Origin of the sequence: Streptomyces sp. G45 (assembly GCF_049542095.1) — a bacterium.
In the GTDB taxonomy this organism is placed as follows: domain Bacteria; phylum Actinomycetota; class Actinomycetes; order Streptomycetales; family Streptomycetaceae; genus Streptomyces.
The window spans coordinates 514,853-572,523 of record NZ_JBMUZU010000001.1 but is presented as its reverse complement, the minus strand read 5'-3'; the positions used below and the strand labels follow the sequence as shown (position 1 = coordinate 572,523).

The 57,671-nt window shown below is 74.5% G+C and carries 42 protein-coding genes and 4 pseudogenes (2 of these 46 running past the window's edge); 28 read left to right on the top strand and 18 right to left on the bottom strand.

Annotated elements, in window-relative coordinates:
• The 3 genes from ACOBQU_RS02450 to ACOBQU_RS02440 all read left to right on the top strand — a co-directional run.
• Nucleotides 1-729: the 3' portion of a geranyl diphosphate 2-C-methyltransferase gene (locus ACOBQU_RS02450; protein ID WP_423624166.1), read on the top strand. Its footprint begins 165 nt before the window's first position; the window shows 729 of its 894 coding nt (coding positions 166-894); its start codon lies beyond the left edge, outside the window; it ends in the stop codon at nt 727-729.
• A gap of 270 nt (nt 730-999) precedes the next feature.
• Entirely contained in the window at nt 1,000-1,407 is a 408-nt protein-coding gene (locus tag ACOBQU_RS02445) for a hypothetical protein (protein ID WP_423624164.1), read from the top strand.
• Between the two features lie 177 nt (nt 1,408-1,584).
• Entirely contained in the window at nt 1,585-2,628 is a 1,044-nt protein-coding gene (locus ACOBQU_RS02440) for a sulfotransferase family protein (RefSeq protein WP_423624162.1), read from the top strand.
• Here ACOBQU_RS02440 and ACOBQU_RS02435 read toward each other — a convergent pair.
• Entirely contained in the window at nt 2,615-3,922 is a 1,308-nt protein-coding gene (locus ACOBQU_RS02435) for a hypothetical protein (RefSeq protein ID WP_423624160.1), read from the bottom strand. The genes ACOBQU_RS02440 and ACOBQU_RS02435 overlap by 14 nt on opposite strands.
• A gap of 469 nt (nt 3,923-4,391) precedes the next feature.
• Between ACOBQU_RS02435 and ACOBQU_RS02430 the strand changes: the two genes are divergently transcribed.
• A complete protein-coding gene (locus tag ACOBQU_RS02430; RefSeq protein ID WP_423624158.1) occupies nt 4,392-4,703 on the top strand; it encodes a YidB family protein in 312 nt (103 codons plus the stop codon).
• A gap of 104 nt (nt 4,704-4,807) precedes the next feature.
• On the opposite strand, the gene ACOBQU_RS02425 is transcribed toward ACOBQU_RS02430, so the two are convergent.
• The 3 genes from ACOBQU_RS02425 to ACOBQU_RS02415 form a co-directional block, all read right to left on the bottom strand.
• Entirely contained in the window at nt 4,808-5,488 is a 681-nt protein-coding gene (locus ACOBQU_RS02425) for a pyridoxamine 5'-phosphate oxidase family protein (protein ID WP_423624156.1), read from the bottom strand.
• 99 nt (nt 5,489-5,587) lie between these two features.
• Nucleotides 5,588-6,334 carry a hypothetical protein gene (locus ACOBQU_RS02420; protein WP_423624155.1) on the bottom strand — a complete coding sequence of 249 codons (747 nt, stop codon included), beginning with the start codon at nt 6,332-6,334 and terminating at the stop codon, nt 5,588-5,590.
• A gap of 30 nt (nt 6,335-6,364) precedes the next feature.
• Nucleotides 6,365-7,375: a hypothetical protein gene (locus tag ACOBQU_RS02415; RefSeq protein WP_423624154.1), complete on the bottom strand. Its 1,011-nt coding sequence runs from the start codon at nt 7,373-7,375 to the stop codon at nt 6,365-6,367.
• 505 nt (nt 7,376-7,880) lie between these two features.
• Between ACOBQU_RS02415 and ACOBQU_RS02410 the strand changes: the two genes are divergently transcribed.
• The gene (locus ACOBQU_RS02410; protein ID WP_423624152.1) at nt 7,881-8,249 is read left to right on the top strand and encodes a hypothetical protein; all 369 of its coding nucleotides are present in this window, start codon (nt 7,881-7,883) and stop codon (nt 8,247-8,249) included.
• A 35-nt stretch (nt 8,250-8,284) separates the two neighbouring features.
• Here the strand turns inward: ACOBQU_RS02410 and ACOBQU_RS02405 are convergent, their stop codons facing one another.
• Entirely contained in the window at nt 8,285-9,532 is a 1,248-nt protein-coding gene (locus ACOBQU_RS02405; protein ID WP_423624150.1) for a DUF2332 domain-containing protein, read from the bottom strand.
• A 232-nt stretch (nt 9,533-9,764) separates the two neighbouring features.
• Between ACOBQU_RS02405 and ACOBQU_RS02400 the strand changes: the two are divergent.
• The 4 genes and pseudogenes from ACOBQU_RS02400 (at nt 9,765) to ACOBQU_RS02385 (ending at nt 14,370) form a co-directional block, all read left to right on the top strand.
• Nucleotides 9,765-11,092, top strand: a pseudogene (locus tag ACOBQU_RS02400) (extracellular solute-binding protein).
• Between the two features lie 9 nt (nt 11,093-11,101).
• The gene (locus tag ACOBQU_RS02395) at nt 11,102-12,088 is read left to right on the top strand and encodes a carbohydrate ABC transporter permease (RefSeq protein WP_423624149.1); all 987 of its coding nucleotides are present in this window, start codon (nt 11,102-11,104) and stop codon (nt 12,086-12,088) included.
• A complete protein-coding gene (locus tag ACOBQU_RS02390) occupies nt 12,085-12,972 on the top strand; it encodes a carbohydrate ABC transporter permease (RefSeq protein WP_423624147.1) in 888 nt (295 codons plus the stop codon). Before ACOBQU_RS02395 ends, ACOBQU_RS02390 begins: the two co-directional genes overlap by 4 nt.
• Nucleotides 12,973-13,047: 75 nt before the next feature.
• Entirely contained in the window at nt 13,048-14,370 is a 1,323-nt protein-coding gene (locus ACOBQU_RS02385; RefSeq protein WP_423624145.1) for an alpha-glucosidase/alpha-galactosidase, read from the top strand.
• 26 nt (nt 14,371-14,396) lie between these two features.
• On the opposite strand, the gene ACOBQU_RS02380 is transcribed toward ACOBQU_RS02385, so the two are convergent.
• Both ACOBQU_RS02380 and ACOBQU_RS02375 read right to left on the bottom strand, forming a co-directional pair.
• Entirely contained in the window at nt 14,397-15,038 is a 642-nt protein-coding gene (locus tag ACOBQU_RS02380; RefSeq protein ID WP_423624143.1) for a TetR/AcrR family transcriptional regulator, read from the bottom strand.
• The gene (locus tag ACOBQU_RS02375; protein ID WP_423624141.1) at nt 15,016-16,551 is read right to left on the bottom strand and encodes a DHA2 family efflux MFS transporter permease subunit; all 1,536 of its coding nucleotides are present in this window, start codon (nt 16,549-16,551) and stop codon (nt 15,016-15,018) included. Before ACOBQU_RS02375 ends, ACOBQU_RS02380 begins: the two co-directional genes overlap by 23 nt.
• A gap of 213 nt (nt 16,552-16,764) precedes the next feature.
• On the opposite strand from ACOBQU_RS02375, the gene ACOBQU_RS02370 reads away from it, so the two are divergent.
• Nucleotides 16,765-18,213 (top strand): WGR domain-containing protein, encoded by a 1,449-nt coding sequence (locus ACOBQU_RS02370; RefSeq protein ID WP_423624140.1) that lies wholly within the window; start codon nt 16,765-16,767, stop codon nt 18,211-18,213.
• A 32-nt stretch (nt 18,214-18,245) separates the two neighbouring features.
• Here the strand turns inward: ACOBQU_RS02370 and ACOBQU_RS02365 are convergent, their stop codons facing one another.
• Nucleotides 18,246-18,857: a dihydrofolate reductase family protein gene (locus ACOBQU_RS02365; RefSeq protein ID WP_423624138.1), complete on the bottom strand. Its 612-nt coding sequence runs from the start codon at nt 18,855-18,857 to the stop codon at nt 18,246-18,248.
• A gap of 300 nt (nt 18,858-19,157) precedes the next feature.
• On the opposite strand from ACOBQU_RS02365, the gene ACOBQU_RS02360 reads away from it, so the two are divergent.
• From ACOBQU_RS02360 to ACOBQU_RS02350, 3 genes are all read left to right on the top strand, one after another.
• Nucleotides 19,158-20,624, top strand: a complete 1,467-nt coding sequence (locus ACOBQU_RS02360; protein ID WP_423624136.1) for a catalase — start codon at nt 19,158-19,160, stop codon at nt 20,622-20,624.
• Nucleotides 20,625-20,900: 276 nt separating this feature from the next.
• Nucleotides 20,901-22,106 carry a hypothetical protein gene (locus ACOBQU_RS02355; RefSeq protein WP_423624135.1) on the top strand — a complete coding sequence of 402 codons (1,206 nt, stop codon included), beginning with the start codon at nt 20,901-20,903 and terminating at the stop codon, nt 22,104-22,106.
• 297 nt (nt 22,107-22,403) lie between these two features.
• Nucleotides 22,404-23,168, top strand: coding sequence for an alpha/beta hydrolase (locus ACOBQU_RS02350; RefSeq protein ID WP_423624133.1), 765 nt, complete (start codon nt 22,404-22,406; stop codon nt 23,166-23,168).
• 139 nt (nt 23,169-23,307) lie between these two features.
• Here the strand turns inward: ACOBQU_RS02350 and ACOBQU_RS02345 are convergent, their stop codons facing one another.
• On the bottom strand, nt 23,308-23,604 hold the full coding sequence (locus ACOBQU_RS02345) for a trypco2 family protein (protein WP_423624131.1): 297 nt from the start codon (nt 23,602-23,604) through the stop codon (nt 23,308-23,310).
• 215 nt (nt 23,605-23,819) lie between these two features.
• On the opposite strand from ACOBQU_RS02345, the gene ACOBQU_RS02340 reads away from it, so the two are divergent.
• From ACOBQU_RS02340 to ACOBQU_RS02310, 7 genes are all read left to right on the top strand, one after another.
• Complete coding sequence (locus ACOBQU_RS02340; protein WP_423624129.1) at nt 23,820-25,454, top strand: serine protease; 1,635 nt, start codon at nt 23,820-23,822, stop codon at nt 25,452-25,454.
• Entirely contained in the window at nt 25,451-27,997 is a 2,547-nt protein-coding gene (locus tag ACOBQU_RS02335) for a tetratricopeptide repeat protein (RefSeq protein ID WP_423624128.1), read from the top strand. Before ACOBQU_RS02340 ends, ACOBQU_RS02335 begins: the two co-directional genes overlap by 4 nt.
• 95 nt (nt 27,998-28,092) lie before the next feature.
• Nucleotides 28,093-29,553 (top strand): VWA domain-containing protein, encoded by a 1,461-nt coding sequence (locus ACOBQU_RS02330; protein ID WP_423624126.1) that lies wholly within the window; start codon nt 28,093-28,095, stop codon nt 29,551-29,553.
• Nucleotides 29,550-30,488 (top strand): hypothetical protein, encoded by a 939-nt coding sequence (locus ACOBQU_RS02325; RefSeq protein ID WP_423624125.1) that lies wholly within the window; start codon nt 29,550-29,552, stop codon nt 30,486-30,488. Before ACOBQU_RS02330 ends, ACOBQU_RS02325 begins: the two co-directional genes overlap by 4 nt.
• 50 nt (nt 30,489-30,538) lie before the next feature.
• Nucleotides 30,539-31,798 carry an ABC transporter substrate-binding protein gene (locus tag ACOBQU_RS02320; protein WP_423624124.1) on the top strand — a complete coding sequence of 420 codons (1,260 nt, stop codon included), beginning with the start codon at nt 30,539-30,541 and terminating at the stop codon, nt 31,796-31,798.
• Between the two features lie 264 nt (nt 31,799-32,062).
• Nucleotides 32,063-32,596: a hypothetical protein gene (locus tag ACOBQU_RS02315; protein ID WP_423624122.1), complete on the top strand. Its 534-nt coding sequence runs from the start codon at nt 32,063-32,065 to the stop codon at nt 32,594-32,596.
• Between the two features lie 168 nt (nt 32,597-32,764).
• Nucleotides 32,765-34,150, top strand: coding sequence for a PLP-dependent aminotransferase family protein (locus tag ACOBQU_RS02310; protein ID WP_423624120.1), 1,386 nt, complete (start codon nt 32,765-32,767; stop codon nt 34,148-34,150).
• A gap of 114 nt (nt 34,151-34,264) precedes the next feature.
• On the opposite strand, the gene ACOBQU_RS02305 is transcribed toward ACOBQU_RS02310, so the two are convergent.
• The gene (locus ACOBQU_RS02305) at nt 34,265-35,374 is read right to left on the bottom strand and encodes a PQQ-dependent sugar dehydrogenase (protein WP_423624119.1); all 1,110 of its coding nucleotides are present in this window, start codon (nt 35,372-35,374) and stop codon (nt 34,265-34,267) included.
• Nucleotides 35,375-35,829: 455 nt separating this feature from the next.
• Between ACOBQU_RS02305 and ACOBQU_RS02300 the strand changes: the two genes are divergently transcribed.
• Nucleotides 35,830-36,204 carry a hypothetical protein gene (locus tag ACOBQU_RS02300; RefSeq protein WP_423624118.1) on the top strand — a complete coding sequence of 125 codons (375 nt, stop codon included), beginning with the start codon at nt 35,830-35,832 and terminating at the stop codon, nt 36,202-36,204.
• A 69-nt stretch (nt 36,205-36,273) separates the two neighbouring features.
• Here the strand turns inward: ACOBQU_RS02300 and ACOBQU_RS02295 are convergent, their stop codons facing one another.
• Entirely contained in the window at nt 36,274-37,212 is a 939-nt protein-coding gene (locus tag ACOBQU_RS02295) for a M56 family metallopeptidase (RefSeq protein WP_423624116.1), read from the bottom strand.
• 138 nt (nt 37,213-37,350) lie between these two features.
• Nucleotides 37,351-37,752: pseudogene (locus ACOBQU_RS02290) on the bottom strand (BlaI/MecI/CopY family transcriptional regulator); the annotation flags it as partial.
• Between the two features lie 326 nt (nt 37,753-38,078).
• Between ACOBQU_RS02290 and ACOBQU_RS02285 the strand changes: the two are divergent.
• From ACOBQU_RS02285 to ACOBQU_RS02275, 3 genes are all read left to right on the top strand, one after another.
• Complete coding sequence (locus ACOBQU_RS02285; protein WP_423624115.1) at nt 38,079-38,714, top strand: hypothetical protein; 636 nt, start codon at nt 38,079-38,081, stop codon at nt 38,712-38,714.
• Between the two features lie 45 nt (nt 38,715-38,759).
• Complete coding sequence (locus ACOBQU_RS02280; protein ID WP_423624113.1) at nt 38,760-39,350, top strand: TerD family protein; 591 nt, start codon at nt 38,760-38,762, stop codon at nt 39,348-39,350.
• 384 nt (nt 39,351-39,734) lie between these two features.
• Complete coding sequence (locus ACOBQU_RS02275; protein WP_423624111.1) at nt 39,735-40,520, top strand: GNAT family N-acetyltransferase; 786 nt, start codon at nt 39,735-39,737, stop codon at nt 40,518-40,520.
• Between the two features lie 56 nt (nt 40,521-40,576).
• Here the strand turns inward: ACOBQU_RS02275 and ACOBQU_RS02270 are convergent, their stop codons facing one another.
• Complete coding sequence (locus ACOBQU_RS02270) at nt 40,577-40,978, bottom strand: Dabb family protein (RefSeq protein ID WP_423624109.1); 402 nt, start codon at nt 40,976-40,978, stop codon at nt 40,577-40,579.
• A gap of 129 nt (nt 40,979-41,107) precedes the next feature.
• Here ACOBQU_RS02270 and ACOBQU_RS02265 point away from each other — a divergent pair, with 129 nt between their 5' ends.
• From ACOBQU_RS02265 to ACOBQU_RS02255, 3 genes are all read left to right on the top strand, one after another.
• Nucleotides 41,108-41,794: a TetR/AcrR family transcriptional regulator gene (locus ACOBQU_RS02265; protein ID WP_423624107.1), complete on the top strand. Its 687-nt coding sequence runs from the start codon at nt 41,108-41,110 to the stop codon at nt 41,792-41,794.
• Nucleotides 41,787-42,338, top strand: coding sequence for a putative immunity protein (locus ACOBQU_RS02260; protein WP_423624105.1), 552 nt, complete (start codon nt 41,787-41,789; stop codon nt 42,336-42,338). Before ACOBQU_RS02265 ends, ACOBQU_RS02260 begins: the two co-directional genes overlap by 8 nt.
• Nucleotides 42,339-42,544: 206 nt before the next feature.
• Nucleotides 42,545-43,525: an alpha/beta hydrolase gene (locus ACOBQU_RS02255; RefSeq protein ID WP_423624103.1), complete on the top strand. Its 981-nt coding sequence runs from the start codon at nt 42,545-42,547 to the stop codon at nt 43,523-43,525.
• Between the two features lie 69 nt (nt 43,526-43,594).
• Here ACOBQU_RS02255 and ACOBQU_RS02250 read toward each other — a convergent pair.
• The 3 genes and pseudogenes from ACOBQU_RS02250 to ACOBQU_RS02240 all read right to left on the bottom strand — a co-directional run.
• A pseudogene (locus tag ACOBQU_RS02250) lies at nt 43,595-43,798 on the bottom strand (AraC family transcriptional regulator); the annotation flags it as partial.
• Nucleotides 43,799-43,870: 72 nt separating this feature from the next.
• The gene (locus ACOBQU_RS02245; protein ID WP_423624102.1) at nt 43,871-44,281 is read right to left on the bottom strand and encodes a VOC family protein; all 411 of its coding nucleotides are present in this window, start codon (nt 44,279-44,281) and stop codon (nt 43,871-43,873) included.
• A gap of 139 nt (nt 44,282-44,420) precedes the next feature.
• Nucleotides 44,421-46,940 (bottom strand): Helicase associated domain protein, encoded by a 2,520-nt coding sequence (locus tag ACOBQU_RS02240; RefSeq protein WP_423624100.1) that lies wholly within the window; start codon nt 46,938-46,940, stop codon nt 44,421-44,423.
• A gap of 526 nt (nt 46,941-47,466) precedes the next feature.
• On the opposite strand from ACOBQU_RS02240, the gene ACOBQU_RS02235 reads away from it, so the two are divergent.
• Nucleotides 47,467-47,994, top strand: a complete 528-nt coding sequence (locus tag ACOBQU_RS02235; RefSeq protein ID WP_423624098.1) for a Crp/Fnr family transcriptional regulator — start codon at nt 47,467-47,469, stop codon at nt 47,992-47,994.
• A 33-nt stretch (nt 47,995-48,027) separates the two neighbouring features.
• On the opposite strand, the pseudogene ACOBQU_RS02230 reads toward ACOBQU_RS02235, so the two are convergent.
• Both ACOBQU_RS02230 and ACOBQU_RS02225 read right to left on the bottom strand, forming a co-directional pair.
• Nucleotides 48,028-49,430: pseudogene (locus ACOBQU_RS02230) on the bottom strand (MDR family MFS transporter).
• A protein-coding gene (locus ACOBQU_RS02225; protein WP_423624096.1) for an amino acid adenylation domain-containing protein crosses the window boundary here: on the bottom strand, nt 49,427-57,671 show its 3' portion. Its footprint extends 2,024 nt past the window's final position; 8,245 of the gene's 10,269 nt are visible here — the last part of the coding sequence; its start codon lies beyond the right edge, outside the window — the gene reads right to left on this strand; its stop codon occupies nt 49,427-49,429. The pseudogene ACOBQU_RS02230 and the gene ACOBQU_RS02225 overlap by 4 nt, the downstream one beginning before the upstream one ends.

Here is a 57,671-nt window from a genome sequence, read left to right as displayed (position 1 = left end):
TACGGCATCGGCGACGTCGACGTGGACGCGCTGGGCGACCCCAAGGACAGCGATTACGAGGCCCGGCTGATCGCCGAGCTGCACCGGCTGGAGTCGGCGCAGGCCTCGTTCCTCCTGGACCACCTGGGGAACGTCAGCCGTGACGACACGCTGGTGGACGCGGGGTGCGGGCGCGGCGGTTCGATGGTGATGGCCCACCAGCGTTTCGGCTGCAAGGTCGAGGGACTGACCCTGTCGGCCAAGCAGGCCGAGTTCGGCAACCAGCGCGCCCTGGAGCTGGGCATCGACGACTCCGTCCACTCCCGCGTCTGCAACATGCTCAACATGCCCTTCGAGACCGGTCAGGCCGCGGGCTCCTGGAACAACGAGTCGAGCATGTACGTCGACCTGCACGACCTGATGGCCGAGCACTCCCGCATCCTCGCCGTCGGCGGCCGCTATGTGACCATCACGGGCTGCTGGAACCCGCGCTACGGCCAGCCGTCGAAGTGGGTGTCGCAGATCAACGCGCACTTCGAGTGCAACATCCACTCGCGCCGGGAGTACCTGCGGGCCATGGCCGACAACCGCCTGGTCCCGCAGGCCGTGATCGACCTGACCCCGGCGACCCTCCCGTACTGGCAGCTGCGCGCCACCTCGTCCCTGGTCACGGGCATCGAGGACGCCTTCATCAACTCGTACAAGGACGGCTCGTTCCAGTACGTCCTCATCGCCGCCGACCGCGTCTGAGGCACCGCACCCCTCCCGGGGCCGGGTCCGTCACCCGACGGGCCCGGCCCCGGCGCGTATCCGGGACGGCCCGGTCCGCACGACGCGCAGCGCGGCGCACGGGGGCACTCCCGTGTCAGGGGCCGTGTCAGCACCGTGACTGCCCGGTGGCAGGGCGCCGGGCCACAGTGGTCTCACTGACACGGGCCTGGCAGCGCCGGGGCTACTCGACCGTTCAGCGGCCCGTCCGGTCAGTGGAGCGTCGTAACACATGCAGAGGAGCACACCACCATGTCCGTCACCCTTTCCGAGCAGGACAAGCTCACCCTCAAGACCGCCGCGCACGGCGCCATCGCGCTGCTGGCCGCGTCCGACGGCACGGGCTCGCCCCACAAGATCGCCGCCCAGGGCACCATCGCCCTGGGTTCCGGGACGGGCGCGGTCGGGCACGTGCTCGCCGAGCGCTACAAGGCCGAGGACATGAACGTCAAGTCCCTGGCCGAGATCGCCGACAAGGTGCTTCCGGCCCTGACGGAGTCCATGGCCCTGCTCAAGAAGCAGGACCCGGCGGAGGCCGAGAACTTCCGTGGCATCGTCACCATCGCCGTCGAGTCGGGCACCCAGGCCCGCAAGGGCGAGCCCACGCCGCCCATGGCCGATGTGACCCGCAAGATCATGGGTGCCCTCGACGCCGCCTGAGGCGGCACCACCAAGGGGCGGTCGGACGACGACGCCGCTGCCGGACCCCGCCGAGGGGCCCGGCAGCGGCCTCGTGCGGGGAGGCTCCTCCCCGGGGGAGTCCCGCGCCGACGTCCGGGGAAGCCTGCCCGTGATCGGGACGGGCCCCGGTCGCAGCCGCCGCCGAAGGAGCACCCCATGCGCACCCTGACGTTCGTGGTCGGCACCGGCCGCAGCGGGTCGACCGCGCTGTCCGGCATCGTCAACGCGCATCCGGACGTGCTCAGCCTCAACGAACTGCTGTCGTCGGTGCAGAGCCGCGGCTTCCCCGAGGGCCACCTCGCGGGCCCGGAGTTCTGGCGGCTGCTCGCCGACCCCAACCCGCTGTTCGAGCGGATGATCCGCAGCGGCGCGCCGATGCCGGAGTTCGTCTACCCGCGCCGCCCGGGACGGTTCGCGACGGACACCACCGGCATCCCCGCGCTGTCCCTGATGGTCCTGCCGCATCTGACCGACGACCCGGACGGCCTGTTCGACGAACTGGCCCAGCAGGTGCCCCGCTGGCCGCGCCGCACCGCCCCCGCGCACTATGAGGCCCTCTTCGCCCTGCTGTGCGCGCGCTTCGGGCGCACGGCGGTCGTCGAGCGCTCCGGCTACTCGTCGGACCGGGTGCCGCTGCTGCGCGCGGCCTTCCCGCAGGCACGGTTCGTGCACCTGGTCAGGAACGGGCCCGACTGCGCCCTGTCGATGAGCAGGCACACCGGCTACCGGCTGATCCACCTGCTGCGCCAGATCTGCGCGCGCACCGGCGCCGAGCGCGTCGAGGACCTGACGCAGGACCAGGTCCGCTCGCTGCCGCCGGAGCTCTCGGGGCTGCTCGCCGACCGCTTCGACCCCGCCCTCGTCCTCGACAGCGACCTGCCGCTGACCGGCTTCGGGGCACTCTGGTCGGAGCTGGTCACGCGCGGCGTGGACCATCTGAGCCGGGTGCCCGCCGAGAAGCGGACCACGCTCGCGTACGAGAACCTGCTCGACGAGCCCCGCGAGGAGCTGACCCGGCTCGCCGACTTCATCGGCGTGGAGCCGCTCCCGCGGTGGCTCGACATCGGCGCCGCCCGCCTGGACGCCGGTCGGCGGGGCGCCTCCCTGAAGCTGCCCGCCGCCGAACTCGACGCCCTGCGCGCCTGCTGCGCCCCCGGGGAGCGCGCCCTGGCCGGGTCGCGGCGGCTCAGGGAGTACTGACGGAGAACACCACGCGCCTGCCCTCGGTGGAGTTGATCCGCTCGTTGATGCCCCACAGCCGGTCCGTGGACCAGGAGTAGGCGAGGTTCTGCGTGTAGACGGGCGCGGAGGTCATGACGTGCGGCGCCGCGTTGGCCCGGGCCCGGTGCACGCAGGAGTACGGGTCGGCGGGGGTGCCGCCGCCCGCGCCCGTGGGGCAGGTCCCCGCCAGGTACCAGTTCGTGCCGTCGGTGGCCGCTCCCTGCATGGACCACACCGGTGAGGAGTACGCCACGGACGCGTGCCCCTGGGGGAGCTTGGTCGTGGCGTCGAGGGGCCAGCGGACGACGCGGCCGCCCGCCGCGTCCTTCTTGTACTCGGCCGAGACCAGGGCGTCCTGCCCACCGGTGCGGTCCAGGCTGAGGGAGTTCAGACAGGGGGTGGTGCCCGACGTCACGGAGCAGGGCGTGCCGCCGGTGGTGGTCTGGTACATCGCCACCATCGGCACGGCGTAGTTGTGCCACAGGCCCGACGAGGTCGTGCCGTCCACGCCGACCTCCTTGCCCTGCCTGTTCAGCTTCCAGATGTGCCGCAGGTCGTACACCTGGAGGTAGCGGCCGTTGGCGACGAAGGCGCGGTCGCCGTACCACACCACGCCGTCGACGTGATTGCCCGCGACCACCCGGAAGTCGCCCGTGCCGTCGGCGTTCCTGACGGGCTGGACCAAGAGCAGGTGGTGGTAGGTGGGCGCCGCGTTCGTGGTGTTCACCAGCGTCAGGCGGGCGTACTCGTCGCCGCGCCGCTTGGCCGGGTCGGGGTTGCCGAGGTCGGTGCCGTGGTGCCAGGTCGCGGCCTGGGCGGGTATGCCCTGCCAGGTGCCGTCGGAGGGCGTCCCGCTGTCGCTGTACGGCAGGGACAGGCCCTGCGGTGTCCAGCCGCCGTCGGTGGGGTTCCAGCTGCTCGACCGGTCGTCCTCCTTCTTCCAGCAGTAGCCGCCGGGCTTGAGGCTGGCGGACAGGCCGGTGTCGTGGCATAGGCCCGCGATGCCGGTGTGGCCGCCCGTGGTGAGGAGCGTCCTGACGTCGACGTGCCCGACGGCGCCGGTCCGCTCCACGGCCGCGACCGCCGCGTCCGTGCCGTCGGCGCCGTCCTGGGACACCACCTGGTGGAGCCTGAACTGTGCGACGGTGTCCGGGTCCACCTCCCCGAACGGCATGGCGGCGGAGGCCGGTTGTGCGGCGGCGAGCATCAGGGCGACGGCGGTGGCGGCCGTGGATCCGGCCGCGGCGAGTCTTGTACTCCATGGGTATGCCATGCATCGGACGATAAGACGTTCCCGCGGGCCGGGGCCCTCCGGGGCGGGTCAGGCGGTGCGGCGCATGAGGAGTACGAGGAGTACGAGGCCGCGGTGATCCGCTCGTCGAGGCCGCGTGCGCGGGCCAGTTCGGTGAGCCGGGTGGTCGCCACGGCGGAGACGTCGACGGCGGTGACCCGCCAGCCCCGGCCCACGAGCCACAGCGCGTCACCCCCACCATGATGGGCACGTTCCACGCCGCCAGCCGAGCGCGGGGATCATGTGCGGTGGCGTGGTGAACACCGTGAACGCGTCCCGGCGCGACTTGTTCACCTCTCCTCCGCATCCGCCGGGCAACTGTCCAACGCCGCTGTCACGTCTGGTCGTACGAGGGCACATCGACAGCGGGGAACGCGCAGGCGGACCCCTCGCGCTGGGCGATGGCGCCCGGACCGTTCAACCACAGTGCTACGCATAGGAGAAGAAACACATGGCTGCCATCGAAGCCCCGGTCACGCCCCTGGAGCAGCTGTTCATCGCCAGCCTCTACGACGGCAGCAACGCACCCGCCGCGTTCGAGGAGCTGCGGGCCGCGGGCCTGGGTGACCGGGTCGACTCCTGGCTGAGCACGGGAGAGAACCTGCCCATCACCGCGGACGAGATCGGCAAGAGCCTCGCCGAGCAGATCGGCCGCGTCGCCACGGTCACCGGCCTCAGCGCGGACGCGATCGCGCAGCGCATCGCGGAGATGCTGCCCGCCGTCGTGGACTCGGCCAGCCCGAACGGCGAACTGGCGGTCTGAGCACAGCGCGTCCAGCGCCGTCCCAGCACGGCGCTGGACGTCTGCACGGGCCCCGGCGCCGACCGCGTGGGCTGACCGGGCGGTGAGGGAGGTCCGGGGCCCGGCTAGCTCGCCCTCGTGTGGCCGCGTGCCGCGATGTGCGGGGGCGGGGCGATGCCCTCGGGCAGGAGCGGGTCGGGTTCGGGCTCGCCCCAGGTGGTGGTGAGCGGCAGGGTGCCCGCCCAGATGCCGAGGGCGGCGTCGGGGCCTTCGCCGTCGTCGGGCGCGCCGGTGCGGATCTTGACCGACGCCTCCTCCAGGGAGAGCGCCAGCAGGGCGGTGGCCGCGAGTTCCTTGCGGTTGGGGCGGCGTGCGTAGTCCCACTGGCCGGGGGCGGTGTGCTCGGTGAGGCGGCGCAGGCCCGCCAGTTTCTCCTCCGGGTCCGTCACCAGGCGCGGCACGCCGTAGACCATCGCGCTGCGGTAGTTGACGCCGTGCTCGAACACCGAGCGGGCGAGGACCAGGCCGTCCACGTGCGTGACGGTGACGCACACCGCCGCCCCGGGGGAGGCGACCAGGCTGCGGCTGGCCACCGAGCCGTGCAGGTACAGGTGTCGGCCGTCACTGCCGTACACGGTCGGCACGACCATGGGGACCCCGTCGACGACGACGCCCAGATGGCAGACGAACCCGGCTGCCAGGATCGCGTCGAGCTGCGCGCGGTCGCCGCTTCCCTGCTCGCGCAGGCGGCGGTGCCGGGTGCGGTCCGACTCGGGGAGCGCGGCGGGGAGGTGGGCGTCGGTCACGTCGGCTCTTTCGCGAGTGCGGAACGGCAGGGCTCGTACGGTAACGAAATCAGCCGCCGCAGCGCTAGAGGATGACGTAATCAGTGGCGAAGTGCTTGATCAGATACGGAAAGCGTCGCTGATGGTGTCGCCGGGCCGTTCTCTGAGGGGCGTTGGGCCGGTGAGGGCCCGGTCCGCCCGGTGGGGGAGGTCGTGCCAGGGGCGCGGGGCGACGACGGGCACCCCGGCGGCGCGTGCCTGGGCGGCGAGCCACCGGCCGTACCGCACGCTGACCCGGGCCCGGTGGTCCTGGGGCCCGGCCTCCGGTTCGCGGGCGTAGTAGTTCGCCGCGACCTGGTCCTCGTCGTCCTCGTGGACCACGACGGCCCGGACCAGACCTCCCGTGCCTTCGGGGCCTCCCGTGCCTTCGGTGCCCTTGGCGAGGGCCAGTCCGGGCAGGACGTAGTCACCCTCGATGATCACGGGGGTTTCGGTGTCCACGTGGTTGGCCACCACCGCCTCGACGGCCGGTGCCAGCGCGCGGGCGATCGCGATCTGCCGACGCACCACCGAGTCGGGAGCCTCGTACGCCGCCTCGGGGTGGGTGCGCCAGATGTGCACCTCGGGCAGGTGCTCGGGGCGGGTCACCGCCAGCAGCGCCTCCACGATGTCGTCGACCTCCACCACGGGGACGCCGTAGTGGAGGGCCAGCGCGCGGCTGACCGTGGTCTTCCCCATCCCGGACGCGCCGCCGACGACGAGGACGCGCCAGTCGGGGAGCGGTCGCGGTGTGGGGGAGCCGTCGAGGGCGTCGCTGACGGCGTCGCCCGCTCCGTGGTGCGCGCCGAGGTTCGCGGTGTCGTTCACGCGAAGACTGTAACGGCCACCGAGTAGCCCTTAGGGCGCTGCGGTCCCGGCGAGGTGGCGGCCGTGCCGGTCGGAGGCGGCGGGCGGGGAGGTGGCGGGCGCCGGTGTGGGGTCGTCGTTCGCGAAGCGCGGCACCTCGTCGTTCTCGTCGCGGCCGCCGTTCTTCTCGTGGATCCACTTTCCGGCGAGCGCCGGGATCCACGCCGAGTACGCGCTCTGGGTGAGGTCGGCGGGGACGTCGGCGCCGCGTCGGTTGAGGTCGGCGGCGGGCAGGCCCCGCGTCGGATCGATGCGCTCGGCGGGGGAGTCGGCCATGGTGGTGTCCCACACCTGGAGGGCGAAGGTGGTGCAGTTGCGCGCCGGTGCGCCCGCCCAGCCGCCGGTCAGCAGATACGTCCAGTCCGGCAGCAGGGTGTACTTCTCGCCGATCTGCCCGCGGCGGGCGATCTCCCGCTCGAACGCGGTCCGCTGGCCGGGGGTGAGCACCTTGCAGCGGGCCGCGCGCGGGGCGTACGCGCCGTCGCGGTCCTGCTTGCGGCTCGGGCGGTCCCACTCGACGAGCGGCTTGCCGGGGGCGTTGATGTCATAGCCCGTGTAGTTGACGGACATGCCGTCCACGGCGCTGCCGTCGCCGTTGCGGCCGTCGGGGTCCTCGGGCTGGAAGGAGTAGGTGTCGTAGCGAGCCGTGCCGCCGCCCGCGAGTGCGCGCTCGAAGGCGCCGTCCTTGTGGAAGCGCACCAGCCAGCTGTGCCCGAACACGTGCTGGCTGACGTTGAGTTCGTACAGCAGCTTGCTGGTCTGCTCGCCGTAGGGGAGTCGGCCGTACGTGGCTTGGAAGTCGTCGGACTTCCAGAGCGCGTAGGCGCGGGTGCCCACGTCCCAGACGTAGCCGCCGGTGGTCTTCCGCGTGATCTCGGTGCTGTAGACGCACAGGGTGTTGTCGGCCGGGGCGGCGGTCCGCGTGGCCGGGCGCGGTGCCTGGGCCGCGGCGGCCGGTCCGGAGGAGAGGGCGAGGACCAGCGGGACGACGGCACAGGACAAGGGAAGGAAATTGCGTAAAGTCACAGCAAAGGTATACATGCACCTGACCAGTCATGATCATTTAGTGATCCTTTTTGAGCCAAGGTTCACTGTCGTCCGGCGCGGCTCGTCGGGCGCGGTTCGCTGAAGGTGCGCGCCAACGCGCCGGTCGCACGGGGTTTCGAACGGTGAAGCCCTGTGCTGGTGCTGGTGATTCGGCGCCATGGACGCTTCCTCGTTGAACGCACAAGCGGCTGGTCAGGGGCGATGTCTGGAAACAATCTTCCCGGCCCCGGCGGCGTTCGCGGACAGTGGGCTTGCTGCTCCGCGGCGATGTCGGCGCCCCATCGGAGCGGGCAGGCCAACGCCCCAGACCTCGGCCTGCTTCGGGCTTCGCCTGGCCAGTCCCCCTCGCCGGGCGGGGCCCGAACACGGGGCGGACCCTGGACGAGAGGGCCGGGCGGGAGTGAGGGGAGACCCGGACACGGCCTCGGCCTCCTGTGTCCCAGCGGGGGACAATCGGGCGGTGACCGTCATCACCTGCGCGCACTGCCAACAGCCCCTGACGGGCGAGCTGCACGAGGTTCCCTTCCCGCCCGACCCCGCCGTCTTCACCGGTGAGCGGATGGGCGTGCCGCTGCTGGACCGGGGCACCTACGCGATCAGCCCCGCGACCCGCGCGATCGTCCTGCACCCCGACGACGCGCTCGGCACCGTCCCGCACGCCTCGCTGGGGCGGCGCGGCGGCTGCTGCGGCCCCGACGGCCTCGACGGACCCAACCTCCTGTGCCGCGGCTGCGGGGCCGAGGTCGCGACGGAGCAGACGGACTGCTGGGTCGAGCACCTCGTCGCCGTCAGCCCGGAGGCGGCGGTGCTCGGCACGGGCGAGCACTAGCGGCCGGGGCAGCGCGGGAGCCGGGGAACCCGGACTCAGGAGTCCGCCAGCCACGACAGGAGCCGCCCCCGGGACCAGCAACGGCCCACCGCCTCGGCCCGCAGCGCCGGTCCGTCGAGCACCGCCAGGCCGATGATGCTGTGCCCGGAGGCGTGGCGGTCGCCCAGCGTCGGCACCGAAGGGGCGACACCGACGCCCTCCACCGACACCCACGCCACCGCACGCACGGCCGCCGCCTCGTCGAGGCGGTGCAGGAAGCGCAGCCGGTCCTCCAGCGGGAAGCGGGACAGCGCCCAGGTGGTGGTCACCACGGGCAGGGCGCCCGCGGGCACCCGGGCGAACGCCTCGGGCAGCACCTCGACGGGGTCGCCGCGCAGCAGCAGTGGCGGGTCCGCCGCCGCCAGCGCCAGCTCCGCCCGGAGCCGCGCGCCGCGCTCCCGGTCGTCCGGCGGGAGGCAGGCGCGCAGCCAGCGGACGTCGCCCGCGTCCGTCACGTCGACGGGGTCGCGGTCGACGCCGACCCGGGCGACCACCTCGGGCAGTGCCGCCGCCGGGACGGGCCGGTCCCCCACCACCGAGGCCGTCAGCTGGACGGGAGACGACGGGTCGCCCAGCACCCGTCCGTCGCCGTACGCGATGCCCACGCGGTCGACGGTGAGATTGAGCCCGGTCGAACAGCCCACGTCGATCAGGCCGATCGCGTCCGCGCCCGCCCGGCGCGCCGCCTCGGCGACGGCCGGGTACAGCACCGCGCAGCGCCCGGCCTCGCCGGGGCGCGGCGTGCGGCGTACGGCGACGGCCACGACCGAGTCCGCCATGCGGCGCAGGGTGTCGACGGCCGCGTCCGCGGCGGCGTCCCCGTCCTCGGCGGCATAGGCGGCGGCCAGCGCGGGGGCGCGCCCGGCGAGGGCGAGGTCGTGCAGCGCCGCGAGGATCACCGCGGGGTGCCGCTTACGCGCCGGTGCCGACTCGATGGCGCGCAGCGCCTCGGGGGACCGGCTCAGGGCGGTCGCGACGCGCCGGTGCAGCGGGGACGCGTCGGCGGCGTCGGACGCGCCAAAGCGCCGGTAGACCTGGGCGAGCGTGCGGGCCCTGCCCGCCGGTGCGGTCCCGCCTGCGGGTGCGGCTCCGCCCGCAGGCGCGGTCCTGCTCGCGGGTACGGCTCGGTCTGCGGATGAGGTTCTGTCCGTGGACGCGGCGGCTCGGTCTGCGGATGAGGTTCTGTCCGTGGACGCGGCGGCCCCGTCCGAGGACTCGGCTCCGCTCGCGGTGGCTCCTGACATTCCGCCTACTCTAGGGATTCGACGGTGCCCCGGCCCTTCCCCGGCGAAAGCTCCTGCCCAAGTCCTCTGGCTCCCTTGGTCTTACGGCGGCGGGCACCCCGGGCCCCGTACGGCTGGAACCCGGCTTCCTCACGGCTCTGCTCGCGCAGCACCCTCGTCTCACGCCGCGCATCCGCTCCCGCCGTTCGCCCGCACGACGCGACGGACGGCGTCCGACCCCCGGGAGGCAGCGATGACGTCAGCACCCGCTGCGCCGGGCCCGCTGTCGCGGCGTGGGCTGCTGCGTGCCGGTGGGGCCGGTGCGCTCGCGGCGGCGGGCGGCGGCCTGTGCGGGTGCGCCCCGGGGACGCCGACGGGGTGGGGCCCGACGGGCGCGTCACCATCCAGGTGTGGCACGGGCAGACGGACATCGCCGCACGGGCGGTCACGGCACTCGCCGCCGAGTTCCAGCGCCGCAATCCGGACATCCGCGTGGACCTGGGCGGCGGTGTCGTCGCCGACGCCATGCTGCAGAAGGTCACCGCGGCGCTCGCGGCCGGTTCGTACCCCGACGTCGCCTACGTCTTCGGCTCGGACCTGGCCAGCGTCGCCCGCAGCCCGAAGGTCGTCGACCTGACCGCGCACGTGCGGACGGGACCGACGCCGTGGCACGACTACTGGGCGCCCGCCCGCGCCGCCGTCAGCGTCAACGGCCGGGTCCGCGCGGTGCCCGCGCTCCTGGACTGCCTGGCCGTGGTGTGCAACCGGAAGCTGTTCGCCGACGCCGGACTCGACCTGCCCGAACCGGGCTGGACCTGGCGGGAGTTCAGGGACGTCGCGCGCCGCCTCACCGACCGGGACCGCGGACGGTTCGGCACCGGCTGGCCCGGCACCGGCGACGAGGACACCGTGTGGCGGCTGTGGCCCCTGGTGTGGGACCTGGGCGGCGACGTGATCGCCGACGACGGGCGGAGCGTCGGCTTCGCGCGGGAGGGCGTCCGCGCCCTGGAGGTCGTCCGGGACCTGGCGCGCGACCGGAGCGTCTACGTCGACCCCAAGCCGGGCGGCGAGCAGCTGCACCAGGTCTTCCTGTCCGGGCGGATGGGCATGCTGATGACCGGCCCCTGGCAGCTGCCGGACCTGCGGCAGGCCGGACTCGACTACCACGTCGTGCCGCTGCCCGGCTTCCACGGCCGCTCCGTGACCATCTCGGGACCCGACACCTGGGTGCTGTTCGACAACGGCGAGGCCCGCGCGCGAGCCGCGCGTGCCTTCGTCACCTGGCTGATCCAGCCCGCCCAGGACAGCCGCTGGGCCGTGCGGGCGGGCAGCCTGCCGCTGAGCCGCCGCTGCCGACGCCTGGCGGCCTGGCGCGAGCACGCCGCGAGCACCCCGGGCCTCGACGTGTTCACCGAGGCGGTCACCACCGCGCGCGTACGGCCCGTCCACCCCGCCTACCCGCGTGTCTCCCGCTCCCTGGGGCGGGCCGTCGTCTCCGTGCTGCTCGGCCGGGCGAGCCCCGCCGACGCGGTGCGCGCCTGCGCCGACGCGGCCGACGCCGCCCTGCTGATCCCGCGCTGAGGACGTGACATGCCCGGACTTCCCGCACCGCTGACCCTGCCACCGGACCCGTCCGGGGAGCGCGCGCGGCGCCGTCGGCGCCGCGCGGAGACCGCCACCGCCTGGGCCTTCGTCTCGCCCGCCGTCCTGGTCGTCCTCGGCCTGAGCGTCCTGCCCGTCGCCTGGTCGCTGCTGCTGTCCTTCCAGGCCAACGACCTCGTCACGCCGAGCCGCTGGGTGGGCCTCGACAACTACCGCGCCCTGCGCCAAGACCCGAACTTCCACGAGGCGGTGGAGAACACCGCGGTCTACACCGCCCTGTACGTGCCGCTGAGCATCGCCGTCGGCCTGGCGCTCGCCCTCGCCCTGAACCGGCGCGTCCGCTGCGCCGGGCTCTACCGCACCCTGTTCCTGGTGCCGTTCGTCGTCTCCGCCACCGCCCAGGGCGTGCTGTTCTCCTTCATCCTCGACCCGGAGTTCGGCGCCGCCAACTCCGTCCTGCACCGCCTGGGCATCTCCGCGCAGGGGTTCCTCACCGACCCCGCGCAGGCGCTGTTCGTCCTCGTCGCCATCACGCTGTGGAGCGGCACGGGGTTGTGCACCGTCATCTACCTGGCGGCCCTCCAGGACGTGCCGCCGTCACTCGTCGAGGCGGCCCGCCTCGACGGGGCCGGGCCCCGGCACGTCCTGCGGCACGTGACGCTGCCCGCGCTCGGCCCGGTCAGCGCGTTCCTCGTCGTGTGGCAGACCCTCCAGGCCCTCCAGGTCTTCGACCTCGTGTACGTCACCACCAAGGGCGGCCCGCTGGGCTCCACCACCGTCATCGTCTACTTCGTGTGGGAGCAGGCCTTCAAGGAGTTCACCGCCGGGTACGGCGCCGCGGCCGCCTGCGTCCTCGCCCTGGCCCTGCTCGTCCTCGCCGTCGCGCTGCGCGCCGTACGCCGCGAGAGCGTCCACTGGGCGGCCGGAGCGCGCCGCACGGCCCGGTCACGGCGTACGAAGGCGGCCACCCCATGACCGCGACCACGACCGGCGCCTCGCGCGCCACGGCACCCGCCGCCGCGCCGCCCGCCCCGCGTCGCCGCCCGCGGCTGCCGTTCGACCCCTGGCACCTGCTGCTCGCGCCGCTGGCCGCGCTGTTCGCGGCGCCCCTGGTGTGGCTGCTGCTCAGCTCGGTGATGAGCGACGCGGAGATCAACCGCTTCCCGCCCGCGCTGTGGCCCTCCCACGTGGACCTCGGCGGCTACCGCTATGTGCTCGGCACCGCCCTGTTCCCGCGGTGGCTGCTGAACTCGGCGGTCGTGTCCGCCGCCGCGGTCGCCTCCAACCTCGTCCTCGGCTCCCTCGGCGGCTACGCCTTCGCGCGGATGCGGTTCGCCGGTTCCCGGCTGCTCCTGGCCCTGATGCTGGCGACGACGGCGGTGCCGTTCCAGCTCACGATGATCCCCACCTTCCTGATGATGAAGCGGCTCGGGCTCATCGACACCCTCGGCGCGCTCATCGTGCCCTCGCTGGTCACGCCGTTCGCGGTGTTCCTGCTGCGGCAGTTCTTCCTGTCCCTGCCGAGGGAGTTGGAGGAGGCCGCGTGGATCGACGGCTGCTCACGGCTGCGCGTGCTCTGCGCGGTCGTGCTGCCGCTGGCCCGCCCGGCCCTCGCCACCGTGGCCGCCCTGACGTTCCTGACCACCTGGAACGACCTGACCTGGCCGCTGATCGCCCTCAACCACGACACCCAGTACACGCTCCAGCTGGGCCTGACCACGTTCCAGGGGCAGCACCAGACGCGATGGTCCGCGGTCATGGCGGGCAACGCGATCACGGTCCTTCCGGTGCTGCTCGCGTTCCTCTGCGCGCAGCGGGCCTTCGTCCGCACGGTCACCACCAGCGGCCTCAAGGGCTGAGCGCCCCGTGCCGCGGCCCCCAAGACCGGCCGTCCCTCCGCCCACCACCGCCACCCACATCGGAGTACCCCTCACATGACCCGACCCAAGATCGCCTTCATCGGCGCAGGCAGCGTGGAGTTCACCCAGGGCCTGCTCGCCGACCTGTTCGCCTTCCCCGAGCTGAAGCGCGCCCACATCGCCCTGCACGACATCGACGCCGAACGGCTCGCCACCGCCGACGCCGCCGCCCGCTACATCGCCGAGGAGCGCGCCGCCGACGCCCGCATCACCGCCCACCGCGACCGCCGCGCCTGCGTGGCCGACGCCGATTTCGTCCTCAACACCGTCAACATCGGCATGCGCGACGCCACCCGCACCGACTTCGACGTCCCCGCCCGCCACGGCCTGCGCCAGACCATCGGCGACACCCTCGGCGTCGGCGGCGTCTTCCGGGCCCTGCGCACCTTCCCGTTCCTCAAGCGGCTCGGCGAGGACGTCGCCGAACTCAGCCCCGACGCCTGGCTGCTCAACTACACCAACCCCATGGCCATGAACGTCCAGTACCTCGCCCAGGCCACCGGACTGACCCGTGTCGTCGGCCTGTGCCACTCCGTGTACTGGACCATGCGGGACCTGTCCGAGCTGGTGGGCGTCCCCTACGACGAGATCACCTACCGGGCCGCCGGAGTCAACCACCAGTCCTGGGTGCTGCGCTTCGAGCACCGCGGCCGGGACCTCTACCGGCGCCTGGACGAACTGATCGCCGAGGACGCGCAGTTGCGGCGCCGGGTCCGCGTCGACATGTACCGGCGGCTCGGCTACTACCCGACCGAGACCAGCGAGCACTCCTCGGAGTACGTCCCCTGGTACCTGAGCCACGACAGCGAGGTCGAACGGCTGCGGCTGCCCATCGGCGCGTACCTCGACATGGTCGACGACAACGTCGCCGCGTACCACGAGACCCGCGACGCCCTGGCGCAGGGCGCCCCGCTCGCCGTCGAGGGCACCATGGAGTACGCCCCGCAGATCATCCACAGCATGGTCACCGGCACCCCGCGCACCGTCTACGGCAACGTCCCCAACGGCGGCCTGATCGACAACCTCCCCGCCCACGGCGTCGTCGAGGTGCCCTGCCTCGTCGACGCGTCCGGCGTCCAGCCCACCCGCGCCGGATCCCTGCCCCCGCAGCTCGCCGCCCTCAACCGCGCCTACCTCAGCGTGACCGACCTCGTCGTGCGCGCCGCCCTGTACGACGAGCCGCGCCACATCCGGCACGCCGCCATGACCGACCCGGCGACCGCCGCGACCCTCACCGTGGACCGCATCTGGGAGGTGTGCGACGCCATGGTCCGCGCGCACGGGGACCTGCTCCAGCCGTCGCTGCGCGTGCTCCTTGCCGGGCGGGCCGACGGCTGAACGGGGGCCCGCTCGGCACCCTCCGCTCAGGGTCGGATGTCCTCAAGGCACTCCAGCGCCGCGTCCAGCGTGGCGGCGAAGTCCATGTCCGGGCTGCTCGCCCAGTCGAGGGAGACCTGGAGCAGCACGCCGAACACGGCTCCGGTGTACGCGCGCACGGGCGGGGCCTCGGGGTCGAGTCCCGCCCGCTTGGCCACCTGCTCGGCCATGACCCGCATGGACCGGGTGATCCCGGCGAGCCCGGCGCCCCACAGCTCCGGCTCGGAGGTGATGAGCAGCCACCGCTCGCGCTGCAGGGCCAGCTCCTCGTCGGAGAGGTCCGCGAGCATCGAGCCGATCGCCCGGCGCTCGGCCTGCACCGGCGTCAGGTCCGGCGCCTGGGCCTGGAGCAGCGTCGCGAACGGCAGCTCGTACTCCTGCGTGAAGACCAGGTCCTGCTTGGTCGCGAAGTAGCGGAAGACGGTGCTCGGCGCGACCTCGGCGGCCTCGGCGACCTGCTCGACGGTGGTGGCCGCGTAGCCCTGCTCGCGGAAGAGCCGCACCGCCTCCCGCTGGATGGCGGCCTTGGTCCGGGCCTTCTTGCGTTCCCTCAGGCCCGGTGCCTTCGGGGCCGGGGCGCCGGGCCCCTGGGCCGTGGCGGCGGAATCAGGCTGTTTCGGCGGCGTCATGCTGCGATTGTGCAGGTTGGGAGGTGTCCCGCCCAATCCGGCGGGGCAGCCACGTCACGGCCAGGAGCACCCCGACGAGGCCGAGCGCGCCGGACACCGCGAGGACCACGTCCAGGCCGTGGACGAACGCGGAGCGCACCGAGTCGGCGAGGTCCGGGGACTTCAGCGCGCGGGCCACGCCCAGGCCGCCGAACACGGAGTCCTGGACGGCGCCCCTGGCGCGCGCGGGCACGGCGTCCAGGTCGAGCCCGCCGCGGTATCCGGCGTTGAGGACGGAGCCGAGGACGGCCGCGCCGAAGCTGCCGCCCAGCGTGCGGACGGACTGGTTGACGGCCGATCCGACACCGGCGCTCTCCGGCGCGAGCGCGCCGAGGGCCGCGTCCATGGCGGTGGGCAGGGCGAACCCCAGGCCCAGGCCGTACGCGGCGGTCCAGGCGGACGCGAGGCCGGTGCCGCTGCCGGGGTCGGTGGTGGCGCCGTAGAACAGGGCGGCGGCCAGCAGGGCGAACCCGGCGCCGACCGCGGTCCGCGGGCCCAGCGCCCTGGCCACCCTGCTCGCCAGGGACACGCCCACGAGCAGCCCGCCGACCATGGGCAGCAGCCGGATGCCGCTGCCCATGGCGTCGGTGCCGAGGACCGCCTGGTAGTACTGCGGCATCGTGAACAGCACGCCGAACATGGTGAAGTTGATGACCGTGCCGAGCACGGTGCCGGAGGTGAACCGCGCCGAGCGGAACAGCGCCAGGTCGACCAGCGGCGCGGGCGACCGCCTCTCCCAGACGACGAACACCACCAGGGCGAGCAGCCCGCCGAGCAGCGGCACCAGCGTGCCGACGTCGCCCCAGCCCTCCTCGCCGCCCTGGATGACCCCGTACGTCATCGCGGTCAGGGCGACGCACGAGAGCACCAGGCCGCCCACGTCGAACCGCCCGGCACGGCTCGCCTTCGCCTCCGGCAGCCACGCCGACACTGCGAGGAAGGCGACGATGACGACGGGGACGTTGATGAGGAACACCGAGCCCCACCAGTAGTGGTTGAGCAGATAGCCGCCGAGGACCGGGCCGAGCGGGTAGGCGAGCATGGCGGCACCGGCGACCGCGCCGATCGCCTTCGGCCGCTCCTCGTCGGAGAACATCACCGGCAGCAGCGACAGCGTCGTGGGCATGATCAGCGCCGCGCCGAGGCCGAGCAGCGCGCGCCCGGCGATGAACGCCCCCGCGCTGGTGGCGCAGGCGCACACCAGCGAGGCCGCGCCGAACACCAGCAGGGCCACGAGGAGCACCTTCCTGCGCCCGAACCGGTCGCCGAGCACACCGGCCGGGATCATCCCGGCGGCGAACACCAGCGTGTACGACGTGACGAACCACTGGAGTTCGACGTTGCTCGCGCCCAGGTCGTCGGCCATGTCCGGCAACGCGAGGCTCAGGATCGTCACGTCGAAACCCACGGCGAGCGACGCGAGGACGAGGGCCCCGACGGCCCACCACCTGCGCGCTCCCAGCTCCGCTGACATGAGAGTAGACCTCCGAATAGGAGTGGAAACTTATTTGAGAGCCTACTCTCACTTTATGGGTGTGGCTACGCCCGCACCCGGGCGCGGGGGAGGCGCGCGCCCGTGCGGCGGCGAACGGCGTGGGCCGGGCGATTGTCAGTGCCTCCCCCTACGGTGGTGATCAGTGGGGCCCGCTGGAACGGCCGCGGGCCCAGCCCGGGGAGGGGACTGCCGATGACCGGTGCGGAGACGTCGAGGACATATCTGGAGCTGTCGCAGGACGGCGGAGGCGCGCACAAGTTCTACGAGGTGAGCGTCGACGGCCAGGAAGTGACGGTGCGTTACGGCCGGATCGGCGCCGCGGGGCAGGTCCAGCGGACGACGTTCCCCACCGCCGAGAAGGCGCGCGCGGCCGCCGCGAAGAAGGTCGGCGAGAAGGTCCGCAAGGGGTACGCGCCCGCCGTGCAGGGCCAGCGCGCCCCCCGCGCGGTGACCCGCCGCCAGGTGACGTCCGCGCCGTCCACGGCACGCGCCGTGGCCCCCGTGCTGTGGCGGTTCCGCACGGGCTCGTCGGCGTTCGGCATCCACGTGGACGCGGACCACTGCTGGGTGGGCAATCAGGCGGGCGATGTGTACACGCTGGACCACGAGGGCGGCGTCCTGGCCCGCTTCAGCCTGCCGGACGGCGTGAAGTGCCTGGTCGCCGACGACTTCTGGATCTACGCGGGCTGCGATGACGGCCGGGTGTACGACCTGTCGTCGAAGCTGCCCTTCGCGGCCTACGAGATCGCCACCGACGTCGACATCTTCTGGCTGGACATCCACGAGGGCCTGCTGAACGTCTCGGACCGCGAGGGCCGCCTCACGGTCATCGACCACGAGGACGAGCACCAGTGGGCCCGGCGCAGCCAGGGCGACCACGCGTGGATGGTCCGCGCCGACGACCGCGCCGTCTACCACGGCCACGGCCGGGGCGTCACCGCCTATGTGCCGGACGGCGGCGGCGAGTTGTGGCACACGCCCACCAAGGGCGCCGTCCTGTTCGGCTGGCAGGAGGCGGACGCCGTGTACGCGGGCACGGGGCACCGGGTGGTCCAGCGGCTGGCCAAGGCCACCGGCGCGATCGAGGCCACCTACGCCTGCGACGGCCCGGTGTACTCGTGCGCGGCCTCGCCCAGCGGGCGCTATGTCTTCGCCGGTGACGCGGCGTCGTCGGTGTACTGCTTCGACCGGGACGGCACCCGGCTGTGGAAGCTCGGCACGGGCGGCGGCTCGGCCCTGTCGATGCAGTACCACGAGGACCGGCTCTACCTGGTCACCACCGACGGCTCCCTGGTGTGCGTGGACGCGAGCGAGGCGGCCATCCAGGCGGCGCAGCTCGGCACGGTGCCCACCGCGCGCGATGTGAAGCTGGCGGCCGCCGTGCCCACGTACGCGCCGGACACGGCGGTGAGCGCGGTGGCCACGGTCACGCACGCCCCGTCCGGTTCGATCGTCGTCGAGTGCGTGCGGGAGGGCGACCGGCTGCGCGTCCACGTGGTGTCCGACGGCTACGACCCGTCCTGGAACGTCCAGTTCCCGCGTGCGATACGGCAGCCGGGCGCGCGCTATGTGGTGGACGCGCTGCACCCGGCGGCCGGTGGCTTCTACCGCGTGCGGGGGGACATCCGCCGACTGCTGTGAGCCGGGCGGGGCCCGGCGGTGGCGGCGGGCGGCTAGGCGCTGGCCCCGTAGGTCCCGTACTCCGGCAGTCCCACCGACTCGAAGACGTGCACGGACAGGCCGCCCGGCGTCGTCCGCTGGCTGACGGGCCGCAGCCCGGCCGGGGCGCCGCCGTCCGGGAAGAGGCGTCGGCCCTGGCCCACCACGACCGGGGCGATCGCCAGCCGCAGCGTGTCGACCAGCCCGGCGGCCAGCAGCGACTGCGCCAGCCGGGCGCTGCCGTGGATCTGGAGTTCCCGCCCGGGCTGCCGCTTGAGCTCCGCGACGCGCGCCGCCACGTCGCCGGAGAGGACCGTGGTCGGGTTCCAGTCCGCCGTGGTCAGGGTCTGGGAGGCCACGTACTTCGGCAGGCCGTTCAGGGCGCTGGCCGCGGGGTGGTCGGTCATCCGCGGCCAGTCCCGGGCGAAGTTCTCATACGTCCTGCGCCCGAAGAGGAGGGCGTCCGCCTCGGCGAGCCAGGTGGCCGCCAGCCGCTCGAACGTCTCGTCCAGGTACGGCACGAACCAGCCGCCCCGCGTGAAGCCGTCGCTGGTGTCCTCGTCCGGCGCTCCCGGCCCCTGCGAGACACCGTCGAGCGTCAGGAACTCCTGCACCACCAGTTTCATCACACACCACTCTCTTCGCACATCGCACGGTCGCCGGTCCCGCGTCCTCCGCGCGGACATCCGCCCCGCACGTCCTTGAGACCCCGCGGCGCGCGGAAAGTCATCGCTCGGACCGCGGCGCGTCCCCTGGCTGGCGCGGGCCCGGTCGCGGACCGGGCGGGCCGGGCGGGCCGGGACCGGCAGCTGCTCGGCGGCCTTGAACGTGCGACGGGGTCGGAAAGCACGGAGACTCGCGGTGTGGCCCGCTCAGCCGCCTGTAGCCGGTCACGCGCACCGCCTGCCGCTGCAAAGGACCCGGTCATGAGCATGAGCACACCCGAACCGACCACCTCCGACTCCGGTGCCCCGGTGGAGAGCGACGAGTTCTCGCTGACCGTCGGCCCCGGCGGACCGATCCTGCTCCAGGACTCCTACCTGATCGAGCAGATGGCCCAGTTCAACCGCGAGCGGATCCCCGAGCGGCAGCCGCACGCCAAGGGGAGCGGCGCGTTCGGCCGGTTCGAGGTCACCGACGACGTCAGCCGGTACACCAAGGCCGCCCTCTTCCAGCCCGGCACCACCACGCGGCTGGTCACGCGGTTCTCGACGGTCGCGGGCGAGCGCGGCAGCCCGGACACCTGGCGCGATCCGCGCGGCTTCGCGGTGAAGTTCTACACCAGCGAGGGCAACTACGACATGGTCGGCAACAACACGCCGGTCTTCTTCATCAAGGACCCGATGAAATTCCAGCACTTCATCCGGTCCCAGAAGCGCCGCGCCGACAGCAACCTGCGCGACCACGACATGCAGTGGGACTTCTGGACGCTGTCTCCCGAGAGCGCGCACCAGGTCACCTGGCTGATGGGCGACCGCGGCATCCCGCGGACCTGGCGGCACATGAACGGCTACACGTCCCACACCTACATGTGGATCAACGCGGCCGGGGAGCGGTTCTGGGTGAAGTACCACTTCAAGACCGACCAGGGCATCGAGTTCCTCACGCAGGACGAGGCCGACCGGATGGCGGGCTGCGACACCGACTTCCACACGCGGGACCTGTTCGAGCACATCAGGGACGGGGACTTCCCGTCCTGGACGCTGCACGTGCAGGTCATGCCCTACGAGGACGCCGCGAACTACCGGTTCAACCCGTTCGACCTCACCAAGGTCTGGCCGCACGGCGACTATCCGCTCATCCCGGTCGGCCGGATGACCCTGGACCGCAACCCCACCGACAACCACGCCGAGATCGAGCAGGCGGCCTTCCAGCCCAACAACCTGGTCCCCGGGATCGGCCCGAGCCCGGACCGGATGCTGCTGGCCCGCCTCTTCTCGTACGCCGACGCGCACCGGTACCGCATCGGCGCGAACTACCAGCAGCTGCCCGTCAACGCTCCCGTCGCCCCGGTGCACACGTACTCCAAGGACGGCGCGATGGCGTTCCGGAAGACGAGCGACCCGGTGTACGCGCCGAACTCCAAGGGCGGTCCGGCCGCCGACACCGCGCGCTACGGCAGCCCGCCGAGCTGGCACGCCGACGGGAACATCACCCGCGCCGCCTACGTCACCCACGCGGAGGACGACGACTGGGGCCAGCCCGGCACCCTGGTGCGTGAGGTGATGGACGACGCCGCCCGCGACCGCCTGGTCAGCAACGTGGTCGGCCATCTCCTCAACGGTGTCACCGAGCCGGTCCTGGAGCGGGCCTTCGTGTACTGGGCGAACATCGACCCGGGGGTCGGCCAGCGGATCAAGGAGGGGGTGCGGGCGGCTCTGACGCGCGGGTAGTGCTGCCGCGTGACCTTGGGGGGCGTCGAGGTGGTCGCAGGAGGCCCGTGCTGTCGCACGGGCCTCCTGCGCTCGGCTCCCACGGGTACGTCGGCTCCGCCAGTATCCGGTCATGAGCATGTCGGATTCCGCCGTGTCGCCGCCACGGAGTCTGCCGCAGGATTTCCTGAGCGGCACGGACCCGGCCGCCGCCACCACGGATCACAGGAGCCGACCATGCGATGTAGACGGTTCAGACATTCCAGGCAGTTCGGATGGTTCACCCAGTTATCTCCCGTGCTCGGCCGCCTCACCACGGGTACGGCCGCGCTCGCGCTCCTCGCGACGTCGGCGCTGGCCAGCGGGGCGGCCGTCGCGGCGCCCGCCGCGGCCGCGGCGGGCCCGAAGGCCGGTGAGGCGTGCACCTCCGCCGACCTCGGCAAGCGGCACCCGTTCATCAAGAGCGTCAAGGTCGAGCCGACCGTCACGCACTTCAAGGGCTACTTCGTCACCGCGGGGTCGACGGGCAGCCAGTCGGTCAAGCTCAGTACGCAGACGCAGGTCACCGTCGAGGTCGGCACGTCCACCACCGTCACCACCGGGTTCGCCTTCCAGGTGCTGGTCAAGGCCGAGACCGCGGTGAACCGGACGGTCAAGAAGACCACCGCCACCACCAGCGCCGAAGAGCAGACCATCACCTGGAACTTCACGCAGCCCGGCTACTACGGCCTCTATCAGGGCACGCGGAAGGTCACCGGCGAGTACGGCAGCCTGAACTGCGACCGAGTCCAGCAGAGCGACGGCACCTTCGCCACGAAGTGGGTGGAGCGTCCCGGCGGGCAGTACACGACCTTCTCCACGATCGAGGAGGGCGCGATCCGCTGCGAGGACCAGGTGCCCGCCGACACCATCATGAAGAAGGCCCAGGAGATCCTCGGCTGCGCCGGTACGGCGGCGGCCGAGCCGGAGCGCAAGGCTCCCGCGCCGCGCGCCGCCGACAAGGACCAGCGGACGTCCGTGAGCGGTGAGCGCGGGGCCAGCGCGGTGCCGCCGGGCTTCACCTGCCTGCCGGGCAAGTACCGCATCGGCACGCCGGACCGGAAGCTGTACTGGGTGACCTTCGGCGCCGGTGACTACTTCCGGCTGCGGCCCGGGCCGCGCCTGCCCGAGGGCGGCACGTGGAGCGTGTGCGAGGGCCCCGAGAGCAACGGCAGGACCGAGTACGCCCTGGTCAACAGCTACAAGGGCCGCTGCGCGACGATGCCGGACCACGGCGAGGCGGCCGAGGGCGCGATGTTCCGTATGGACTCCTGCCGCACCGCCGACGACTACCAGCGCTTCTACATCTACCGGGACGTGCCCGGCAGCGACCTGGTCGGCCTCCAGCTGAAGGCCAACGGCCACATGGTCGGCCAGGAGCGCGTGGTCGACGACACGGCCATGCGCCAGTACAGCGAGGGCAAGGCCGACGGTACGGGGACCTACGTGCTGGAGAAGGTCTGATCCTCGGCCAGGCGGGGCCGCCGCCCGCTGCCGTCAGGGACGGCGTTCCCGCGCTGCCCCCGCCACCCGCCGAGCGGGGGCAGCGTGCCGCGGGCGCCGGGGCGCCCAGGGGCGCGGCCTGCGCGAAATCCGTTGGCGGGCCCCGGTGGCCGCTGCTACGGTGCCGGAGGCCGTGCGAGAGACCGAGGAGGTGGTACCCGTGAACGTATCGACATGGGTGCTCCCCTCAGGGGTCACGGTCGGGCGGTAGGCCGCCCGGGAGCGCCGCTGGCAGCGCACTCCCGAAAGGCACGACCCATGCACTTCACGTCCGAGCAGCGCCTCGACGACGCCGTTCTCGAACGCGCGTTCACTCTCGGCGAGGTCCCCGGCATCCTGTGGACGCCCACGCCCACGCCCACGCCCACGCCCGTATCCGTATCCGCACCGGCACCGGCGCCGCTGATCCTGCTCAGCCCGCCGCCCCTCGGCCTGCGCAAGGCCTACCCCCGACTGGTGGCCCGGGCCCGGCAGTCCGCGGCGGACGGTTTCGCCACCGCCACCATCGAACTGCCCGGAAGCGGCGACCGGCCCCGTCTGCCCGGCGCCGAGCGGGCCTTCGCCGACCTGCGCCGGGCGCTGGACGCGGGCGAGCCGGTCAGCGACGAGACCGTCGACGCCCTCATCCTCCCGCTCGTCGACCGGGCGGTCCCGGAGTGGCGGACCGCCCTGGACGCCCTCCTGGCGCTGCCCGGGATCGGCGGCCCGGTCGGGTACTCGGGGGGAGTGATCTCCATCGGCACCCGCCTCGCGGTGGTCGAGCCGCGGATCGAGGCGGCCGTGCTGTTCGCCGGGAGTTTCATTCCGCGCGTCATGTTCGAGGAGGCCCGCCGCGTCACCATCCCGCTGCATGTGCTGCTCCAGTGGGACGACGAGGGGAACGACCGGCAGGCGGCCCTGGACCTGTTCGACGCCTTCGGTTCCCGGGAGAAGACCCTGCACGCCAACATGGGCGGGCACACCGGAGTCCCGCCGTACGCGGGCGACGCCGCGGCCCGGTTCTTCACCCGGCACCTGAAGTGACCCCGAGGCGCCAGGCCGCTGACGTGCCCCAGAGGCGCCAGGCCGCTGAAGTGCTCCAGAGGCGCCGGGCCACCGGCGGGCGGTAGTCGTGCCCGGCGGCCGCCGGGGCCCGGTCAGGCGGTGGTGACAGGATCAGGACTCACCCCCGGCTGACGTTCACCCGCGCCCCGCCCACCAGCTCCGGCGTCAGGTCGACCTGGACCTGGTGGGTGGACTGGCGGTCGACGGTGCCGCCGAGTTCGGCCGTCACCACGCCGATCCGGATGCCGCCGCGCCCCGTTCCCGAACGGTGGACCTGGACGGTGAAGGTGAGGCTCACGTTCTCCACGGCGAAGCTCAGGTCCTGGCCCTCGCTCTCCAGGCGGGCCGCCTCCAGCTCTCCCCTGATCTGACGGATCACCTCGGCCAGTCCCACGAATCCCGGTTCGTTCGACAACTCGCCTCCCCAGGAAGCCCGTTGATCACATATCGCACCAGTATGCGACAGGGCGCGGCGTCCGTATAGTTGCGAGGTATGGCTGCTGGCGGGGGAGTCCAAGCCGCCTCGCCGACGGATACGCCGAGTTGGGCCGTGCGGATCCGCGGCGCTGACGGGGAGATCGCGGGGCGGGCATTCTGCTGAGCCCTGACCAGGTCCTCACCTGCGCCCATGTGGTGGACCGGGCGGCGGCCCGGGTCACCGCGGAGTTCGTGGGCGCCGCCGACCACAGCGTGCCCGCGGTCGCCGCCCGGGTGGACGGGAACGCGTGCGTGCCGGAGACGCGGGACGCGGACGGCGACCCCAGCGGGGACGTCGCGCTGCTGCGGCTGGCACGGCCCCGGCCCGTCGAGGAGGCGGTCCGGCTGCACCGGCTGTCCGCGCCGGGACGCGCGGTGCGGATGTACGGATTCCCGTACGACCACAACGGCGGCATCTGGTTCCGCGCCACCGTCGTCGGCGGCTGCGGACGCGACGGGCAGGTGCAGCTCAGCCCCACCAGCCCCGGCGAACTGGCCAGCCCGGGCTGCAGCGGCGCGGGCGTCGCCGACAGCGCCACCGGCGAGGTCATCGGGATGGTGCTCACCGGGCAGCGGGACCAGCACGGCAACCGGTTCTCCTTCATGAGCCCCGCCGAGACCATCGTCCGGCACCTGCCCCAGGTCGAGCCGTTCCTCGAAGGGCCCACCGCCGTCGACGACCGGCTGCGCTCCACCGAGGACGACGCCGCTCAGGCGCTGCTCGACGAGCCGTTCGCCCAGCGCCTCGCCGCCTGGCTCCGGGACGACGGCCAGCAGGTGAAGATCAGCGTCGTCCGGCACGGCGACGCCGCCCGTGGCGCCACCCTGCGCCGCGCCATCACCCTCGCCGACCGGGAGTTGCGCACCGCGGCCTCCGTCGGCCGGGCCTCGCTGGACCCGCCGGGCACCGTCCCGTCGGCTGGGGGGCACGACCTTGCCGTCCACGCGGGAGGGCTCTCCGCCGCCGAGATCGCCGAGCGGATCGCCGAACGCATGGGCCTGTGGCCGCGGCACGAGGGTCCGGCCCTCGACCGGATCCGTACGGCCGAGGTCACGCTCAACCTGGTCGTCGTCGGCGTCGACGAGGCCCTCGACCCGCCCGCCCTGCTGGACCTGCTCGAGGTGCTGCGCGCCGGGGGCAGCAGGCTGCTGCTGGTGTTCCGCGAGCCGGACAGCAGCTATCACCGGGCCCGCCGCGAACTCCTCGTGCGGCCCGCGCGAGAGCGCCGGGACCGGCTCGTCGCACGGCTGCGGGAGATCACCGGGCCGCTCGCCGGGGCCCTGAGCGAGCGCCGGGCCGCCGTGGCGCCGACCGGCGTCCGGGCCGTGGACTCGGACCTGGTGGCCGCCCACGCCGCCTTGGCCGACCTGCTCCGGGCGGAGGGCCGCGACCGGGGCCCGGACCTGGCCCGCTACGAGCGCCTGGCGGACCACGTCGCGGCCCGCCTCAGCCGCCACATCGCCCGGCTCGACCGCCTCAGCGACCGCCGCGACGAACTCCGCGGCCGCCTGCGCGGCTACCACGTCCTGCGCCAGCGCTCCACCCAGGGCGAGGAGGACCCGGCGGTGGACGCCCTCTACCTCCGGGCGCACGACCTGCTCCACACCCGCCCGTGCGACGTCCCCGCGGCGGAGGCGGCGGTCGACGCCTACGTCCACCACGTCGACGCCCCCCACATCGACACCTCCCGCGTCGACACCCCCTACGTCGACACCCCCGATGCCGACACCCCCCGCATCGGCCCTCACCACGGCCGCCGCCCCGACCAGGACGGGGATCCGGCATGAGCGGAGACGCCTGCGTCAGAGCCGACTGCCGGGGCGGCCGGATCATGGTGACCGGGTTCTGCGACACCTGCTTCCGGCGGGCCGCCGCCCCAGACCCGCCGACGCCCGACCCACCGCGCCCCGACCCACCGCACTCCACCGCGCCGGAAGCCGGGACACCGCCCGGCACCGACGGGGCCGCCGAGTCCGTGCGGCGCCGCTCCGCCCCCGCCGCCGGTGAACTGGACCGCGACGGACTCCTCGTGCTGCCGCACCTGCCCTCGCCGGAGCCCGCCGAGGCCGCCGACACCACGGCCCGGCCGCCCACCGGAGGGCGGCGCTGCGGGGCCGACAACTGCCCGGGCACGATCGGCGTCTCCTACGACGGCGGCCCGGCGCCGGACCACGGCTTCTGCCCCGAGTGCGGTAGGGAGTACTCCTTCCGCCCGAAGCTGCGCCCCGGCGACCAGGTCGCCGGGCACTACCGGGTGCTGGGCTACCTCGCGGTCGGCGGCCACGGCTGGGTCTACCTCGCCGAGGACACCCGCGTGCCCGGCCTGCACGTCGTCCTCAAGGGCCTGATCAACACCGGGGACGCCGTGGCCCGGCGGGCCGCCGTCGAGGAGCGCCGCTCGCTCACCACGCTGCACCACCGGGACATCGTCCGGATCGTGACGTACGTACAGCACCAGGCGCCCGGCGACACCGAGCCGACCGGCTACATCGTGATGGAGTACGTCGGCGGCCGCTCCCTCGCCTGGATCCGGTTCGCCCCTGAGGAGGACCTGGCACGCCTCTTCGGGCCCGGCGGCTTCGAGTTCGGGCACGTCATCACGTACGGCTGCAAGATCCTCGGCGCCCTGGAGTACCTGCACGACCAGGGCCTGCTCTACTGCGACATGAAGCCCGAGAACGTCATCCACTACGGCCGCGAGATCAAGGTCATCGACCTCGGCGCCATCCGCAGGACCGACGACCGCGCCTCCGGTCTCGTGTACACCCTCGGGTACGCCCCGCCGAAGAAGGAGCGCGACGAGCGCGGCCTCGACGTGGACAGCGACCTGTACACCGTCGGCCGCACCCTGAAGGTCCTCGCCGAGCGCGCGAGCCCGCCCGCCGGACTCGCCGCCCGCTCCTTCGACGCGCTGGTCCGGCGCGCCACCCACCCCGAACCCGCCGCCCGCTTCCGCTCGGCCGCCGAGATGTCCCGCCAGCTGTGGGAGGTGCTGCGCGAGCACCAGGCGCTGAGCGGCCACGAGCCGTACCCGGAGCGGTCCACCCGGTTCGAGCCGACCGCCGCGCTCTTCGGCGCCGCCCTCGGCACGGTCCCCGCTCTCCACCGCTTCACCCGGCGCCCGGCCGCCGCCCTGCCGTCCGGGCCGGGACGCTGGCTCTCCACCGCCCCCGACCTGCCCGTCGGCCCCCCGGACCCCCGGGAGACCGCACGCGCCCTGCCCACCCCCCTGCCCGACGCCGCCGACCCGGCCGCCGTTCTGCTCGGCGGACTCGCCGCCGACACCCCCGACCGCATCGCCGAACGCGCACGGAGCGACCCGGCGCTGCGCACCGAGGAGGCCGCGCTGTGGCTGTGCCGCGCCTATCTGGAGGCGGAGGACCCCGACCGGGCCGAGGCGTGGGTGCGGACGGCCAAGGAGCGCGGCGGCGACTACGACTGGCGGATCTTCTGGCACCAGGGCCTCATCTACCTGACCCGACGTCAGGTGGAGGCGGCGGAGGGCGAGTTCGTGGCCGCCTACGCCGCCCTGCCGGGCGAGGCGGCGCCGAAGCTGGCGCTCGGGTACTGCGCCGAGTACCTGGCCGCGCGGGAGACCGCGGCATCCGGGGCCGCGCCGGGGGTGCCCCGGCCCCGGCACGACGACGAGCAGCGGGCCCGGCGCGCCGAGGCCCGCGAGCGGCAGGCCGAGGAGTACTACGACGCTGTGCGGCGCCGCGACCGCACCCAGGGCAGCGCCGCCTTCGGGCTTGCCCGCGTGCGGCTGCGCCGCGGCGACCGGCACCGGGCCGTCGCCGTCCTGGACGAGGTGCCGACCACCTCCCGGCACTACGACGCCGCGCGCGTCGCCGCGGTCCGGGTGCTCGCCGGTCCGCTGCCCGGCGGATCCGTGCCCGGCGCCGCCGAGTTGCGCGCGGCGGCCGAACGGCTCGCGGGGCTGCACCTGGACGGCAGCGGCTCCTTCGACCGCCTGGTCACCGAGCTGAGGGAGCACGCGCTGGGCTGCCGTCCGTCCGGCGGCTGGGGGAGCGGCTTCCCCGGCGGCGAACTGTTCGGACCGGTGGACACCGAGGGGGCGCTGGCCGGGCTGCTGTGCCGGTCGCTGAAGCGGCTCGCGGACCAGGCGGGCAGCGTCGGCGAGCGCGGCGACCTCCTCGACCGGGCGTACGCGGTGCTCCCCGAGCCGACCGCCTTCCGCGATCTGCCGAGAGCCTTCCGGGCTCTGCTGCGGAACCGACGACGTGACGACGTACGACGTGATGACACACGACGTGATGACACACGGCGTGACGACGTGCGGCGTGAGCGAGCGGCGACGACCGACAACTGACAGCCCACAACTGGCAACCCACAACTGGCAACTGACGACCGACAACTGACGACGACCGACGGCGACCGATGACAAGGTCGAGGAGGCGTACGGACATGGTGGAGGCAGGAGCGCCGGGGGCGGGCGGGGCGGCCGGGCAGGTCACCGTCGGTCTTGAGGTCAGCCAGTGGAAGTACCTCTCCGCCGAGGCGGGCGACCCGCAGATGCACGCCATCCTCAGCGTGCGCGTGGACGGCACCGACGGCGGCGGCCCGGTGCTCGCGCAGGTCCTGGCCCTGGACTGCTCCAGCTCGATGACCTGGCCGCCGGAGAAGCTGTACGCCGCCCAGGAGGCGGCCGTCTCCGCGATCCGCCAACTGCCCGACGGCACGCCGTTCGCGGTGGTCCGGGGCAACGAGCGGGCAACCATGGCGTACCCGGGCACCCCGGGCATGGCCGCCGCCTCGGACGAGACCCGGGAGCGGGCCGAGCGGGCGGTGCACGGCCTCGTCGCGGGCGGCGGCACCTGCATCGGCGCCTGGCTCGACCTCGCCCGTCTGCTGCTGGCCGAGCAGGACTCCCCCGTCGGGCACGTCCTGCTGCTCACCGACGGAAAGAACCAGCACGACGAGCAGATGCCGCTGGCGGGCGTCCTGGAGGAGTGCGCGGGCCGGTTCGTCTGCGACGCGTGGGGGATCGGCGATGGTTGGGACGCCCGCGAACTGCTCGGCATTACGCGTCGGCTGCACGGCTCCGCGTCGTCGGTGCGGGAGGCGGAGGCCCTTCCGGCGGAGTACGAGAAGCTGGTGAGCCGCCTCCTCACCAAGACCGTCCCCGAACTGGCGATCTCGGTGACCCCGATGCCCGGGGCCGAGGTGCGCTACCTCAAGCAGGTCTTCCCGGCGGAGGCGGAGCTGACGCCGGAGGGCGGCACCGGACGGTTCGTCACCCGCGCCTGGGGCGACGAGACCCGGCGCTACCAGCTGTGCCTGACCGCCGATCCGGTCGGCCACCCGCGCCGCGAGGACCTTCAGCTCGCCGTGGTCGCCGTCGACGTGCCCGGTGACCAGCGGGCACGGCTGCCGCCGCCGCAGCCCTGCCTGGTGCACTGGACGGACAACCCGGCGCTGTCCCGGCACACCGACGCCCAGGTCGAGCACTTCGAGCAGCACCAGCGCCTCGGCGAGGCCGTCGCCGCCGCCACCGACGCCCACCGCCGCGGCGAACACGGCCTCGCCGAGCGACAGTTGGGCCGGGCGGCGCAGCTGGCGCGGGCGATGGGTGCCGACGCGCAGCTGGCCCGCCTCGCCCGCCTGGTGCGGATCGACGACGCGAGCGCCGGACGCGTCACCCTGCGGCCCGACGTCACGGCTGTCGACTTCGAGCACCTGATCGCCGCCAGCAGCCACAGCAGCTACGGCCCCGCGTCCGGCAGCGGCGGCGGCAGCGCGGCCGGGGGCACGGCCGCCGGACGAGCGGGCGGGGCCACCGTGCCCTGCCCGGCCTGCTCCCACAAGGCACCGGTGGCGGCTCGGTTCTGCCCCTCCTGCGGGCACCGCTTCGAGGCCCGGCCGTGAGCACCACCGGCCGGGACCTGACCCGGCGGCTCGGGCTGCTCCTCGCCCTGGGGGCCGCCACCACGTTCGTGCTGTTCCTCGCCTACCGGGGCGTGCACGACGACACGGTGCCGCTGTCGTCGTCGAGCACTCCCGGAATCCTGGCCGTGGACACCGCGCGGAACGCGATGCGGGAGGCGCACGAGGCGGTCCGTGGCAGCGGGCGGCAGGGCGACACGAGCGGCGAGTTCCACACCCATGTCTCGGTCGCCCACCAGAGCCTCGCGCTCGCCGCCTCCGAGAACGTCACCGGCCTGGAGGGCCGCCACGACCTCCAGACCGTCACGGGTCTGATCTCCGTCTACTCCGGCTGGGTGGAGCGCTGGGGCCAGGAGCCGAACGGTTCCCCGCTGCGGGCGGCCTACCTGTTCTACGCCGAGCAGGTGCTCGGTCTCCGGGCCGACCGCGGGTCCGACGGCGACATCATGAGCCGCCTCGACGCCCTGCGCGTCCGGCAGCTCCACGAGGCCGAGCGGCAGGCGGCCTTCCCGTGGCAGCTGTGGCTCGGCTGGAGCGTGGTCGCCGCGCTGTACGTCGCGCTGTGCGCCGCGCTCCTTGAGGCCCAGCGGTATGTGCGGCGGCGCTTCCGGCGGCCGGTGCAGGCGCGGCTGCTCGCCGCGACCGTCGTGTGCGCGGTCGGCGTGCCGCTGCTGGCGTGGGTCACCTGGAAGGCGCACGGCGCGATGACCGACTCCGTCGGCGGGATCCGCGTACCGAAGGACAAGGCGGACGACGTCCCCCGGGTCGCGGAGCGGGTGCAGGACGCGCTGTCGCACGCCGGGCTCTGGGCGTCGCTGTCCGTCTGGATACTGGTGGGAGGGGGCGTAGTGATGGCGCTGACGGTGTGGGGGCTGTGGCCGCGGATCGCCGAGTACCGGTTCAGGGCGCCGCGATGAGGGCCGCGCCACGTATGAAGACGCGTACGAAGACACGCACGAAGACGCGGATGAAGACACGGACGGCGAAGACGAGGGCGGGGACGGGTAAGCGGGCCGTGTGGCGGCGCCGACCCCGTCCCCGCACCCTCGCCGTCCTGGCCGTCTGCCTGGTCCTGCTCGGCGCGGGCGTGGTCGCAGGGGTGCGCTGGGCGCGGGAGGTGACGGGCTCGGTTACCCTGCTCGCCAACTGGAGCGGCGCGGAGCGTAAGCAGTTCGAGGAGCACGTCATCGAGCCGTTCGAGGAGAAGTACCGGATCGACGTCGTCTACCAGGGCAGTTCCGCGCTGAGCCAGGTGCTGGCCGCCGACATGGCGGCCGGGAACCCGCCCGACGTGGCGGTCGTGCCAGGGCCGGGCGAACTGCTGGCCCACGCGGCCGACGGCAGGCTCCGGCCCCTGGACGGCCTCTTCGACCCCCGGCAGTACGACAGCATCTGGGCGCCCGAGGTGACGATCCCGGGGCGAGGCAGCCACACCTACTGGCTCCCCGTCAAGACCGGCCTCAAGAGCATGGTGTGGTACGCGGGCGACCGGCCCGACGCGACGTCGGCGGGCACGCCCGGACGGTGGTGCCTGGGCATGGAGTCCGGTGCGACCTCCGGCTGGCCGGGCACCGACTGGGTGGAGGACATCCTGCTCCAGCAGGCCGGGCCCGGGGTGTACGAGGACTGGGCGAACGGCAGGGTCCCCTGGACCGACGACGCCGTGCGCAAGGCCTGGACGACGTTCGGCGAACTGGTCGGCGCGGGCGGGAGCCGCCGCGTCCAGCGGGCCCTGACCACCGGCTTCGGCGCGGACTGCGGCCCCGGCCGCCTGGAGCACCAGGGCTCCTTCCGCGCCGCCCACTGGCAGCGGGTCGGCGGCGACTACGTCCACTCCGCCGAGGTCGTCCCCGACCCGGGCCCGGACGCCGGGGCCTGGGAGGTGTCCGGTGACCTCGCGACCCTGCTCAACCCCACACGGGAGGCCGAGCAGCTCATCCGCTACCTGGCCGATCCCGGCACCTCGCTGCCCGAGTACACCGCCAACAAGGCCGCCGCGGCGGACCACGGGCGGGACGGCACGGCGCGGAAGATCGGCGAGAGCCTGCGCACACCGGGAGTCCCCCGCTGCTGGGACGCCTCCGACGCCATGCCCCGCGCCACCCGCGACGCCTTCCACCAGGCGGTGCTCCGCTTCCTCGTCGCCCCCGGGCAACTGGACGACCGCCTGGCGGAGTTGGAGCGGGCGCGCACCAAGCAGGAGCTGCCGGTGTGCGGTGGCGGATGACGCCGCGCGAGCCGTCCCACGGCCGCCGGTGACGGCGGTTCGGGGCGTTCTCGCCAATCGGTTCCCCGGGAGGGGCGGCGCGTACCGGACATCGCCGGAGGGGCGGGGGCGAAGGGCGGGCGTCGGGCCTCGGGGGAGGCGGGGGGCAAGGGCGGGGTGCGCCAAATGGGAAGAGTGGGGCGGGTGTGCGGGTGAGACATGTGCGGTGCTTCACGAGCGGGGAGGGGCAGACAGCCCCGTGGCGCGCTCCTACTCTCCACGCCCATGCGCATCACACACCCGCGGCGCTTCGGCCTCGCCGCCTTCCTCGCCGTCTGTCTCACCCTCGTGGGCCTCGGGCAGACCGCGCGGGCCGACGTCGGCGCCACCGCCGACGACCTCAGCCTCAGCGTCGACCAGCCCACCGCCACCCCGGGCTCCACGGTCACCGTCACCATGACCTTCACCAACAACCAGGCCACCGACATCTGGTTCGTCTACCAGTCCATGCAGCCCACCTGGGCCACCACCCAGCGCCCCGACCTGAAGTTCGCCTTCGGGAACTGCACCGGCACCGGCGTCACCTGCACCGGCGCCGGTACCCCCTCGCTGACGTTCAGCTACGCCGCGCCCGTGCCGCCCGGCCAGTCCCGCACCGTCACGCTGCCGGTGCGGATCGCGGCCGACTCGGGCTGCGACGGCAACGTGGCCTTCGACTCGTACGTCTACTACGAGTACGACGACGGCCAGAGCAAGAAGGACGCCATCTACACCACCCCCACCACCCGAGTGGAGTGCCTGCCGCCGACGGGTGCCTGATCCCGCCCGCGGCGCGGCCGATCGCACGCGGACCGCGGCGGCCAGGACGCTGACGACTGTGTGGGCCGAGTGGGCCAGGTGAGCCAGGTGGGCCGGGTAGGCCAGCCGGGCCTGCGGGCCTGTGGACCAGTGGACCAGTACGGGCGATGTCTGGCGGACGGACAAGTCGTGGACCTTCATGTCGAACTCGATGCCTCCCTGCCGCTGGCCGACGCGGTCGCGGGAGCGATCCGGACGGCCATCCGCTCCGGTCGGCTGCGGGTGTCGGACCCGCTGCCGTCCACCCGCGCGCTCGCCGCGCGGCTCGGAGTCGCGCGGGGCACCGTCATCGAGGCATACGCCCAACTGGCCGCCGAGGGCTGGCTGATCACCCGGCAGGGCGCGCCCGCCAGGGTCGCCCGTGACGCCGCGGCCGACGGCGGCCCAGTCGGCGCGGCACGGACCGCCGTCCCGGACGCCGTCGGCACGGACACCTCCCCGGCGGACGCCCGCTGGGACCTGCGCCCCGGCGTTCCCGACACCTCCCTCTTCCCGGGTCGGCACTGGGCCGCCGCCCTGCGCAACGCGACGCGGTCCGACGCCGACCCGTTCGGCTACGGCGATCCACGCGGCCGGTCGGAGCTGCGGCACGCCCTGGCGGCGTACCTGGGCCGCACCCGCGGCGTGGCGGGCGGTCCCGAGCGGATCCTGGTCACGGGCGGCTTCGCGGGCGGACTCGCCCTGGTGGCGGGGGCGTTGCGCGACCTGGGCCTGCGGCACATGGCGATGGAGGACCCGTGCCTGCCCACGCACCGGCAGGTCGCCGCCCGCGCCGGGCTGATCCTGCACCCCGTGCCGGTGGACGCGCACGGCCTGGACGTCGGCGCGCTCGCCGCCACGCCCGCCCGGACGGTCCTCGCCACCCCCGCCCACCAGTTCCCCCTCGGCGTCGCGCTCAGCCCGGCACGCCGTCGGCAGCTCGTCGCCTGGGCGCGCCGCGTCGACGGCTATGTGATCGAGGACGACTACGACGGCGAGTACCGCTTCGACCGCAAGCCGGTCAGCGCCCTCCAGGACCTCGACCCGACCCGGGTCGTGTACGGCGGCACCGCGTCCCTGACCCTCGCCCCGGCGATGCGGCTCGGCTGGCTGGTGCCGCCGCCGCGCCTGTGGGGCCCGGTGCTCGAACGGGTGCCGCACCAACAGGCGCCGTCGCTGGACCAGTTGGCGCTCGCGGAGCTGATCCGCGACCGGCGCTTCGACCGGCAGGTGCGCCGGACGCGCGGCGAGTACCGGCGCCGACGGGACCACCTGGTCACCGCGGGGGTCCCGCTGACGGGCATCGCCGCCGGGCTGCACGCCGTGCTCGCCGTCCGGGACGAGGAGGAGGTCATCGCCGAGGCGCGCGAGCGGTCCCTCGCGCTCCTCGGCCTGGCCCCGTTCTGGCACGGCCCGCGCCCCGCGCACGGGCTGGTCGTCGGCTACGGCCGCCCGGCGGCCGCCACGGCGTACGCGGCGCTCGACCGGCTCATCGCGGTGGCGGGCACCCGGGCGACGCGTGACGCGGGGCGCTGAACCTCCCCGGAAGCGGCCCAGGGGCGCGGGCCGTTGGGGGCTCCCGGCTCCCGGCCGGGAACGCGGCCCGCGCGACCAGGCCGCGGTAGGCCCCCTCGACCCGCGCCCCGGCGCTCACCGCCGTGCGGACGGGCCCGCGTACTGGACGTCGACGAGCAGCACCCGGTCGTTGTTGGGCGTGTTGTCGCGGTCAGCGGTCGTCGTCAGCCAGATGTCGCCGTCGGGGTCGACCTCGGGGGTGCGCAGTCGGCCGTAGGTGCCCGCGTAGTACGTCCGCTCGTCGACCAGGTTGGCGCCCGCGTCGATGCGCAACCGGTACAGGCGCTGGCCGCGGGTGGTGGCGACGAAGACGTGGTCGTTGATGACGGTCACGCCGCTGGGGGAGCCGGAGGAGACCGGCCAGGTCTTCTTCGGCGGGATGGAGCCGGAGCAACTGCCGTTGGTGCCCTCGCAGGAGGGCCAGCCGTAGTTGCCGCCCTTCTGGACGAGGTTGACCTCGTCCATGACGTTGTTGCCGAACTCCGCCGCCCACAGGCGGCCCTGCGAGTCGAAGTCCAGGCCCTGGGGGTTGCGGTGGCCGAGGGACCAGACCGCGTTGCCGAAGGGGTTGTCGGAGGGGATGGAGCCGTCGGGGTTGATGCGCAGGATCTTGCCGTTGAGGGAGGTGCGGTTCTGCGCGAGGGAGCCGTTCTGGGCGTCGCCCATGGTCGCGTACAGCTTGCCGTCGGGGCCGAAGCGCAGCCGTCCGCCGTTGTGGGCGCGGTTCTTGGCCATGCCGCGGAGGACGACGGTGTAGCCGCTGAGCGTGTTGTTCTCCAGCGTCATGCGGGCGATGCGGTTGCCGTCGGTCGAGGTGTGCAGGAAGTACAGGTAGTGGTCGGTGGCGAAGGTCGGCGAGACCTCCAGGCCCATCAGTCCGCCTTCGAGCCCGGTGGTCTGGGAGAAGGGCACCTTGCCCAGGAGCGTGCGCTGCCCGGACTTGGTCAGGCGGTAGACGTTGAAGGTGTTGCGCTCGGTGTAGATTCCGGAGCCGTCCGGCAGGAAGGCGAGGCCCCAGGGGACGTCGGCGCCGCTGACGAGGGTCGTGACGGCGCCCGGGGTGGGGGTGCCCGGCGGGGGGACCGGGGCGGCGTCGGCCGTGGGGGCGGTGCACAGCGCGGCGGCACTGGCCGCGGCCGCCAGGAAGCCGAGGGTGCGGGACGGGTGGAGTCGGGTGGGTGACACGGTGTCCTCCAGGGGGATGTGGGGGGATGCGGGGGGATGCGGGGGGATGCGGATGCCCTGGCGGTGAACGGACTGTGCTGTTGGGTGGGGCACGCTAGGAGCCCCTGATACGCCTGTCAACGCGTGCGTTCGGCCGTTCTCCGCCCGCCCGCCGCCGGTGCGTCCGCCCGTTCTCCGCGTGCTTCCCGCCCGTTGACCGCGCTCTCTCCGTACGTTGCTGACGACTGCCCCCGCGTAAGGGGGGGATGGGCGTGTCCGTACGCGGTGACGGGCGTGCTGCGTACGCGGTGGCGAGCGCGCTCCGTAGGTGATGACGGGCGTCCTGCGTACGCGATGACGGGCGCGCTGGCCTGCGCGTATGTGGACGATCTCGTTCAGCCCCATGGGTGCCCAGCGGTGCCTATGATCATCGCGGGCCCCTTAGGAGAGGGGCCCTCACCTTGAGGAGGGGAAGCATGTCCGGAGTCTCCAGACGGTCGCTGCTGGGCTACTCGGGCTCGGCGGCCGCGGGCGCGGTGCTCGCGTCGGCCGGTGCGGCGCACGCCGATGACGCCGCGGCCACCGACGCCACCGCCGTGGACGCCAAGACGGCCGAGAGCGCCACGGCGGCGGTCGAGTTCGCGCCGGGCACCGAGTTCAGCGGCCGGGCCCAGCACAGCACCGGGTACGCCGAGGTGTCGGTGACGTTCAGCATCAAGCACGAGGAGACCCCCGCGCAGCACGTCATCACGCCCACGGAGGTCGCCGAGGCGCTCAACGACCTCGCCGTGAAGCGCGGCTGGCCGCGCATCACCTTCTACGGCACGCCGCCGAAGGCACCGCTGAACTGACAGCAGGTGCGGGGCCCTTGCGTCGGGAACGAAGGCGACGCGAGGGCCGCGCCCGTGCCGGGGCGCCCGCTACAGCGGGGTCGCCGCGCGCAGGATGAGCACCAGCGTCACCGTCGAGTTGGCCGAGGACATCGCCGAGGCGACCGTACCCGCCGCCGCGGTCCACGCGGCGAGCCCCACCGAGGTGAACAGCGAGGGCCAGCTCATCGCGAGCGGCGCCGGGCGGAGCAGGGCGGCCACCCGGCGCGGCACCGGTCCCGGCGCGGCGAGCCCGGCGAGCGTCGGCGCGGGCGTGCCCTGCGACACCAGCGCGGCCGTGCCGATCGCGAGCGCCACGGCCCGCCGGTCCCCGACGGCCCGCGCGGCCTCCTCGTCGGCCCACCGCTCGGCGGTGTACGACACCGCGGACCGCAGCGGACGCAGGAAGGGGTTGGCGCGGGCCGCCAACTGCACCGCCAGCAGGTGCCGGTGGTGCCCGGCGGCGAGGTGGGCCCGCTCGTGGGCGAACAGGGCCCGCCGCTGCGGGGCCGGGAGGCAGGACAGCAGCCCGGCGGACACCACGATCCGGTCGTGGCGGGCCGCGCCGGCCGGCAGCGCGTAGGCGTACGGCTGTCCGTCCGCGAGGACCACGACGCTCGTGCCGCGGACACCGTCGAGCGCCCGGTGCGCCCGCCGCCGCACCCCGAAGTGGCGCCACACCGCGCGCCCGCACCCCGCGGCCACGAACAGCAGGACCGGGATGGCCACCTTGCCCACGACCTCCTCGCCGGGTACGGCCTCCCGCACCTCCGGGTCGGACCAGCCGTCCGGCAGCGGGTTGCCGGGCAGTTGCGCGGTGCCGACCACCATCAGCAGGCCGAGGCTGACCGTGCTGCACAGCGCCATCACCACGGCCACGCCGGTCAGCAGGCGCGTGGCGAGCCGCGGGTGCAGATGCTGCTCGGCCAGACGCGCCACCGGCCAGCCCGTCAGGGGCAGCACCAGCGGCAGGAAGATGAAGACCCCCATGGAACGTCAGTCTTCCCGCCCCGCTCCGGGCGCCCGGTCCGTGCCGGGGTCCCGGCCCGCTCCGGGGGCCCGGCCCGCACTGGGGTCGTGCTCCGCTCCGGGGGCGTGCTCCGCTCCGGGGGCGTGCTCCGCTTCGGGTTCGTGCTCCGCTCCGGCCGTGCGCAGCAGGTCCCGCAGCACCCGCTCGTCGTCGGCCGACAGCGCGGTGACGAAGCTGGCGAGAACCGCCTCCCGGTCCCGCTCCCCGTCGAGCACCCTGCGCATCCGGTGGGCCGCGAGACCCGCCTCGTCGGACGCCGCGGTCCACACGAACGAGCGGCCCGACCGCTCCCGGGTCACCGCGCCCTTGGCGAGCAGCCGCGTGAGGATCGTGACCACGGTCGTGTACGCGAGGCCGTCACCGACGCGCTCCCGCACCCACACGGCGGGCACCGGCTCGTCCGCGCCGCGCAGGCAGGCCAGGACCAGGGCCTCCAACTCGCCCTGCCCGCGCCGCCGGTGACGCGGCTCCCCGTGTCCGCCCCCGCGCTCCGCCGCCATGACCAGCTCCCCTCAGCCGTCGCCGCGTCCCGCCCGCCCGTGACGCGCGCCATCGTACTGACGCCCCGCCATATGCTCTACATTGCTGTAGATTCTAGTGCGCGACGGCGAGCCATCGGCGTCCGCGTGCGCTCAACGCTGGGGTGAGCCGGGGGAGTTTCGCCGCCCCCACCCCGCAAAGCTCCGCCGGGCCCGCTCATCAGGGGTGCGGGCCCGGCGGATCCCGCCCGCCCGGCCCGGTACGCCGTCTCGCCCCGCCCGTACGACCCGTCACAGCCCGCCCGCATCCGCCAGGAAGCCACCGCCCGCACCCGCCAGGAAGAGATGTGACACATCCGCCGCACCTGCGCCCGGAGGACCGGGCCGACTTCGAATGGGTCCTGAACCTGGCCCTGGACGTCACCGACATCCGCACCGCCCTCGACCAGGCCCCGGCATCCGCCCACGACCGGGGTCGGCTCCGGGCGCAGGCCCGCGAGTCGGCCCAGGACATAGCCGCGGCCGCCGCCGACGAGTACCGGGCCTACCGGCGCGCCCGCGCCGCCGTCGTCCCCGCCGCACGGGGACGCGGCGAACCGCCGCCCCCTCCGGCGGGCCGGGGGAGCGGCGCGGCGCTGCCCGCCCTCGCGGTGTTCACCCCGCTCGTCTCCGCGGTCTCGGGCGCCGTCCTGCTGTTCCTCGGCTGCGGCATCCGCCTCGCCACTCCGCAGAGCCCGCTCGGCCCGTCCCTCGTCACCGCCGGATGGGTCTGCGCGGTGGCCGCGGCGGCCAGCACCGCTCTGGGGCTCAGCGGCCTGCTGACCACGGCGCTGCGCCGCCGCGCCGCCCCGGCCCCGCGGCTCACCGTCCGCAATCCGGCGGCCGAACAGGCCCGCGCCACCTGGCATCAGGCGCTCCTGGAGCGCGGCATGCTCCCGTACCTGCGCCGCCACCTGTCCGTCAGCCCACCGCGGACGCCGTAGGCCGCCCCGGTGCCCAGCCACGATCGAGAGGAACCTCCGCACCCCATGTCCACGCCCGTGAACCTCGCCAAGGGCCAGCAGATCAGCCTGAGCAAGACCGACGGCACGTCCCTCAGCTCCGTCCGCATGGGGCTCGGCTGGCAGGCCGCCCCGCGCAAGGGCTTCCTCGCCAGGCTCACCGGCGGCGGCGAGATCGACCTCGACGCCTCGGCCGTGCTCTTCGCGGAGGGGCGGCCGGTGGACGTCGTCTTCTTCCAGCACCTCGTCAGCGACGACGGGTCGGTGCGCCACACCGGCGACAACCTCGTCGGCGGCGCGGGCTACGGCGGTGACGACGAGGCCATCCTGGTGGACCTGGCCCGCGTCCCCGCGCACGTCGACCAGATCGTGTTCACCGTCAACTCCTTCACCGGCCAGACGTTCGCCGAGGTTCAGAACGCCTTCTGCCGACTCATCGACGAGGCGACCGGCCAGGAACTGGCCCGCTACACCCTCACCGGCGGCGGCGGACACACCGCCCAGGTCATGGCGAAGGTCCACCGCACCGGCCCCGGCTGGCAGATGAGGGCCATCGGCGCGCCCGCCTCCGGCCGCACCTTCCAGGACCTGCTGCCCGCCATCGCCGAACACCTCTAGCGCGCGTACGGGCACCGCCTCGGACCGGCGGCGCGCGAGCGACCGCGCCGCGCCGCCCGCCCGTGCGGATGCCGCGGAGGTTCAAAAGCGCCCGGCGTCTACTCCTGCGAGACGGGAAACAGGCATCCGCGACCCGCCCCAAGCCGTGGCGTTCCCGCATGTCAGGCCGTACCGGGAGGCGATTTGCCCCACCCCGGGGCCCGTATGTCAGAGTGGCCGTCCCGGTCGGCCGGACGCCCGTGTGCGCAGCCGTTGCCGGGGTCCCCCGACCTCGACCCACCCGCCACTGCCGCGCCCCCGGCGTGCCCCGGCCGACCGCACCTATGACGTCACCCTGACTTCTCCGTACCCGTCCCCCCTTACTCCCTTCCTTTGCAGAGAGCGATGCAGGCTACGACTCTTGTCTCCCGGACCGCCGACCTGTTCGACCAGGGTTTGGAGCGCCGGTCCGGCGCCGCCCTGCTGCGCTTCGGCGCCGCCCGGCGGCGACCGGACGACCGGACCGGCTGGTCCGGCGACGGCGCCGTCGCCTGGCTGGACGCCGGGCGCGGCCATGTGTGGAGCGTGGGCGACGCCGCGGCAGCCGCGGAACTCGTGCTGTGCGCCGAGCGCGAACGACCCGGTGCCGTACGGGAGTTCACCGGGCCGCGCGGCGCGGACACCGTCGTGGGGGAGCGCCTCGGGCTCACCGAGGTCGTCGAGTGGGGCTTCCGCTGGACGCTCACGGAGCCGCCCGCCATGCCGCACGAGGACCGGGTGGTCGTGCTCGGCGAGGAGCACCACGACGAGCTGGCCGCCTTCCTCGACGAGCACAGCCCGGCCCACTCGACGGGCCCCGGCTCCCCCGACGTCAGCCTGTGGGCGGGCATCCGCGACAGCGGCGGTCGGCTCGTCGCCTGCGGCGCCCTCAGCAGCCTGCGGGACAGCGGTGCGCCGCTGATGGCGTCCGTCGCCACCGACGCGGCCCAGCGCGGCCAGGGCCTGGGCGCGGCGCTCACTGCCTGGCTGACCAGGTACGCCGTACGCGAGTACGGCCTGTGCACCCTGTGGCAGCTCGCCGACAACACGCCCGCGCAGCGGCTGTACGACCGCCTCGGCTACCGCGACGAGGACCCCTGCGTCTCCGCCCGCATAGCGGCGGCGGAGGCGGAACCCGATGCCGCCGCCTGAGCGGCTGGGCGCCTGACTGCCCGGGTGTCTGCCGGAGCGCCCGGTCGCTCGGGTAGTCAGGCGATGCGCATCTCCACGAGCGGCGCGAGCTGGGCGGCCCACTCGGGGTGGGCCGCGGCCTTGCGCTCGTGCAGGGCCATGAGCCTGGCGCCGAGGTCCGGGGTCATGTCGTCGGAGAGGTCCGGGCCGATGGAGATCCTGGCCAGGTGCGGCAGGATCTCCTCGTCCCCCGCCAGGTGGACCGGGTCGTACATGTACCGCTCCACGGCCGTCAGGTCCTCGATGCCCACGCAGTAGGCGTGGGTCAGGCCCTCCGCCGGGTCGCCCAGGCTCTGCCCGACGGCCGCGAACGACACCGACTCGACGGACGCCGTGCGCCGCATCAGCGCGAGCACCCGGTCCTGCTGCTCCGGTGTGGTCCCTTCCTTGAAGGCGAAGCGGAGTGTGTGAACGATCACGGCGATCTGTCCCTTCGACTGCGGCTGACGCGGCCGTCTGTGAGTGAGTGAACTGGCGAGTGAGGGAACGGGATTGAACTGGCTGGTTCAGAAATCTGTCCGTACTGGTTCAGTAGCTAGACTGAACCCATGAGTTCAGTTGCGTCAAGTGCCGCCAAGGGAGCGCCGCGTGGGCGTGCCGACAAGCGACAGGCGATCCTGGACGCCGCCTTCACCGTCTTCGCGCGGCGCGGGTACGGGCAGGCGTGCGTGCAGGAGATCGCGGAGGAGGCGCGCGTCGCCAAGCCGACGGTCTACAGCCACCTGAACGACAAGGAGACCCTGTTCCGGCACACCGTCGAGGCGGCGGCCGACGCCCTCGCCGCGGAGAACCTCGCCGTCATCGAACGGCTGCGCGACCACGGCCGCGACGGCGGCCGCGACCGCCGCGACCAGGGACCGGACGCCGACCTGCGGGCGGCGCTCACGGACGTGGCCCAGCGGCTCCTGGCGATCTGCCGGGGCGAACGCGCCCGCGCCCTGCGCTGGTTGACCTACGGGCAGGTGGCCGCCTTCCCCGACCTGGTCGCGACCGTGCAGGAGCGCACCGCGCACCGGCCCCGCGCGGCGCTCGCCGACCGCCTCGCCCGCCTCTCACTGGCCGGGCACCTGCGGGCGTGCGACCCGGAGCAGGCAGCCGAGCACTTCCTCGCCCTGCTCACCGGCCCTCTGGAGACCCGCTCCGCACTGGGCACGCGCCCCGTCCCCGCCGCCGAGGCGCGCGACCTGGCGGACGCCGCCGTCGACACCTTCCTGCGGGCCTACGGCAGTGACTGAGCGGTCAGCCGCGGGGCACGGCGACTTCGAGCTGACCGTGCGGGAGCTGCGCGCCGTGGCCCGCTACGCGGCGGAGAGCGCCCAGGAGGTGCTGCCGGTGTTCGAGCACACCCACCCCGACGACCCGCGGCCCCGCGCGGCCGTCGACGCCGCGTGGGAGTTCGCCAACGGCGCGCGCAGGACCCGGCTGCAGCGCGTCACCGCCCTGGACGCGCACCGCGCGGCGCGAGACGCGGCCAGCGAGGCGGAGCGCCTGGCCGCGCGCGCCGCGGGCGACGCCGCCGCGGCCGCGTACCTCCACCCGATCGCGCGGGCCACCCAGGTCGGCCACATCCTGCGTGCCGCCGCCAGCGCGGCGCGCGTGGCGGAGCTGCGCGCGGGCGGCGATCCCGCCGTCGGGCTCGAACGGATCGAGCGGGCACGGCGGCGCGCCACGCCGACCCTGGCCGACGTGCTGAGCCGCTACCCGCCCGCGCCGAGCGGCAAGGGCCGCGTGGCGCAGCTCATGAGCGCGCTGGACGCCGCGCTGCGGGCCACCCGCTGACGCCCGCGACCGCGCCCGCCGCGCCCGTCCCGCCGCCGCACGCGACAGGCCGACCGCGATGCCCCGAACCCGACGCTCCGACCGCTTTTGCCGGACCGGCAAAAGGGCTCGGCCTTGCGGCCCGTACCTCTGGATGATCGACGGAGAACCACCCGCAGGAAGCAACCGTCCGCCGTCTCGGCGGACCGAAGGCTCGAAGGGGACGCATGTCGCAGCGGAGAGCGGAGTTCACCCATCGGCTGGTGCCGACGCCCGCAGGCCGGGCGCACCTCGTGGAGCAGGGCACCGGGCCGCTGGTGCTGCTCGTCCACGGCTTCCCGGAGTCCTGGTACTCCTGGCGCCACCAGCTGCCCGCCCTCGCGGCGGCCGGGTACCGCGCGGTCGCCCTCGACGTCCGCGGCTACGGCCGCTCCTCCGCACCGGCCGCGACGGACGCGTACGGCGTGCTCGACCTGGTGGAGGACAACGCCGCGGTGGTCCGGGCCCTCGGAGAGGAGTCCGCGGTGGTCGTCGGCCACGACTGGGGCGCCACCATCGCCGCCACGTCCGCCCTGGTCAAGCCGGACGTCTTCCGGGCCGTGGGGATGCTGAGCGTGCCGTACACGCCGCCCGGCGGGCCCCGCCCCAGCGACGTCTTCGCGGGGATGGGCGGCGACGAGGAGTTCTACGTCTCGTACTTCCAGGAGCCGGGCCGCGCCGAAGCCGAGATCGAACCCGACGTGCGCGGCTGGCTCGCGGGCTACTACGCGGCCCTGTCCGCGGACACCATGCCCGCGCCCGGCGCTCCCGACCCGCACTTCGTCCCCAGGTCCGGGGCGCTGCGCGACCGCTTCCCCCAAGGTCGGCTGCCGGGCTGGCTCAGCGAGCGCGACCTCGACGTCTACGCGGGGGAATTCGAGCGGACCGGCATGACCGGGGCGCTCAACCGCTACCGGAACATGGACCGCGACTGGAAGGACCTCGCGCCCTACGAGGGCGCGCCCCTCACCCAGCCCTCCCTGTTCGTCGGCGGCGGCCTGGACGCCTCCACCACCTGGCTGGCCGACGCGATCGCGGCCTTCCCGCTCACGCTGCCGGGCCTGGTCTCCTCCCACGTCCTCGACGGCTGCGGCCACTGGGTCCAGCAGGAACGCTCCGACGACACCAACCGCATCCTGACGGAGTGGCTCGCGGCCCTGCCCGCGTGAGGCGTGCGCGCACCGGCGCGGCGCGCACCCGCCTCACGGCAGCGGCGCCAGCGGCCGTGTCCTGTTCGCGTACGCGTCCGGGGACAGGCCGTACGCCAGCCGGAACTGCTGGTCGAGGTGCTCGGCGGACATGTTCACGCCGCGGGCGAGCGCCTCGACGTCCAGGGGCCACGCCCGCTCCCGGTCGATCCGGTCCCGCACGCGGCGCAGCCGCGCGAGGTCACTGAGGTGCTGCGCGGCGGCACGCGCGCGGCTCCATGAGGGGTGGCACATGGGGACTCCCTTCGACGGGGCTGACCGGGGGGTGACGAGGGCTGACCGGGGGAGCTGGGCTCGACGGACGGCTCAGCGGAGTTCCTGGATGCGGATCAGATTGCCCGCAGGGTCGCGGAAGGCACAGTCGCGTACGCCGTAGGGCTGCTCCGTCGGCTCCTGTACGACCTCGGCGTCGGCGGCCCGCACCTTCGCGAACGTGTCGTCCAGGTCAGGGGTGGCCAGCAGGATCCAGCCGTAGGTGCCCTTGGCCATCATCTCCGTGATGGTGCGGCGCTCGTCCTCGGTGATCCCGGGGTCGGCGGCCGGGGGCGCCAGGAGGATGGACGTGCCGGGCTGGCCGACGGGGCCGACCGTGATCCAGCGCATGGTGCCCTGGCCGACGTCGCTGCGCACCTCGAAGCCGAGGGCGTCGCGGTAGAAGGCCAGGGACGCCTCCGGGTCGACGTGGGGGAGGGCGGCCGTGTGAATGGTGATGTTCATGACCGTCAGATTAGGTGCGGTCCGGCGGACGCCGCTTCTCGAATCCTGACCGGTCCCGAGCGGCCCTCAGGGTGCGGGACGCGGCCGCCGCGCTCGGCCCCGCCGGGCCTCCGGCCCGCGGCGGCCCCCCGTACGGCGCCTACGTCCACCGCATGCCGATGTCCGTGAGCTGCTGGACGCGCTCCGGGGTCAGCGTCGCGGCTCGGCTGCGCTGGTTACTGATCCAGGAGCCGAGGCGGAGCGTGTGTTCCTGCTGGTCCCGGCCGTCGTCGCCGCTGACGGCGATCCGCTCGACGTGGGCGCGCGGCACGTGCAGGTGGCCCTCGCGCCGGTAGTACTGCTGGGCGGCGGCGTAATGGAGCGCCCAGCGGTCGGCCTGCGTGCGGCGCGGGCGGGGCCGCTCGTCCTCGGCGGCGGGTTCGATGCCGAGGACGTGCTCGCACAGCCACTGCTGCGCGGCGGTGAGCCTGTCCCAGCCGAGGCGCTGCGCCCGTACCCATCGGCCCAGGTCCTCGCCCTGGTGCACGACGCTGCCCGGCGAGGTCGGCAGGGTGCCGCCGGTGTCGAGGTGGCGCCGGGTCAGATGGAAGGCGCGCTGCCACTCCACGGGCCAGGCGGGGCACCAGGCGGGGTCGATGTCGTCGAGCTGCGCCCGCCGCTCGGCCGAGAGCGCCCCGGTCGCCGACCCCACGGGCAGGCCTTCGGCGCGCCGCTGCTCCAGCTCCTGGGCGCGGCGGGCGGCGGCCCTGGCGTTCTTCAGCCAGATGCCGACCCGGTGGCCGCGGAACGTGGCGTCGAAGGGCGCGAGCAGGTGCCCGTGCTCGGCCGCCCAGGCCCGCGCCGCCGCGAGCCCCTCCTCCCAGGCGATGTCGTGGTGCGACCACACCATGCCGAGCGCTTCCAGCTGCCGGGCGCGGTCGGCGTCCATGGCGCCGCGCGCGTGGAAGCGGCGGGCGTCGGCGATCCACTGCCCCAGCGGGAAGCCCGCGAGCGACGCGGGCCACCCCTGGTCCCGCGCCTCCTGGCCCTCGGGGACGCGGTGCGTGAAGGGCACCCGCAGGTCGCCGTGGTGCCGCTGGTAGAGCGTGGCGGCCTCGACGCCGCGCCGCCAGTGGGCGTGCTCGGGGTTGAGGACCCGCAGGTTGATGAACGCCGCCAGGGCCGCCGGGTCGCGCGGGGTGGAGAACGCGAGCAGCGCCCGGGCCGGTGCGGACGGGCCGCCGCGCTCACCGGCCCCGCCGCCCTCGCCCTCGTCGGCCGACCGCGTCCGCACGCCCGTGGACCGGCTCGGCGCCTGCCGCTGCGCCAGCTGCTCGACCACGCGGGTGTCGTGGGCGCGGAGGGCGGCGAGCAGCTTCGCGAGGCCGCCGTAGGCGCGCGAGGTGAGCATGCTGTCCGGGGTCTCCCCGGGTTCGAGCAGCACGGGCACGACCAGGCAGGCCGTCTTGCCCTCGCCGGGCCGCATCCGCAGCGCGCGGCCCACGGCCTGGACGAGGTCGGGCATCGAACCGCGGACGTCGGCGAAGTACACCGAGTCGCAGTCCTTGGTGTCGACGCCTTCACCGAGCACCTTCACCGACCCCAGGTACGACCGCTCCACGGGCGTCCCGTCGGCGGCCACCCCGGCGGCGAACTCATCGAGCACGCGCCGCCGGTGCAGGGGCTTGTGCTCCCCGCAGAGCCAGTCGGCCCACACCGCGGCCGGATACGCCTCCGGCTCGGCGGCGTGCAGCCGCGCGGCCACGGCCGGGAGACCGGCGGCGAACGCCTCCGCCTCCTTCACCACGTGGTGGAACACCAGCGTGCGCCGGAAGTCCCGCTCGGCCGACGCCTTGACCAGGGCGGTCTGGAGCGCGGCCAGCCGGGCGCCTCGCACCTGCGCGGAGTACGCGTCGGCGCCCAGGAGCTGGGCGGCCTGGAGCTGGGTGTCGGTGATGTCCAGGCACACCACCTGGTACGGGGCGCAGATGCCCCGGTCGATGGCCTCCGACAGCGTCAGCGTGAAGCAGCGCGCGCCGAACGGCCCCTCGGGGTCGTCGTCCATCGACGCGACCAGTTCGCCCGGCGAGCCCTGGTCGGCATCGTCGTCAAGCTGCCACAGGCGGGGCGTGGCCGTCATGTACAGGCGCCGCAGCGCCGGGATCCGCTGGTTGTCGTGGACGACCGCCCACGGCTTGCCGATCCGCCCCGACGTGCGGTGCGCCTCGTCCACCACGATCAGGTCCCAGCCGGGCAGCCCGGCCCGATGGGCGCGCTCCAGCGTGCCGAGCCCGAGGGAGGCGTACGTGGCGAACACCGTCACGCGGTCGAACGGCCGCACCCAGGCGACCAGCTCGCCCACGTCCGTGGTGTTCGCGAAGCCCGCCTCGTCCCCGCGCAGCGACGACACCCCGACCATCGGACCCGTACGGCCCGCCGCCCGCCACGCGACCTCGGTCTGCGCCAGCAGGTCGAGCGACGGCACCAGCACCAGCACCCGGCCCGCCCGCAGCTCCTGCGCGCTGCGCGCGGCGACGAGGGTCTTGCCGGTGCCGGTCGCCATGATGACCTGCGTCCGCAGCCCCCGCTCCGGGACCAGCGAGCGGGCGGGCAGGTCCAGGGCGCCGAGGACCGCGTCCACGGCTTCGCGCTGGTGGGGGCGGAGTGCCGTTGCTGCCATGTTCGCTCTGCTTTCTCCCGCGGGCCGCGCCGTGACCCTACACGCCGGGCCGGTCCCCGGGCCCGGAGGGAACACCGCAGGTCGCGGGGGTGCACCGGCGAGACCGGGCGACGAGTCGCGCCCACTTGCCGGGCGGACCCAGAGGCCCGTGCCTGCCCTGAAGGCCGTGGGGCGGCTGTTCTTCGTCAACGCGTCCGGCGCCGACACCTGGTGCACGGCCACCGCCGCGAAGAGCGTCAGCCCGTCCGCCGTGATGACCGCCGCGCACTGCGTGCGCCGGGGTTCGTCCCCGTACCGCACCAGCCTGTCGACTCGACTCCCTGACACCGACCACGCTGTACGGCGAGATCCTGCGAGCCACGGCCAAGAAGGTGTACGACCGGGGCCAGCGCCCCTGAGGCGGGGCGGCCGGAGGGCCGGACGGCCGGGGGAGGGGAGGCCGGGTGGCCCTGGCGGCGGGCGGAGCGCGTGATCACGCTGGACAGTGGAGAGAGGAAGGCCCTCTCGACGCCTCTTGGAGGACGTCATGAACACTTCGCCCGCATCCTCCGCATCCTCCGCATCCTCCGCATCCTCCGCGCCCGCCGCGTCCCCTGGGTCGCCCGCGTCCAGCGTCCTGCGGTCCCTGCCGCCCGCACACGCCGAGCGGCTGCTCCGCACCGCCCGTGAAGTGTCGCTGCCGCAGGGTGAGCGCGTGTTCGTCGAGGGCGGGCCCGCCGACCGGTTCTGGGTCGTGCGCACGGGCACGATCGCCCTCGACATGCGGGTGCCCGGGCGGCGGCCCGCGGTGATCGAGACCCTCGGGCACAACGACCTCGTCGGCTGGTCCTGGCTGTTCGGCCCGCACGTGTGGCACCTGGGCGCCGAGACGGTCTCGCCCGTGCGCGCCTACGAGTTCGACGCCGCGGCCGTGCGGAGCATGTGCCAGGACGACCCCGCCCTCGGCCTGGCGGTCGCCCAGTGGGTCGGCGGGGCGCTCGCCCACCGGCTGCGCTCGGCCCGCACACGGCTCCTCGACCTCTACGCGCCGTACGGCAGCGGCAGCGCGCTGTGACCGTGTGACAGGACCGGCGGCCAGGCAGCCGCCTCAGGGCTTCCCGGCCCGCGTACGCGGCAGGCGCGTGGCCCCCGCGGCGGCCAGCAGGCAGAAGCCGAGCACCCACCAGAACGTGTCGGCGAAGGCCCAGGAGACGTCCGTGCCGCGGGCGGAGAGCCGGTCCTGGAGGACCACCGCGAGCGCCGCCGTGCCGAGCGAACCGCCCACGGTGTTGAGGAGGTTCAGCGCCCCGGACGCGCGGGGCAGCCGCGCGGGCTCGATACGGCTGTACACGATGTTCATCACCGGCGCCCCGATCATCGCCATGCCGACCCCGCGCACCGCCAGGGACACGGCGATCGCGGCGTCCGCGAGCCCGTGGCCGAGCTGGGTGAACGGGGCCGTGCCCGCGAGGATCAGCGCGATGCCCGCGACGACCAGGGTGCGCGGCGCCACCTGGTCGATGGTGCGGTTCACCAGCACCGAACCGGCCGCCGCGCCCAGGCCCTGCGGGGCGAGCAGCAGCCCGGCCTCCCACGCCGACAGGCCGCGCCCGGTCTGGAAGTACAGCGGCAGCAGGAACATCGTGCCGAACACCGACGCGCCCAGGACGAGCAGCGCGAGGGCCGCGGCACCGAACGGCGGCCGGGCGAACAGCCGCGGATCCACCAGCGGGGTGCCGCTGGTGCGCAGCCCGTGCACGGTGAACGCGGCCAGCATCGCCGCGCCCGCCGCGACCCCGACCACGGCCGGGAGGGTCCGGCCGTGGGAGACCTCGGTCAGGCCGTACACCAGGACCGCGAGCCCGGGGAGAGCAGCGCCGCGCCCCGGACGTCGAAGGCCGTGCGCCGCGGCGACGGCGGCACCTCGGGGACATGGCGGCGGGCCAGCAGGATCGCGGCCACGCCGATCGGCAGGTTGACCAGGAACAGCCACGGCCAGGACGCCGCGCCGAGGATGGCGCCGCCGACCAGCGGGCCGAGCACCGGCGACAGCAGCGGCACCACCGCGACGACGCTGATCACCTTGCCGGTGCGCTCGCGCCCCGCGACGCGGGCCAGCAGCGCCTGCCCCGTCGCGGGCAGCAGCCCGCCGCCCAGGCCCTGCACCACCCGGAAGGCGATCAGGCTGGCCGCCGACCAGGCGAGCGCGCACAGCACCGAGCCCAGCAGGAACACCCCCACGGCGGCGAGCCACGTCCGCCGCCCGCCGAACCGGTCGGCCAGCCAGCCCGACGCGGGCACGGCGGCCACGACCGCAAGGAGATACGCCGTCGACACCCACTGGATCTCGGTGACGGAGGCGTCGAAGTCCCCGGCCAGGGTGTCGATGCCGACGCTGACGATGGTGGCGTCCACCGTGGCCATGAACGTGCCGAGCACCAGAATGAACGCGATCCGCAGCAGCGGACCGTCCACCCGCTCCGCGGCGGGCGGCGCGGCGGACTCGCTCATCGGCCCTCCTCGGACACGACGGCACCCTCGGGGCGCCGGGACCCGGGCCGGTCGGCATCGGCCAGGAGCGTCCGTACGTCAGCGTCGAGGTGCCGCTCCAGCGTGCCGAGCAGGTCGAGGAGTTCCTCGGCGAGACCGGTGGCGTCCACCCCGGCCCGGTGGGCGAGTACGCCCGTCCAGCCGTCGCCGTCCGGCATGACCGTCAGGGTCACCGGATGGTGGGTGGCCTCCCGGAAGCGGGTGCCGACGACCGTGAGCCCGGGGGTGGGGTGGCGGAGCCGGTCCGGGTCGACCGGGTAGTTCTCGAACACCACCAGGCTGTCGAACAGGCGCCGCCGCCCCATGCGCCGCTCCAGGTCGGGCAGCGCCACGTGCTGGTGCTCGGCGAGCGCCCGCTGCCGGGCCTGGAGGTCGGCGAGGGCCTCGGCGAGCGTGCCGGTCAGGCGCGCCCGCACCGGCACGGTGTTGGCGAGCAGCCCGATGATCTCCTCGACGCCCTCCAGCTCCGGCGGACGGCAGGCGACCATGGCGCCGAAGCAGACGTCCGCCCGCCCCGAGCGCCGCGCGAGCAGCACCGACCAGGCGCCCTGCACCAGCGTGTTGGGGGTCAGCCCGCGCCGCGCGGCGGCCCGCCCGAGCCCGGCCACCAGCTCGGCGCCGACCGTGAACACCGCGGGCTCCTGCCACGCGGGCCCGAGGCCGCCGCCACCCAGGTGGTCGCCCTCCGGCAGGCCCGCCAACTCGGCCTCCCAGACGGCGAGATCGGGCTCGTGGTCGGCGCGCCAGCGCAGATAGTCCCCGAACGGCACCGGAGCGGGCAGATCAGGGGCCGCGCCGCGCAGCCGCGCGGAGTAGAGGGCGAACAGCTCGGTGAGGACGCGCGGCGCCGACCAGCCGTCGGACAGCACATGGTGGGTGGTCAGGACCAGGTCGGCGCGCTCGGCCCCGTACCGGATGACGGTGAGGCGGACCAGCGGCCCGCGCGCCAGGTCGAACGGCTCGGCCAGATCGGCGGCGAGCAGCGGCTCGGCCACCGCGGCGAGCGCGTCGCCGTCCGGCGCGTCGGCGTCGGCCCCGTACGCGGTGCCGTCCGCACGCACCGTGCCGCCCGCGCGGGGTGCCGCCGCGCCGCCCGGCGCGGTGTCCGCGCCGAAGCGCGGCGCCTCGACCACCCGGAAGTCCGGCCGCGGCGACTTCGGGATCACCGCCAGGTCCGCGGGGAACACCGCGCCCAGGTTGGGATGCCGGGCCAGCAGGTCCGCGCCCGCGGCGCGCAGCGCCTCCACATCGAGCGCGCCCGCCAGGGAGAACGTCGACTGCACCGTGTACGGGTCGGGCCGTTCGGTGCGGGAGTGCCGCAGCATCACCTCCTGGAGCGGGGTGAGCGGCTGCACGTCGGCGACCGGACGGTCCTGGTCCAGCGCCCCGAGTTCAGGCGCGGCGGCGGTGCGCAGCAGCGCGGCCCGCAGGTGCTCGGCGAGGTCCTCGACCTCCTCGGCGGTGAACAGCGCGGACGGCCAGGTGACGCGGACGCCGAGGGAGTCGTCCCGCACCAGGGCGTTGACCATCAGGCTGTGCGGCAGCGGCAGTTCGCCGGTGCCGCCCGAGCCGAGTGGGTCGGCGTCCGGCGGCGCCTGCCACGGCGTCTCCTCGGTGGGGGCGCCGGGGAACTGGCCGAGGTAGTTCCAGGCGATCTCCGGCTCCACCGGGTCGAGCAGGCCCGCCGTGGTGAGGACGCCGTGGCCGAGGCCGTCGCCCTGCGCGCGCAGCCGCTCCGCCGTCGCCCGCACGTCGTCCCGCGCGTGCAGGCGTACGGGATGGACGGCCGTGAACCAGCCGACGGTCCCCGACAGGTCGACCTGCGGCGGACGGCCGTGGCTCTCCAGGGCCACCAGCACCTCCGGAGTGCCGCGCCAGGCCGCCACCGCCTGGGCGAGCGCGGTGAGCAGCACGGCGTCCGGTGTGGTGCGGCAGGCGGCGGGCAGCGTCGTGATCAGGGCGCGGGTCGCGTCGGCGGGGAGCCGGATCTCGTGGTGCGCGGCCGTGGCCACCGTGTCGCGGGCCGGGACGAGCGGGCGGGTCAGCGCCGGGGTGGCCGTCATCCGCCGCCAGTGGGGGAGTTCGGCCCGCCGGTCGTCCGCGCGCAGCGCCCGCGCCCAGCCGACGAAGGACTGGCCGTGCCGGGCGAGCGACCCGCCGCAGTGGGCGTGCCGCACGTCGTCGAGCAGGATCCGCCAGGACACGCCGTCGACGACGAGGTGATGGGCGATCAGGACGAGCCTGCCCGGGCGCACGGGCCCGGCGTCCACCCACAGCGCGCGCAGCAGCGGCCCGGTCCGCGGGTCCATCGCCGCGCGGACGGCGGCGAGGTGGGCGTCGACGACCCCACGCGGGTCGTCGTCCGTGCGTACGCGGGTCAGGACGTCGGCGGCCGTGACGGCTCCGGCCGGAGGGACGCGCAGGGCGTCGTCGGCGAGGTGGGCGCGCAGCACGTCGTGGCGGGCGAGCAGCGCGTCCAGCACGGACCGCCAAGTGGCCTCGTCGCCGCCCGGCGGCACGCAGACCTCCACCCACTGGCAGAAGCCGTCCGCGGCGGCGCCCGCGCGGCGCAGCAGGTCCCGCATGACGGGCGTCAGCGGCGCGTCGCCGACCGCGGGCGCGTCGCCGCCGTCCAGGGCGCGGGCCCGCGCGGCGATCCCGGCGACGGTCTCGCCCTCGAACACGTCCCGCGCGGTGAGGCCGAGCCCGCGGCGGCGGGCCCGCGACACCACCTGGAGCGACACGATGCTGTCGCCGCCGATGCCGAAGAAGCCGTCGTCGAGGCCGATGTCGTCGCGGCCCAGGACGTCACGGAACACATCGAGCAGCACCGCCTCGGCGGGCGTCGCGGGGTCGCGCCGCGTGGCGGCCGTGGTCTCGGGCGCGGGCAGCGCCGCCGGGTCGAGCTTGCCGCCCGGGCCCAGCGGCAGGCGGTCGATCGGCACCAGCGCCGTCGGCACCATGTGGTCCGGCAGCTCGTCGGCGAGGTACGCCCGCACGCGTGCCGTGTCCAGGTCGGCGCCGTCGGTGGGGATGCCGTACCCGACGAGGCGGCCCTCGCGGACGATCACGGCGCAGGCGCGCACGTCGGGGTGGCGGGTCAAGGTGGACTCGATCTCGCCCAGCTCCACCCGGAAGCCGCGGATCTTCACCTGGTGGTCGGCGCGGCCCAGGAACACCAGCTGCCCGTCGGGCCGCCAGCGCACCAGGTCCCCGGTGCGGTACATCCGCTCGCCCGGCGCGCCGAACGGGTCGGCGACGAACGCCGCCGAGGTCAGGGCCGGGCGGCCGAGGTAGCCGCGGGCCACGCTCGGCCCGCCCAGGTACAGCTCGCCCGTCACGCCGACGCCGACGGGCTGGAGGCCGCTGTCCAGGACGTAGGCGCGGACGTTCGGGTCGGGGCGGCCGATCGGCAGCGGCCCGGCGTCGTCGGTGTCGTCGGGGTCGTAGTGCCAGGTCACGGAGTTGATGGTGACCTCGGTGGGGCCGTAGGCGTTGAACAGTGCCCGGCGGCCGGTGCCCCAGCGGCGCGCCAGCTCCGGGTCGAGGCGCTCGGCGCCCACCACGAAGAACACATCGGGGTCGACCGTGCGGTCGTCGGGCATCGCCGCCAGGAACGACGGCAGCAGGTTCACGCCGGTCACCCGGTGCTCGACGATGTAGTCCAGCAGCTCGTCGCCCGGCACGCGCACCTCCTCCGGCGCGATCACGGACGTACCGCCGGACAGCAGCGGCACCATCGTCTGCCAGAACGCCACGTCGAAACTGGTCGACGCGAAGTGCAGATACCGGTCGTGCTCGGTGACGCCGACGACCTCCTCCTGGAGCGCGATCAGGTCGGGCACGCCCCGGTGGGTGACGCCGACGCCCTTGGGGCGGCCGGTCGTTCCGGAGGTGTAGATGACGTACGCGAGCGCGTCGTCGGTGAGGCGGGCGCGCGCCCAGGCCGGGTCGGTGTCGGGCACGGACGCCAGCGTCGCCGGGTCGTCCAGGCGCAGGACCGGGATGGCGCGGTCGCTCGGCAGGTCGGCGCCGGTGGTCACGGCGGCGGCCGCGGCGACGTCGTCGAGCATGTACGCCAGGCGCTCGCGGGGATAGGCCGGGTCCAGGGGCACGTACACGGCGCCCGCCTTGGCGACGCCGAACAGCGCCACCGTCATCTCGACGTCACGGCCCAGGAGCACCGCGACGGGGTCCTGCGGCCGGACGCCGCGCGCGATCAGGGCGTGGGCGAGCCGGTTGGCCCGGCGGTCCAGCTCGGCGTAGCTGAGGCTGCGGTCGCGGCAGACCAGGGCCTCGGCGTCCGGCGTGCGGCGCACCCAGGCGGCGAACTCCTCAAGCCAGGGGCCGCGCGCCTTGGCGGGGACGACGTCGGTGCCGGTGCGCAGCATCCGCTGCCGCTCGTCGCCGTCGAGCAGCGGCAGGGCGAGCGCGGGCCGCTCGGGGTCGGCGACGATCTCGTGCAGGAGGTGGCGCAGCCAGCGGCCGTAGTCCCGCACGGTGGCCTCGGCGAACGCGCCCGGCTGGTAGCCGAGGCCGAGGACGATCTCGTCGTCGGGGATCACGATCACGGTCAGGGCGTAGTGGGTGGCGTCGGTGATGTCGACGCCGGTCAGGTCGAGTCCGGGCGCCAGCGGGGTGCGCTTCCTGCTGGACAGCGGGAAGTTCTCCATCACCAGCATCGTGTCGAACAACTCGCCCGCGCCGACCGCCCGCTGGATCTCGGGCAGCCCCACGTGGTGGTGCTCGGCCAGCGCCACGCTCTCGGCGTGCACCTGGGCCAGCAGCTCCCGGGCCGTCTGGTCCTGGGTGTGCCGTACGCGCACGGGGATGGTGGTGCCGAGCTGGCCGATCATCGACTCCACGCCGGTGACCTGGTCGGGCCGACCGGACACCGGGCAGCCGAACACCACGTCGCGGCGCCCGGTGAGCCTGCCCAGGAGCAGGCCCCAGGCCGTCTGGAGCACCGTGGTCAGGGTGATGCCCCGCGCGCGGGCGAACGCGCGCAGCGCGTCGCTGAACTCCGCGCCGAGCCCCACGGTGATCCGGTCGGGCCGCTCCACGCCGGTGGCGGCGCTCGCGGGGGCGAGCCGCGTCGCGTCGTCGACCCCGGCGAGGGCGTCGCGCCAGGCGGCGAGGGACGCCTCCCGGTCGCGGCCCGCGAGCCACTGGAAGTACTCCGACAGCGGGGGAGCGGCGGGCACGGCGGGCCCGCCGCCCAGCTCGGCGTAGATCGCCAGCAGGGCGCGGCCGACCAGAGGCATCGACCAGCCGTCCAGCAGGGCGTGGTGGTTGGTGAGCACCAGCTTGTGCTCGGCCGGGCCGACCCGGCACAGCAGGAAGCGGATCAGCGGCGGCCGCGCCGGGTCGAAGGGGCGCTCCAGGTCGGCGCGTGCCGCCGCGGCGAAGCCGGAGGCGTCATCGTCGTGCCGCCACTCCAGGGCGACGTCCGCGGGGATCACCTGCACGACCTCGTCCCCGGCGGTGCCCAGGTACACGCGCAACGCCAGGGTGCGGCGCAGCAGTTCGCGCGCGGCCTCCCGCATGCGCTCCGGGTCCAGCTCACCGGCGAGGGTGGTCACCGCCTGGACGACGTAGACGTCGGTGTCCGCGGCGTCGCGGACCAGCGTGTGGAAGGACAGACCGACCTGGAGGGGGGTGGCGGGCAGGACGTCGGCGACGCGCCCGGAGCGTTCGAGGGCGTCGATGGCGGCCTGGTCGAGGCGGGCGAACGGCAGGTCGGACGGGGTGAGCCCGCCGGGCGCGGTGCGCGCGTGCGCGGCCAGCGCGTCCAGGGCCCTGCCCCAGGCCGCCTTGAGGGACGCCACGGCGTCGGCGCCGAGCACCTGGCTCGCGGCGGTCCACTCGACGGCGAGCCGGGGCGCGCCCTGTTCGTGGACGAAGCAGTTGAGGGCGAGGACCTGCTCCAGGGCCTTGCCGTCGGGCTCGGTCACCGCGAACGCGTCGCGCTCCGGCAGCCGCCAGTCGGTGCGGGGCGGCGACGCGAACCGGCCCAGGTAGTTCAGGAGCACGTCCGGCGGCGGGGTGGCCCCGAGTTCGGCGCGGGTGCGCGGGTCGAGGTGGCGCAGCACGCCGTAGCCGACGCCGCCGTCGGGGACGCCGCGCTTGGCCTCCTTGGCGGCCCGCAGCACCTGCCGTACGTCGCCCGGCGTGGGAACGCGGACAGGGTACTCGCTGGTGAACCAGCCGACCGTGCGCGACAGGTCGAGGTGTTCGCGGCCGTGGCCCTCCAGGGTGACGGTCACCGCGTCGCCGTCGACGCCCCAGTCCCGCAGCGCCAGGACGAGCGCGGCCAGCAGCACCTCGTCGACGCCCGCCCGGTAGGCGGCGGGCAGTGTGGTCAGCAGGGCCTCGGTGACCTCCGGGGAGGCCACGGTGACCGACCGGTGGGCGGTGGCGACCGTGTCGCGGCTCTGGTCCAGGGGCCGGGCGCCGAGCCGGGACGCGGAGCCGAGCGCGGTGCGCCAGTGCGCCAACTCGCCCCGCCGGGCGCCGGTCTCGCCCTGCTCGGCGAGGAGCAGCGCATGCCGCCGCCACGAGGCGCCGACCGGTTCGAGGCGCCCGCCCGCGCACGCGGTGTGCAAGTCGGGCAGCAGGATCCGCCAGGACACGCCGTCCACGGCGAGGTGGTGGACGACGATGACGAGCCGGTCGGGCGTGCCGGAACCGGTGCGGACGAGGGCCGCGCGCAGCAAGTCGCCTGATCCCGGGGCGAGTTCGCCCGAGAGGCGCCGGGCAAGGGCGGCCGCCTCCTCGTCGGTGCCCTCGCCGTGGACCTCCTCGACGGTGGCGCGCACGGCGCCGCGCGGCAGGACCTCCAGGCCGTCACCGGTCGCCTTCAGGCGCAGCGCGTCATGGTGGTCGAGGACGGTCCGCACGCCCGACACCAGGTCGGCGTAGGCGAGTTCGCCGACGTGCGGCGCGGTCCACTGCGCGTATCCGGCGACGGCGTCGACGTCCGGGGTGGGGCCTCCCCTGCTCGAAGAGCTTGGGGAAGCGTCGAGCAGGCCGCGCACGATGGGCGGCGCGGGCACCGGGCCGGTCGGCTCGTCGGCCGGGGCGGGGGCCTGGGCCGTCTCGGCGGCGGAGGCGGCCAGGGCGGCGAAGCTGCGGCGCGCGAGGAGGTCGCGGGGGCGCAGTTCCAGGCCCTTGGCGCGCAGGCGGCTGCTGACGGCGATCGCGGTGATGCTGTCGCCGCCGAGCGCGAAGAAGTCGTCGTCGACGCTGACCTGTTCGGCGTCGAGGACGTCGGCGAGCACCGAGCACAGCAGCCGCTCCCGCTCGCTGCCCGGGGCCCGGCCGCCGCCGGACACGGTGGGCGCGGGCAGGGCGGCGCGGTCCAGCTTGCCGTTGGGCGTGACGGGAAGGGCGTCCAGGACGACCACGGCGGCGGGCACCATGGGCTCGGGCAGCCGCTCGGCGAGGTGGGCGCGCACGGCGTCCCCGGTGAGCGCGGGCGCGCCCGTGCCGGAGGCGGACTCGGTGCCGTCGGGGGATGCGCTTCCGGTGGCGGACACGACGTAGCCGACCAGCCGGGACGCCCGCACCGCGACCGCCGCCGCCGTCACCCCGGGCACGGCGCCCAGCGCGGCCTCGACCTCCCCGGTCTCCACCCGGTGGCCCCGGATCTTCACCTGCCCGTCGCCCCGGCCCAGGTAGGCCAGGCCCTGCCCCGGCACCCAGCGCACCAGGTCACCCGTGCGGTACATGCGTGTGCCCGGCGCCCCGAACGGGTCGGCGACGAACCGCTCGGCGCTCGCGCCGGGCCTGCCGAGGTAGCCGCGCGCCAGGTGCGGCCCCGCCAGGTACAGCTCGCCCGCCGTGCCGTGCGGCACCGGCTGGAGCGCGCTGTCCAGGACGTAGACACGGGTGCCCGCGAGCGGGTGGCCGATCGTCGGCGTCTCGCCGGTGACGCGGGCGAGGGTGCTGTCCACGGCCGCCTCCGTCGGCCCGTACACGTTGCGGGCGGTGACGCCGGACGCGGCGATCCGCCGCCACAGGGCGGGCGGGGTCGCCTCGCCGCCGAGGACGAGCAGCGTCGGCCGCCGCTCCAGCAGGCCGCCGTCGATCAGCGGCGCCGCCATCGACGGGGTGGTGTCGACGACGTCGATGCCGTCGCGGGCGTACGCGGTGAGCAGCGCGTCGGCGTCGCGGGTGGTCTCGGCGTCGTAGACGTGCAGT

What these genes read in the sequence shown, in the direction of transcription:
- ACOBQU_RS02385 (WP_423624145.1), top strand. Translation starts at nt 13,048, where the DNA reads ATGACCCGACCCAAGATCGCCTTCATCGGCGCAGGCAGCGTGGAGTTC.
- ACOBQU_RS02275 (WP_423624111.1), top strand. Translation starts at nt 39,735, where the DNA reads ATGCAGGCTACGACTCTTGTCTCCCGGACCGCCGACCTGTTCGACCAG.
- ACOBQU_RS02445 (WP_423624164.1), top strand. Translation starts at nt 1,000, where the DNA reads ATGTCCGTCACCCTTTCCGAGCAGGACAAGCTCACCCTCAAGACCGCC.
- ACOBQU_RS02320 (WP_423624124.1), top strand. Translation starts at nt 30,539, where the DNA reads ATGAAGACACGGACGGCGAAGACGAGGGCGGGGACGGGTAAGCGGGCC.
- ACOBQU_RS02280 (WP_423624113.1), top strand. Translation starts at nt 38,760, where the DNA reads ATGTCCACGCCCGTGAACCTCGCCAAGGGCCAGCAGATCAGCCTGAGC.
- ACOBQU_RS02375 (WP_423624141.1), bottom strand. Translation starts at nt 16,551, where the DNA reads ATGTCAGCGGAGCTGGGAGCGCGCAGGTGGTGGGCCGTCGGGGCCCTC.
- ACOBQU_RS02265 (WP_423624107.1), top strand. Translation starts at nt 41,108, where the DNA reads ATGAGTTCAGTTGCGTCAAGTGCCGCCAAGGGAGCGCCGCGTGGGCGT.
- ACOBQU_RS02330 (WP_423624126.1), top strand. Translation starts at nt 28,093, where the DNA reads ATGGTGGAGGCAGGAGCGCCGGGGGCGGGCGGGGCGGCCGGGCAGGTC.
- ACOBQU_RS02395 (WP_423624149.1), top strand. Translation starts at nt 11,102, where the DNA reads ATGCCCGGACTTCCCGCACCGCTGACCCTGCCACCGGACCCGTCCGGG.
- ACOBQU_RS02255 (WP_423624103.1), top strand. Translation starts at nt 42,545, where the DNA reads ATGTCGCAGCGGAGAGCGGAGTTCACCCATCGGCTGGTGCCGACGCCC.
- ACOBQU_RS02370 (WP_423624140.1), top strand. Translation starts at nt 16,765, where the DNA reads ATGACCGGTGCGGAGACGTCGAGGACATATCTGGAGCTGTCGCAGGAC.
- ACOBQU_RS02335 (WP_423624128.1), top strand. Translation starts at nt 25,451, where the DNA reads ATGAGCGGAGACGCCTGCGTCAGAGCCGACTGCCGGGGCGGCCGGATC.
- ACOBQU_RS02380 (WP_423624143.1), bottom strand. Translation starts at nt 15,038, where the DNA reads ATGACGCCGCCGAAACAGCCTGATTCCGCCGCCACGGCCCAGGGGCCC.
- ACOBQU_RS02235 (WP_423624098.1), top strand. Translation starts at nt 47,467, where the DNA reads ATGAACACTTCGCCCGCATCCTCCGCATCCTCCGCATCCTCCGCATCC.
- ACOBQU_RS02390 (WP_423624147.1), top strand. Translation starts at nt 12,085, where the DNA reads ATGACCGCGACCACGACCGGCGCCTCGCGCGCCACGGCACCCGCCGCC.
- ACOBQU_RS02300 (WP_423624118.1), top strand. Translation starts at nt 35,830, where the DNA reads ATGTCCGGAGTCTCCAGACGGTCGCTGCTGGGCTACTCGGGCTCGGCG.
- ACOBQU_RS02440 (WP_423624162.1), top strand. Translation starts at nt 1,585, where the DNA reads ATGCGCACCCTGACGTTCGTGGTCGGCACCGGCCGCAGCGGGTCGACC.
- ACOBQU_RS02365 (WP_423624138.1), bottom strand. Translation starts at nt 18,857, where the DNA reads ATGAAACTGGTGGTGCAGGAGTTCCTGACGCTCGACGGTGTCTCGCAG.
- ACOBQU_RS02360 (WP_423624136.1), top strand. Translation starts at nt 19,158, where the DNA reads ATGAGCATGAGCACACCCGAACCGACCACCTCCGACTCCGGTGCCCCG.
- ACOBQU_RS02295 (WP_423624116.1), bottom strand. Translation starts at nt 37,212, where the DNA reads ATGGGGGTCTTCATCTTCCTGCCGCTGGTGCTGCCCCTGACGGGCTGG.
- ACOBQU_RS02405 (WP_423624150.1), bottom strand. Translation starts at nt 9,532, where the DNA reads ATGTCAGGAGCCACCGCGAGCGGAGCCGAGTCCTCGGACGGGGCCGCC.
- ACOBQU_RS02240 (WP_423624100.1), bottom strand. Translation starts at nt 46,940, where the DNA reads ATGGCAGCAACGGCACTCCGCCCCCACCAGCGCGAAGCCGTGGACGCG.
- ACOBQU_RS02245 (WP_423624102.1), bottom strand. Translation starts at nt 44,281, where the DNA reads ATGAACATCACCATTCACACGGCCGCCCTCCCCCACGTCGACCCGGAG.
- ACOBQU_RS02350 (WP_423624133.1), top strand. Translation starts at nt 22,404, where the DNA reads ATGCACTTCACGTCCGAGCAGCGCCTCGACGACGCCGTTCTCGAACGC.
- ACOBQU_RS02315 (WP_423624122.1), top strand. Translation starts at nt 32,063, where the DNA reads ATGCGCATCACACACCCGCGGCGCTTCGGCCTCGCCGCCTTCCTCGCC.
- ACOBQU_RS02435 (WP_423624160.1), bottom strand. Translation starts at nt 3,922, where the DNA reads ATGGCATACCCATGGAGTACAAGACTCGCCGCGGCCGGATCCACGGCC.
- ACOBQU_RS02430 (WP_423624158.1), top strand. Translation starts at nt 4,392, where the DNA reads ATGGCTGCCATCGAAGCCCCGGTCACGCCCCTGGAGCAGCTGTTCATC.